Annotated in this window: 56 protein-coding genes and 1 pseudogene (1 of these 57 running past the window's edge); 54 read left to right on the top strand and 3 right to left on the bottom strand. The window is 62.0% G+C overall.

Translation table 11 applies throughout. From position 1 onward, the window contains the following. A protein-coding gene (locus DQ397_RS07025; RefSeq protein ID WP_043210888.1) for a class I SAM-dependent methyltransferase crosses the window boundary here: on the bottom strand, positions 1–2 show a 2-nt sliver of it. It extends 685 nt beyond the left edge of the window; just 2 of its 687 coding nucleotides fall inside the window; only part of the start codon is in view: it crosses the left edge, with 2 bases visible at positions 1–2; its stop codon lies off the left edge, out of view. Positions 3–685: 683 nt separating this feature from the next. Here DQ397_RS07025 and DQ397_RS07020 point away from each other — a divergent pair. From DQ397_RS07020 to DQ397_RS06810, 43 genes are all read left to right on the top strand, one after another. Next, entirely contained in the window at positions 686–5,119 is a 4,434-nt protein-coding gene (locus DQ397_RS07020; protein ID WP_052352456.1) for a glycosyltransferase, read from the top strand. 240 nt (positions 5,120–5,359) lie between these two features. Continuing rightward, complete coding sequence (locus tag DQ397_RS07015; RefSeq protein WP_148921521.1) at positions 5,360–6,295, top strand: ketoacyl-ACP synthase III; 936 nt, start codon at positions 5,360–5,362, stop codon at positions 6,293–6,295. Positions 6,296–6,502: 207 nt separating this feature from the next. Beyond that, a complete protein-coding gene (locus DQ397_RS07010) occupies positions 6,503–7,171 on the top strand; it encodes a class I SAM-dependent methyltransferase (protein ID WP_043210983.1) in 669 nt (222 codons plus the stop codon). A 345-nt stretch (positions 7,172–7,516) separates the two neighbouring features. Continuing rightward, positions 7,517–8,368 (top strand): flagellin domain-containing protein, encoded by an 852-nt coding sequence (locus DQ397_RS07005; protein WP_043210886.1) that lies wholly within the window; start codon positions 7,517–7,519, stop codon positions 8,366–8,368. Between the two features lie 69 nt (positions 8,369–8,437). Continuing rightward, the gene (locus tag DQ397_RS07000; RefSeq protein ID WP_043210883.1) at positions 8,438–8,794 is read left to right on the top strand and encodes a flagellar protein FlaG; all 357 of its coding nucleotides are present in this window, start codon (positions 8,438–8,440) and stop codon (positions 8,792–8,794) included. A gap of 76 nt (positions 8,795–8,870) precedes the next feature. Continuing rightward, complete coding sequence (gene fliD, locus DQ397_RS06995) at positions 8,871–10,292, top strand: flagellar filament capping protein FliD (protein WP_043210881.1); 1,422 nt, start codon at positions 8,871–8,873, stop codon at positions 10,290–10,292. Between the two features lie 136 nt (positions 10,293–10,428). Continuing rightward, positions 10,429–10,824 carry a flagellar export chaperone FliS gene (gene fliS, locus DQ397_RS06990; protein WP_043210879.1) on the top strand — a complete coding sequence of 132 codons (396 nt, stop codon included), beginning with the start codon at positions 10,429–10,431 and terminating at the stop codon, positions 10,822–10,824. A 16-nt stretch (positions 10,825–10,840) separates the two neighbouring features. Continuing rightward, complete coding sequence (locus tag DQ397_RS06985) at positions 10,841–11,137, top strand: flagellar protein FliT (protein WP_043210877.1); 297 nt, start codon at positions 10,841–10,843, stop codon at positions 11,135–11,137. A gap of 168 nt (positions 11,138–11,305) precedes the next feature. Next, on the top strand, positions 11,306–12,781 hold the full coding sequence (gene fleQ, locus DQ397_RS06980) for a transcriptional regulator FleQ (RefSeq protein WP_043210875.1): 1,476 nt from the start codon (positions 11,306–11,308) through the stop codon (positions 12,779–12,781). A 183-nt stretch (positions 12,782–12,964) separates the two neighbouring features. After that, positions 12,965–14,182, top strand: a complete 1,218-nt coding sequence (locus DQ397_RS06975) for a PAS domain-containing sensor histidine kinase (RefSeq protein WP_043210980.1) — start codon at positions 12,965–12,967, stop codon at positions 14,180–14,182. After that, on the top strand, positions 14,182–15,543 hold the full coding sequence (locus tag DQ397_RS06970) for a sigma-54 dependent transcriptional regulator (RefSeq protein ID WP_148921520.1): 1,362 nt from the start codon (positions 14,182–14,184) through the stop codon (positions 15,541–15,543). The genes DQ397_RS06975 and DQ397_RS06970 overlap by 1 nt, the downstream gene beginning before the upstream one ends. A gap of 105 nt (positions 15,544–15,648) precedes the next feature. Continuing rightward, entirely contained in the window at positions 15,649–15,981 is a 333-nt protein-coding gene (gene fliE, locus DQ397_RS06965) for a flagellar hook-basal body complex protein FliE (RefSeq protein WP_043212757.1), read from the top strand. A gap of 14 nt (positions 15,982–15,995) precedes the next feature. Continuing rightward, positions 15,996–17,774 (top strand): flagellar basal-body MS-ring/collar protein FliF, encoded by a 1,779-nt coding sequence (gene fliF / locus DQ397_RS06960; protein ID WP_043212760.1) that lies wholly within the window; start codon positions 15,996–15,998, stop codon positions 17,772–17,774. Next, positions 17,767–18,786 (top strand): flagellar motor switch protein FliG, encoded by a 1,020-nt coding sequence (gene fliG / locus DQ397_RS06955; RefSeq protein ID WP_043212764.1) that lies wholly within the window; start codon positions 17,767–17,769, stop codon positions 18,784–18,786. The genes fliF and fliG overlap by 8 nt, the downstream gene beginning before the upstream one ends. Before the next feature lie 90 nt (positions 18,787–18,876). Next, positions 18,877–19,653, top strand: coding sequence for a flagellar assembly protein FliH (gene fliH, locus DQ397_RS06950; RefSeq protein WP_043212766.1), 777 nt, complete (start codon positions 18,877–18,879; stop codon positions 19,651–19,653). Further along, positions 19,643–21,001 carry a flagellar protein export ATPase FliI gene (gene fliI / locus DQ397_RS06945; protein ID WP_043212769.1) on the top strand — a complete coding sequence of 453 codons (1,359 nt, stop codon included), beginning with the start codon at positions 19,643–19,645 and terminating at the stop codon, positions 20,999–21,001. The genes fliH and fliI overlap by 11 nt, the downstream gene beginning before the upstream one ends. A 6-nt stretch (positions 21,002–21,007) precedes the next feature. After that, entirely contained in the window at positions 21,008–21,460 is a 453-nt protein-coding gene (gene fliJ, locus DQ397_RS06940; RefSeq protein WP_043212772.1) for a flagellar export protein FliJ, read from the top strand. A gap of 97 nt (positions 21,461–21,557) precedes the next feature. Then, positions 21,558–21,863 (top strand): STAS domain-containing protein, encoded by a 306-nt coding sequence (locus DQ397_RS06935; RefSeq protein WP_043212774.1) that lies wholly within the window; start codon positions 21,558–21,560, stop codon positions 21,861–21,863. Between the two features lie 8 nt (positions 21,864–21,871). Next, the gene (locus DQ397_RS06930) at positions 21,872–23,563 is read left to right on the top strand and encodes a fused response regulator/phosphatase (protein ID WP_043212778.1); all 1,692 of its coding nucleotides are present in this window, start codon (positions 21,872–21,874) and stop codon (positions 23,561–23,563) included. A gap of 60 nt (positions 23,564–23,623) precedes the next feature. Beyond that, positions 23,624–23,971 (top strand): Hpt domain-containing protein, encoded by a 348-nt coding sequence (locus DQ397_RS06925; RefSeq protein ID WP_043212781.1) that lies wholly within the window; start codon positions 23,624–23,626, stop codon positions 23,969–23,971. Between the two features lie 70 nt (positions 23,972–24,041). Then, positions 24,042–25,313 (top strand): flagellar hook-length control protein FliK, encoded by a 1,272-nt coding sequence (locus DQ397_RS06920; RefSeq protein WP_043212784.1) that lies wholly within the window; start codon positions 24,042–24,044, stop codon positions 25,311–25,313. Between the two features lie 139 nt (positions 25,314–25,452). Next, on the top strand, positions 25,453–25,950 hold the full coding sequence (gene fliL / locus DQ397_RS06915) for a flagellar basal body-associated protein FliL (protein WP_043212786.1): 498 nt from the start codon (positions 25,453–25,455) through the stop codon (positions 25,948–25,950). A gap of 9 nt (positions 25,951–25,959) precedes the next feature. Next, positions 25,960–26,928: a flagellar motor switch protein FliM gene (gene fliM, locus DQ397_RS06910; RefSeq protein WP_043212789.1), complete on the top strand. Its 969-nt coding sequence runs from the start codon at positions 25,960–25,962 to the stop codon at positions 26,926–26,928. Positions 26,929–26,975: 47 nt separating this feature from the next. Then, positions 26,976–27,440 (top strand): flagellar motor switch protein FliN, encoded by a 465-nt coding sequence (fliN, locus tag DQ397_RS06905; RefSeq protein ID WP_043212852.1) that lies wholly within the window; start codon positions 26,976–26,978, stop codon positions 27,438–27,440. Between the two features lie 12 nt (positions 27,441–27,452). Then, entirely contained in the window at positions 27,453–27,887 is a 435-nt protein-coding gene (gene fliO, locus DQ397_RS06900; RefSeq protein WP_043212855.1) for a flagellar biosynthetic protein FliO, read from the top strand. After that, positions 27,887–28,642 (top strand): flagellar type III secretion system pore protein FliP, encoded by a 756-nt coding sequence (gene fliP, locus DQ397_RS06895; RefSeq protein WP_043212790.1) that lies wholly within the window; start codon positions 27,887–27,889, stop codon positions 28,640–28,642. Before fliO ends, fliP begins: the two co-directional genes overlap by 1 nt. Positions 28,643–28,663: 21 nt before the next feature. After that, positions 28,664–28,933, top strand: a complete 270-nt coding sequence (gene fliQ / locus DQ397_RS06890) for a flagellar biosynthesis protein FliQ (RefSeq protein ID WP_043212792.1) — start codon at positions 28,664–28,666, stop codon at positions 28,931–28,933. Between the two features lie 7 nt (positions 28,934–28,940). Next, complete coding sequence (gene fliR / locus DQ397_RS06885) at positions 28,941–29,717, top strand: flagellar biosynthetic protein FliR (protein WP_043212794.1); 777 nt, start codon at positions 28,941–28,943, stop codon at positions 29,715–29,717. A 2-nt stretch (positions 29,718–29,719) separates the two neighbouring features. Further along, a complete protein-coding gene (flhB, locus tag DQ397_RS06880) occupies positions 29,720–30,862 on the top strand; it encodes a flagellar biosynthesis protein FlhB (RefSeq protein ID WP_043212796.1) in 1,143 nt (380 codons plus the stop codon). Positions 30,863–31,383: 521 nt separating this feature from the next. Then, entirely contained in the window at positions 31,384–33,513 is a 2,130-nt protein-coding gene (flhA, locus tag DQ397_RS06875; RefSeq protein ID WP_043212797.1) for a flagellar biosynthesis protein FlhA, read from the top strand. An 11-nt stretch (positions 33,514–33,524) separates the two neighbouring features. After that, positions 33,525–34,838, top strand: a complete 1,314-nt coding sequence (flhF, locus tag DQ397_RS06870) for a flagellar biosynthesis protein FlhF (RefSeq protein ID WP_043212799.1) — start codon at positions 33,525–33,527, stop codon at positions 34,836–34,838. 88 nt (positions 34,839–34,926) lie between these two features. Next, entirely contained in the window at positions 34,927–35,760 is an 834-nt protein-coding gene (gene fleN, locus DQ397_RS06865) for a flagellar synthesis regulator FleN (protein WP_043212801.1), read from the top strand. Further along, positions 35,757–36,497, top strand: a complete 741-nt coding sequence (gene fliA / locus DQ397_RS06860) for an RNA polymerase sigma factor FliA (protein WP_043212803.1) — start codon at positions 35,757–35,759, stop codon at positions 36,495–36,497. Before fleN ends, fliA begins: the two co-directional genes overlap by 4 nt. Positions 36,498–36,601: 104 nt before the next feature. Next, on the top strand, positions 36,602–36,976 hold the full coding sequence (locus DQ397_RS06855; RefSeq protein ID WP_011534888.1) for a chemotaxis response regulator CheY: 375 nt from the start codon (positions 36,602–36,604) through the stop codon (positions 36,974–36,976). A gap of 18 nt (positions 36,977–36,994) precedes the next feature. Then, positions 36,995–37,783, top strand: coding sequence for a protein phosphatase CheZ (locus DQ397_RS06850; RefSeq protein ID WP_043212807.1), 789 nt, complete (start codon positions 36,995–36,997; stop codon positions 37,781–37,783). A 12-nt stretch (positions 37,784–37,795) separates the two neighbouring features. Further along, on the top strand, positions 37,796–40,015 hold the full coding sequence (locus tag DQ397_RS06845; RefSeq protein ID WP_043212808.1) for a chemotaxis protein CheA: 2,220 nt from the start codon (positions 37,796–37,798) through the stop codon (positions 40,013–40,015). A gap of 45 nt (positions 40,016–40,060) precedes the next feature. Further along, entirely contained in the window at positions 40,061–41,182 is a 1,122-nt protein-coding gene (locus DQ397_RS06840) for a chemotaxis response regulator protein-glutamate methylesterase (protein WP_043212811.1), read from the top strand. Next, positions 41,182–41,922 carry a flagellar motor protein gene (locus DQ397_RS06835; RefSeq protein ID WP_043212813.1) on the top strand — a complete coding sequence of 247 codons (741 nt, stop codon included), beginning with the start codon at positions 41,182–41,184 and terminating at the stop codon, positions 41,920–41,922. The genes DQ397_RS06840 and DQ397_RS06835 overlap by 1 nt, the downstream gene beginning before the upstream one ends. A 3-nt stretch (positions 41,923–41,925) precedes the next feature. Beyond that, entirely contained in the window at positions 41,926–42,783 is an 858-nt protein-coding gene (gene motD, locus DQ397_RS06830) for a flagellar motor protein MotD (protein ID WP_043212815.1), read from the top strand. A 77-nt stretch (positions 42,784–42,860) separates the two neighbouring features. Next, positions 42,861–43,649 carry a ParA family protein gene (locus tag DQ397_RS06825; RefSeq protein ID WP_043212817.1) on the top strand — a complete coding sequence of 263 codons (789 nt, stop codon included), beginning with the start codon at positions 42,861–42,863 and terminating at the stop codon, positions 43,647–43,649. Continuing rightward, on the top strand, positions 43,649–44,527 hold the full coding sequence (locus DQ397_RS06820) for a CheW domain-containing protein (RefSeq protein WP_043212820.1): 879 nt from the start codon (positions 43,649–43,651) through the stop codon (positions 44,525–44,527). Before DQ397_RS06825 ends, DQ397_RS06820 begins: the two co-directional genes overlap by 1 nt. Positions 44,528–44,594: 67 nt before the next feature. Then, positions 44,595–45,074, top strand: a complete 480-nt coding sequence (locus DQ397_RS06815; protein WP_003254393.1) for a chemotaxis protein CheW — start codon at positions 44,595–44,597, stop codon at positions 45,072–45,074. Between the two features lies 1 nt (position 45,075). Then, the gene (locus tag DQ397_RS06810; RefSeq protein ID WP_043212822.1) at positions 45,076–45,471 is read left to right on the top strand and encodes a DUF2802 domain-containing protein; all 396 of its coding nucleotides are present in this window, start codon (positions 45,076–45,078) and stop codon (positions 45,469–45,471) included. A 94-nt stretch (positions 45,472–45,565) separates the two neighbouring features. Here the strand turns inward: DQ397_RS06810 and DQ397_RS06805 are convergent, their stop codons facing one another. Both DQ397_RS06805 and DQ397_RS06800 read right to left on the bottom strand, forming a co-directional pair. Further along, complete coding sequence (locus DQ397_RS06805) at positions 45,566–45,904, bottom strand: EscU/YscU/HrcU family type III secretion system export apparatus switch protein (protein ID WP_043212825.1); 339 nt, start codon at positions 45,902–45,904, stop codon at positions 45,566–45,568. After that, positions 45,901–47,466 (bottom strand): flagellar hook-length control protein FliK, encoded by a 1,566-nt coding sequence (locus DQ397_RS06800; protein WP_043212827.1) that lies wholly within the window; start codon positions 47,464–47,466, stop codon positions 45,901–45,903. The genes DQ397_RS06805 and DQ397_RS06800 overlap by 4 nt, the downstream gene beginning before the upstream one ends. Positions 47,467–47,648: 182 nt before the next feature. On the opposite strand from DQ397_RS06800, the gene ccmA reads away from it, so the two are divergent. From ccmA to DQ397_RS06745, 11 genes and pseudogenes are all read left to right on the top strand, one after another. After that, positions 47,649–48,281, top strand: a complete 633-nt coding sequence (gene ccmA, locus DQ397_RS06795; protein WP_043212828.1) for a cytochrome c biogenesis heme-transporting ATPase CcmA — start codon at positions 47,649–47,651, stop codon at positions 48,279–48,281. After that, positions 48,278–48,946 carry a heme exporter protein CcmB gene (gene ccmB / locus DQ397_RS06790; RefSeq protein ID WP_043212857.1) on the top strand — a complete coding sequence of 223 codons (669 nt, stop codon included), beginning with the start codon at positions 48,278–48,280 and terminating at the stop codon, positions 48,944–48,946. The genes ccmA and ccmB overlap by 4 nt, the downstream gene beginning before the upstream one ends. A gap of 46 nt (positions 48,947–48,992) precedes the next feature. Then, positions 48,993–49,757: a heme ABC transporter permease gene (locus tag DQ397_RS06785; protein WP_043212831.1), complete on the top strand. Its 765-nt coding sequence runs from the start codon at positions 48,993–48,995 to the stop codon at positions 49,755–49,757. Next, positions 49,757–49,933 (top strand): heme exporter protein CcmD, encoded by a 177-nt coding sequence (ccmD, locus tag DQ397_RS06780; protein ID WP_043212833.1) that lies wholly within the window; start codon positions 49,757–49,759, stop codon positions 49,931–49,933. The genes DQ397_RS06785 and ccmD overlap by 1 nt, the downstream gene beginning before the upstream one ends. Continuing rightward, the gene (ccmE, locus tag DQ397_RS06775) at positions 49,930–50,385 is read left to right on the top strand and encodes a cytochrome c maturation protein CcmE (protein ID WP_043212835.1); all 456 of its coding nucleotides are present in this window, start codon (positions 49,930–49,932) and stop codon (positions 50,383–50,385) included. The genes ccmD and ccmE overlap by 4 nt, the downstream gene beginning before the upstream one ends. After that, positions 50,382–52,370 carry a heme lyase CcmF/NrfE family subunit gene (locus tag DQ397_RS06770; protein WP_043212837.1) on the top strand — a complete coding sequence of 663 codons (1,989 nt, stop codon included), beginning with the start codon at positions 50,382–50,384 and terminating at the stop codon, positions 52,368–52,370. The genes ccmE and DQ397_RS06770 overlap by 4 nt, the downstream gene beginning before the upstream one ends. Next, a complete protein-coding gene (locus DQ397_RS06765; RefSeq protein ID WP_043212840.1) occupies positions 52,367–52,903 on the top strand; it encodes a DsbE family thiol:disulfide interchange protein in 537 nt (178 codons plus the stop codon). The genes DQ397_RS06770 and DQ397_RS06765 overlap by 4 nt, the downstream gene beginning before the upstream one ends. Continuing rightward, entirely contained in the window at positions 52,900–53,376 is a 477-nt protein-coding gene (locus DQ397_RS06760) for a cytochrome c-type biogenesis protein (RefSeq protein ID WP_043212843.1), read from the top strand. The genes DQ397_RS06765 and DQ397_RS06760 overlap by 4 nt, the downstream gene beginning before the upstream one ends. Next, on the top strand, positions 53,369–54,562 hold the full coding sequence (gene ccmI / locus DQ397_RS06755) for a c-type cytochrome biogenesis protein CcmI (protein WP_043212845.1): 1,194 nt from the start codon (positions 53,369–53,371) through the stop codon (positions 54,560–54,562). The genes DQ397_RS06760 and ccmI overlap by 8 nt, the downstream gene beginning before the upstream one ends. A gap of 13 nt (positions 54,563–54,575) precedes the next feature. Then, a complete protein-coding gene (locus DQ397_RS06750; RefSeq protein WP_043212847.1) occupies positions 54,576–54,995 on the top strand; it encodes a hypothetical protein in 420 nt (139 codons plus the stop codon). Between the two features lie 261 nt (positions 54,996–55,256). After that, positions 55,257–56,044, top strand: a pseudogene (locus tag DQ397_RS06745) (PhzF family phenazine biosynthesis protein). Positions 56,045–56,346 lie beyond the last annotated feature (302 nt).

Below are 56,346 nucleotides of genomic sequence, written 5' to 3'. Positions count from 1 at the left end.
ATTGTGTTCCCTTATAGTTTATGTCCTGGCAATGGCCACCGATCGCTAAAATCGGCGCGGTCCGGATCACACTGGACGCTTAGACGGGTATGTTGGTCATGACGAAAGCATTCGCTTGTAGCTTCAGCATGGCCTTCTGACGCTAACGCATTGCTCGGCGCCAGAAGGCCCTCGGCCTGCGCCAGCATATGGCTGCCGCGTCGGACCGAGAGCTGGATGGCGACGGGTGACGCGATGTCGGGTTTCGCTGTAATCAAGTGAGCCTCGCCTGATTCGCCGAGATGTCAGAAGTCATTAGCCGATGGCTGGTTTTTTGACACTTCAAGCATGATTACGAGGCTCGAGCAAAAAACCGGCCAGAAAACCTAGGGGTCGAGGTTTTCTGGCCGGTTTTTTGCTGCTGGAAAGGAAGAGTGACGCGCAGGCGGCGGTTTATCGAACAGCACCGGACCTTTTTTGGCGGCTGCCATCAACGGCATGATCTTGAGGATGCCCCTGCACGTTATTCCAAGACAAATTCGTATTGAATTCATGGGAAGCCACTTTGGACCTGCTCATTCGAGATGAAATCGCTTACTCGGTGAATGATCATGGGTTTGTGGCCTTTCTAGCCTAACGCCAACGTTTTACACGAACGCGGCTGCACAGTTTCTCGGCAGTCGCGTTCTGATTGGGAGCGCAGCACGTGAGTCTCACCCCGCTGGTTACGATTGCTATTCCGTCTTACAAGCCACGGCATTTCGAGGCCGCCTTGCTCAGTGCGATGGCGCAGAGCTATGAGCGCCTGGAAATCTTGATCAGTGATGATTGTCCTAGCGATGCAGTCCAGCAGATTCTGCGGCGGCATGTGTCTCGAGGTCGTCATGAAATCCGGGTGATTCGCAACCGCCCAGGGTTGGGCGGGTTGATGAACTACACCCAGTGCGTGGTCGAGGCCCGTGGCGAGTTCGTCAAGATTTTGAATGACGACGACATTTTGATGGTTGACTGTATTGAGCGCATGGTCGATGTATTCCAAACCAACCCCGACATCAGCCTAGTCACCAGTCGACGTGTATTGATCGATACCCTTGGGGTGCCGACTGCGGATATCCTCGCCACCTGCAGCCCTTTTGCCGAAGATGCCGTGATTCAAGGGGCGGATCTAGCGGCTTACCTGGTCGACGAGCCGATCAACTTCATTGGCGAGCCCAGTACGGTCCTGTTCCGCCGTGAGCATCTGGCCGACATCAAACCCCACATTGCCTGTCTCAATGGCCATACGGTCCGTGCCATCAACGACCTTGCCATGTATGTCAATATTCTGCGACATGGCCACCTGGCGTATTTGTGCGAGCCTCTGTCCTGCTTCCGCCGGCATGACGAGCAGCGCCAACAGCAGTCCGATATACAAGATCTGTATCGCCAGTACATACACGTATTCACCTCGCAAATCCGTGAAATGGGGTTGTACCATCCGCAACCGAACGGTCAGGTGCGTTATCGCCCTTTGGGGGGGAGTCCGGACGAGTGGCAATTATTCCCGCTTCGCCAGCGGTTCAGGGAGGAGGGCGCACGGCTTGCGTATGAGCAGCAGCACGCGCTCATGACTCAGGCGGTTACGAAAGCGGCGGGAGGCGCCCGCATTCACCAGATCTTCTATTCCCCGGAGACCCGCGCCATGCTGGAGCCGGGCTTCACGCCGCTTGATAACTGTGGTCAGCGGCCTGACTGGGCGGAATATTGGCCAATTCGCAATCTATTGTTGAATAAGGATCTGGACGAGAACGCGTTCTATGGGGTGCTTTCCCCTCGCTTCAAACAAAAAACTGGCCTCGACTCAGGGCAGGTGCTCGAGTTTGTAAAATCGGCACCAGACGATGTCGATGTGTTGCTGTTTCCGATGTTTTTCGACGAACTCGCATTCTATGAAAACACGTTCATTCAAGGGTTTGCGTGCCACCCCAACATTTGGCCCGTATTTGTGGAGATGGCGCGCCAGTTGAGCCCAGGCGTAAATCTTGAAACCTTGGTCATGGATGCCCGTCGTTCGCAGTTCTGCAACTTCTTTATTGCCAAACCGCGCTTTTGGCGGCACTGGTTCAGTAAAGCGGAAACGATCTTCCATGCTGCGGAACAGGCCCGCTCGGGAGTGCGCCCAACACCCTACGGCGCTGCGCTGAACGAAGCCACCCTGCACCGTGGTGAGAAGGGTTACGAGTGCAAGGTTTTCGTGATGGAGCGATTGGTGTCCTTGATACTGGCCACTGAATCGCAGTGGCGGGTACTGGCCTACGATCCTCTGAAACTGGCAGCGCTTAACAGGCCTGTCGACAATGACTACCTTCGGCTCAATGAATTGAAAGCCCGCCTGTGCGAAAAGGACAGCGATGAAATTCGCGCGGCATACGAGGTGCTGAGAGAGAAAGTTTTCCGTACGGTCTGCGCTGAAAAAATTGCGGAGCTTGGAGGGAATGTCCGGCCTATCGCGGAGCAGATCAAAGCCGCGTTGCGCAATGTTCAGTTGTTGCCGACTTCAACGAGTGTTTCTCAATGGCTCGCGAAACGAATCCCCAGCGAGGCACAGCAACGTTTGATTGCCGAGCGCCTTTCGACCCAGGCGGCGCCTACCTTCGGGGTTTTGGTGTTGGACTGTGAGGGGCGTGCCGACCGGCTGATGTCAACGCTGCAAAGCTTAAGCCAAGAGTGCAACCTCTATTCCGGCCTCAATGTCGTTGCGTTGACACCGTATGTGTTGCCTGGGGCGAGCGTCTCTCAAAATGCGCTGCGCTACGTGCGTATCGAGGGGACAAATCCATTGCCGGGAATTGAGCAGGCGGTGCGCGAAGGTGGTTTCGACTGGTTCATGCTGGTGGAGGCGGGGACCGTATTCACTGCCAGTGGTCTGCTGATCGCCGCACTTGATTTGCTCGGCGCGCAGGGCTTGCGTGCGGTTTATGGAGATGAGGTCGTTGGTTCGCAGGGTAAGCCTCAGGAACCGGTACTACGCCCGGATTTGAACCTGGACATGTTGCTCAGCTTGCCCAGTACGATGGCCAGCCACTGGTTATTTAATCGTGAGGCCTGGTTGTCGTTAGGGGGGTTCCGCAGTGAGGCAGGGCGAGCGTTCGAATTGGATTTCATTCTGCGCATGATCGAAGACAAAGGCTTTGAGGGTTTGGGGCACATCAGTGAGCCCTTGTTGATTCGAGCGCCCACGGTCCTGCGTGATTGCGAGGATGAGCGTCATGCTATTCATCGCCATCTGCAAGCCCGCGGATTCAAGGATGCGACTGTCGAAAGCCGTCTGCCGGGCCACTATGAGCTCGACTATGGTGTAGCTGATGGTGCGCTTGTGAGTATTCTGGTGTCGACTCAGGGCGGGTTGGCCCGGGCTCATCGCTGCTTGGAAACCATTCTGGAGAAGACGGCTTATCGTGCCTACGAGGTGTTGTTGCTGGACCAGTGCGACGATGACCCGGCCCTTCAAGCCTGGTTGGAAGGTCTTGAGCAATTGGGCTCGGAGTCTCTGCGCGTGGTGCGGTTCCCTGCCCAGTGGTCGCAAGCGCAAGTGCGCAACCAGGCCGCGCGGCAAGCGCGTGGCGAGTTGCTGCTCTGGTTGGATTCAGGCGTTGCGGTGCTGGAGCCCGACTGGTTGCTGCAACTTGTTAACCATGCTTGCCGCCAGGAAGTCGGTGCGGTGGGCGCCAAGCTGCTTGCGGGTGATTGCACCGTACGTCAGGGCGGTTTGGTCTTGGGACTCAATGGAACGGTCGGACAGGTCTTCACGGGCCAACCCATGGGGGCTGCAGGCTACCTGCACCGTCTGCTGGTTGACCAGAACCATGCTGCGATAAGTGGCAAGTGCCTGATGACAAAGGCCTCGGTGTTCCTTGATGCAGGAGGCTTCGATGAAAGCCCGGAGCTGGCACCATGGACCGATGTCGACCTGTGCCTGCGCCTGCACAGTGCGGGTTACCTCAATGTATGGACCCCGAGGGCCTCGCTGCTGATCAACGAAGCTTCCGAACCAGCTGTCACTGCTGAGCAAGCCGATGCCCTGTATGCCCGCTGGCTGCCGTTGCTGGCGCGTGATCCGTCATACAACCCTAACCTTTCGTTGGGCGCTGGCGATGAGTTCAGCTTCGGCCAAAGCGAGCTGAGTTGGCGACCGCTATCGTCGTGGCAGCCCGTCCCAACGGTACTAGCCTATGCAGCGGATCAGCAGGGAAGTGAGAAGTATCGGATTATCCAGCCGTTGGAGCAGCTCAACAGCGAAGGGCTGATCGATGGCACGTTGATCCATACGCAATTGTCGCTGACTGAGCTGGAGCGTTTTGCGCCGGACAGCATCGTGTTGCAGCCTCAAATCAATGAGGTGCAACTCGAGCGGATGCGCCGTATGCAGGCATTCTCTCGAGCGTTCAAGGTGTACGACATGGATGAGCGTCTCCTGAGTTTGTCGCAGGGTAATGACGGTCGGTCGGCATTGGCCTATTCAGATCGCCTCGTGGTTTCTACCGAAGCACTGGCAGAGACATTAACGGGGTTGCACCATAACATCCGAGTGGTGCACAACCGGCTTGATCCTCGCTTGTGGGCTGATCTTGCGAGTCGTCGCCGCCGTTCTGCCAGACCGCGGGTTGGTTGGGTTGGAGGTCGCGGCCATGACAGTGACCCACAATTGATGATCGAGATCGTCAAGTCGCTGAGCGGCGAGGTGGAATGGGTTTACTTCGGCATGTGTCCGGATGTATTGCGACCCTACATTAATGAGTGTCACGCGATCGTCGCGATCGATGACTATGCGACTACGCTTGCGCGACTTGACCTCGACTTGGCTCTGGCGCCCAGGGAACAGACCCTGGTCAATGAATGCAAGAGCAATCTGCGGTTGTTGGAGTATGGGGCCTGCGGTTTTCCGGTGGTTTGCAGCGACTTGGCATGCTATGGGGGCGATCTGCCTGTTACCAGGGTACGAAATAACTTCGAGGATTGGCTGGGAGCGATTCGCATGCACCTGAGCGATTTGGATGCTACTGCTCGTATGGGTGATGAATTGCGGGCACGCGTGAAGCGCGACTGGATGCTTGGTGGTGAACACCTGCAGCGCTGGCGCGAGGCTTGGCTGCCGGGCTGATGTGGCCCGCGAAGTCACTGCGATGAGGCTTTGCAGCATGGTCCGTGCCCTTTCCTTGGAAGTGGCTACGGGCCATTGTTGCAAGTGAGGGCGCGTATTTGTCGCAACAGTGACTTGGCAGTCGAAACGTGCATCTCTAATCTATTGAGTTAGCGGGCAGCCACATCGGTGTGACGTGCAAGGCGTGTGGCTTCGGCCCCTGTGCCCGCGATTTTTCGCCATTTCCATCGGGAAGCCACAATGATTGGCATCAAAAGCATCGCCAGTTACGTACCTGTCGAAGGCGTTGACAACTACGCCCAAGGTGCGAAATTCGGTAAGGATCAAGATTTTATCTTCGGTAAGATCGGCTCGACTTTTTTGCCGCGAAAGGAGGCCGGCCAGGAAACCTCCGACCTGTGCGTCGAAGCGGCCAAGGCGTTGTTCGCGATTAATCCCTCGTTGGACCCGGCTTCCATCGACGCAGTAATCGTTGTAACCCAGAACGGTGATGCCGAAGGCCTGCCCCACACGGCCGCTATCGTCCAACACAAGTTAGGCTTGTCGACGCATGTCGCGGCTTTCGATGTTTCGTTGGGGTGCTCGGGCTATGTATACGGGTTGTACGCGATGAAGGGCTTCATGGAGGCCGCAGGCCTGAAAAACGGCCTACTGATCACCGCCGACCCCTATTCGAAGATCGTCGATCCAGAGGATCGCAACACCACGATGTTGTTTGGCGATGCCGCCACGGCCACGTGGATGGGGGAGGACGCCGAATGGCAGTTGGGAAGGTCGCTGTTTGGAAGTGATGGAGCGGGCGCCGAACACCTGCGTACCACCGGCGGCAAGTTCTTCATGAATGGCCGGCAGGTTTACAACTTTGCTTTGGTCAAAGTGCCTGCACACTTGAAGCAGTTGCTTGAGGCAAGTCAGTTGCACGCCGATGATATCGACCTGTACTGCCTGCACCAAGGAAGCGCGGCGATCGTGGATGCTGTCTCCTTGCGTTTCGAGGAGGGCGAGTACCGGGCGAAGTTCGTCAAGGACATGGTCGAAACAGGTAATACGGTGTCGTCTAGCATTCCGTTGCTGCTGGAGAAGCACGTGCTCGGCTCACGGTGCAGGCGGGTTGCCCTTAGTGGCTTTGGTGTGGGGCTGTCCTGGGGATCAGCGATAATCGAGCGTCGTGACTAAGCATTTTCGCATTGTAGTAAAGAGCGCCGCCATTTTCTGGGCGGCGTTTTAATTTCTATCGTTGATCGCGATGTGGCACGAGGCTATTACAGCTTGAGGGGCCGTATGTCCTCTCTATACAGTATTGTGTTGTGCAGCTTCATGCATTGATCTGCTTGCCCGCCAGGGCAGGTGCCAGTTGGCCTCCAAATTATGAGCAGGGTTGAGATGACTACGCTTCAGGAAATTAAGGAATTCATCAGTTCGCCCGAACTGAACCAGAGCATGGCTCAAGTGTGGGAGCTGATAGGTCACCACTTTGAGCAGGCCCAAGCAACTCTGCCGCCAGAAAGCGCCATGCAGCGCCGCGAGCTTTCCTTCCATGATCAGGTTCGCCTTCTGGGTTATTTAGCCCTGATGCTCGAGGACGTGCCTGGTGATGTGGTCGAGATTGGTGTCTGGAAAGGCAAATCCTTGGTGCTGATGAATGAAGTCTTCAATCGCTCGCGTCGTATTATCGGAATCGACCCGTTCGAGCTGCCCAATCAGTTCCAGGAGTTTTCTCACTACAAGGATTTGTTGCTACCGAATGCCTGCATTTTGAGAGGCTACTCGGAGTTATGCGCGGAGCGTTTTCATGCACTGTCGCCCCGCGTAGCTCTGCTACATATCGATGGTGGGCACGCTGGTCGCAATGTGCTGTTGGATTTCCTGCTGTACGCACCGAGCGTGGTTCCTGGCGGGTTTGTCGTATTCGATGACTATCGTGATTTTCGTAGCTCTCCTGAAGTCGGTCCGGCGGTCGATTTGCTCAGGGCAGGCGGCTATTTCAAAGGGTTCAACATACTCGGCTCGATACCGGGCTATGAGAATAGCTACGTGCTGCAACGCCTCTGAGTGCAATGGTATTTGAGCTACTCGATCTGAAGGGCAGCCCTTGATGCTGCATGGGTAGGGCCAAGGTCCTGCTCAATGCAAGGGGGGCGTCAGTCTTGTTCGGAGCTTGGCAGAGGGTAAACCGTCTTCTGGCTGACGGATGGAGGCGCGAAGGTGATGCTTCGCGCCCGTATATTGACGTCAAGTTATTGATTTCATTGGGCTGGCAGGGTGCCAGCAATTTTTTCGAAAAAAAGCTAAAGCAACGAGCCCTGACGACGATAACTATTACGAAGGTTCTCTGTGCCACCCCCGGGCGAATGCCAAGGCCGGAAGCCGTAGTACCCAACCAACGAGGAATTCGTCATGGCTTTGACTGTAAATACCAACACTACCTCCCTGGGCGTTCAGAAGAACCTGAATCGTGCTTCCGACGCGCTGGCCACCTCGATGAGCCGTCTGTCCTCCGGCCTGAAAATCAACAGCGCCAAAGACGACGCTGCTGGCCTGCAGATCGCGACCAAAATGACCTCGCAGATCCGCGGTCAGACCATGGCTATCAAGAACGCCAACGACGGTATCTCCATCGCCCAAACCGCTGAAGGCGCGATGCAAGAGCAGACCAACATCCTGCAGCGTATGCGTGAACTGGCCCTGCAGTCGCGTAACGACTCCAACAGCTCCACCAACCGTGACGCACTGAACGGCGAGTTCCAGAAGATGCTGGAAGAAATCGACCGTATCGCCAACAGCACCCAGCTGAACGGCAAGAACCTGCTGGACGGTACCGGTGGCTCGATGGTCTTCCAGGTTGGCTCCGAAGCTAACAGCAACAACCAGATCACCATTACCCTGAGCTCTTCCATGAGCACCACTGGTGGCCTGTCGGCTCTGGCTGGCAAGACCATCGCTGGTGCAGATAGCTCGACTGCCGAAACCAACTTCGCTTCCGCCATGTCGGCTATCGATAGCGCTCTGCAGACCATTGGTACCACCCGTGCCGATCTGGGTGCCGCTCAGAACCGTCTGACCAGCACCATCAACAACCTGCAGAACATCAACGAGAACGCCGAAGCTGCTCGTGGCCGCGTACAGGACACCGACTTCGCTGCTGAAACTGCCCAGCTGACCAAGCAGCAGACCCTGCAGCAAGCGTCGACTTCGGTTCTGGCTCAGGCCAACCAGCTGCCGTCGGCAGTTCTGAAGCTGCTGGGCTAATCTGCCTGACAGTTGTCGGCGGGGGGGTGCATAGGCGCTTCCCCGCCTTTTCATTGTGAGGTGGTTAAGATGGACATGAGCGTCAAGCTGAACCTGTCCTATCAGGCTACGCACCAAGCCGAGCAGGTTTCCGAAAAACAGGTGGTTCGGTCGACAGACGTATTCGATGGCGTTAAAAAGGACGACCCGGTCAAAGTGCAGGGCGTTGACGATGTGAAAAGTGCCGTCGCGGAAATCGAAAAGTTCTTGAAAGAAACCCGACGTAACCTGGAATTCTCTACTGACGAGGAATCGGGCAAAATCGTGGTCAAGGTCATTGCCAGCGACAGTGGTGAGCTGATCCGTCAGATTCCCTCGGAAGAGGCCCTGCGAATCGCCCATAGTCTGAGCGATGTCAAAAGTGTTCTGTTCGACGCCAAGGTTTGACCGGCGGCGAGCAAATGATGTGAATCATGTTGGTCCTGCGGAGTAGGATTGACGCGTTGATGAGAGGGACAACAGCATGGCAAGCCCAATTACATCCAGCGTAGGTTTGGGTTCTGGTCTCGATATTGGAGCGATGGTCAAGGCGCTAGTGGGCGCTGATACTGCCGCCAAGCAAGCGCAGATCGCCCGGCAGACTAGCAACAACAGCGCGATGATCTCGGGTATTGGCTCGCTGCGCAGTGCGCTCACGGCGTTCCAGGACGCCATGAAGAAGCTCAATGACAGCAATGCTCCCTCCTTCAACGCCTACTCTGCCAAATCGGCGAACGAGTCGGTGGTCAAGATTGCGTCGAGCAATAACGCGGTGGCCGGTAGTTACGATATCGTAGTGAATCAGCTTGCGACTGGCTCGAAGGTTGCCAGTGCGCGGCAGGCGGGCGGTGCCAGTACGCCCATCACAGCCGGTCAGATGGTCATAAGTCAGGGTAATAGCAAGACCTACAATCTCGACATCGCCAGCGGGGCCACGTTGCAAAGCGTTCGTGATCAGATCAACAAAGAGCTGGGCGCGAGCGGCATTACCGCCAACATCATCAACGAGACCGGTGGTTCCAGGTTGGTACTGAGCTCTACCACCACCGGCGCGAACACCGATATTTCCGTTTCCGGTATTCCCGAGCTCGTTATCGATGGCAGCACACAAATGTCGGGCGCCGGTGCAGGCTTCATCTCAGCCAAGGCGCAGGATGCGGAGCTGACCATCGACGGTTTGAGCGTGAAGAGCGCGTCGAACAAAGTTGAAGGGGTTGTCAGCGGTCTGACCTTGGAGCTTACGGGTGTCAGTGCTAAGGATGGCGCTGGTAATTCCACGCCAACCAAGCTGACGGTCGCGGCCGATAACGATGGTTTGAAGAAGTCGGTCCAGAGCTTTGTCGATGCCTATAACACCTTGCAAAAGGCGATTTCCGACCTGACGTCGCCGACCAAGAATTCCGATGGCACGGTAAAGTCGCTTGGTCCGCTAACCAACGACCCAACCACGCGCTCCTTGCTTGCGGATATGCGTAAGGTATTAGCCGAAGTGGGGGCGGGCGACAAGCTCACCACCTTGGGTCAATTGGGGGTCAACACCCAGAGAGATGGTACGCTCGAGTTCAATAGCGTCAAATTCACCGCTGCAATGGATGAAAAGAAGCTCGGTCCGGAAGTGCAGGAGCTGTTCACTGGCACCAATGGCATTTTCGAGCGGATGAACAAGGCAATCGACCCATACAACGCTACGGACGGTAGCTTGGCAACTCGAAAATCTAACCTCGACCAGGCTGCCAAGAATCTCAGCGACCAGCAGGCTGCATTGGATCGTCGTACTGAGTCCTTGACCGAGTCCCTGACCAAGAAATTCGTCGCCCTGGACACCGCCTTGGGCAAGATGAAAGCCCAGGCCGACCAGATCACCTCGATCTTCGAAGCGATCAACGCCCAGGCCAAGAAGTCCTGATCCTTTCAGGCGGACACTAAAAAGCCCGGCGGCGTCTGCAGGATGCCCCGGGCTTTTGGCTTTATAGCTAAAGTTCTTTGACGCCGCGACGATACACAGGTATACGCAACCTTTTTCGCTGCAACGAGGTAGATCCATGAACCCGATGTTGGCCCTCCGGCAATACCAGAAAGTCAATGGTGTGGCGCAGACCTCCGTGGCCAGTCCGCACCGTCTGGTACAAATGCTCATGCAGGGTGGTCTCGATCGTCTTGCCCAGGCCAAGGGCGCCATGGCGCGCAACGACGTCCCTCAGCGCGGCATTCTGATCGGCAAGGCCATCGACATCATCGGCGGGTTGCGCGAAGGTTTGGACCTTGAAAACCATGCCGACAGCCTCACCGATCTGGACAACCTGTACAGCTACATGAGCCGTCGCCTGGTCGAAGCCAACGTCAAGAACGATCCGGCGATCATTGATGAGGTGGCGCGTCTGCTCATCACGGTCAAGGAAGGCTGGGACGCGATCGGCGATCAGCAGCCGGCAGACTGATTCGGGAGAGGTTGCAATGAGCGAGGTGATCGAGCGTATCGAGCAGACCCGTGAGGCGCTGCTGGCGGCATTGGATAGTCGTGATTGGGATGCGATCGGCGAGCTCGACCTGGAGTGCCGAATTTGCGTCGACGACGTGCTGGCTGAGGCCTCGCTCAACGAAGATGCGGTAAAGGGCAGCCTAGAGCAGTTGCTTGGCGTTTATCGGCAACTTATTGATATTGCAAGTGGCGAACGTCAATCGATAGTCGACGAGATGACGCAGATTCGTCAGGCGAAAAATGCCGCAAAGGTATACCATCTCTTCAGTTGACGCTGGAGGGGTGCAAAAAATCGCGCGCCATTAATTTGACTGTGTGCGTTTTTTTGACTTAACTAGTGACTGTTTTCGCAAAATCAGACGTCCGAGCACTGATCATTCAGTCGGAATGATGTCGAGCACGCCTGCGGGCGTCGAAATGACTAGGGAAGTTGCTAACGCATGTGGCGTGAAACCAAGATCCTCCTGATCGATGACGACAGCGAACGCCGCCGCGATCTGGCGGTGGTCCTGAATTTTCTAGGCGAAGAAAACCTCTCCTGCTCCAGCCATGATTGGCAGCAGGCGGTTGCTTCTTTGTCGTCGAGTCGCGATGTGCTGTGCGTACTGATCGGGACCGTGAATGCTCCGGCGGGTGTCCTTGGGCTGCTTAAGACAGTGGCTGCATGGGATGAGTTCCTTCCGGTTCTGCTTTTAGGTGAAATTTCTTCTGCGGACTTCCCGGAAGACCTACGCCGTCGCGTTCTGTTCAATCTCGAAATGCCGCCGAGCTACAGCCAGTTGCTCGATTCGCTGCACCGTGCCCAGGTCTATCGTGAAATGTACGACCAGGCCCGCGAGCGCGGCCGCCAGCGCGAACCCAATCTGTTCCGCAGCCTGGTCGGCACCAGCCGTGCCATCCAGCATGTGCGCCAGATGATGCAGCAAGTGGCCGATACCGATGCCAGCGTGCTGATTCTCGGTGAGTCCGGCACTGGCAAGGAGGTGGTGGCGCGCAACCTGCACTACCACTCCAAACGCCGCGAAGCGCCGTTCGTGCCGGTCAACTGCGGGGCGATTCCGGCCGAATTGCTCGAGAGCGAGTTGTTCGGGCATGAGAAGGGCGCCTTCACCGGGGCCATCACCAGCCGCGCCGGGCGTTTCGAGCTGGCCAACGGCGGGACCTTGTTCCTCGACGAGATCGGCGACATGCCGCTGCCGATGCAGGTCAAGCTGCTGCGTGTGCTGCAAGAGCGCACCTTCGAGCGGGTCGGTAGCAACAAGACCCAGAGCATTGACGTACGCATCATTGCCGCGACCCACAAGAACCTCGAGACCATGATCGAGGAAGGGACCTTCCGCGAAGACCTGTACTACCGCTTGAATGTCTTCCCCATCGAAATGGCGCCGCTGCGTGAGCGAGTCGAGGATATTCCGCTGTTGATGAACGAGCTGATCTCGCGCATGGAGCACGAGAAGCGCGGCTCGATCCGTTTCAACTCAGCATCGATCATGTCCCTGTGCCGTCACGGTTGGCCGGGGAACGTCCGTGAGCTGGCCAATCTGGTCGAGCGCATGGCGATCATGCATCCGTACGGGGTGATCGGGGTTTCCGAGTTGCCAAAGAAATTCCGTTACGTCGATGACGAAGACGAGCAGATGGTCGACAGCCTGCGCAGCGATCTGGAAGAACGTGCGGCGATCAACGGTCACGCGCCAAGCTTCTCCGGCAGCACCATGCTCCCGCCAGAAGGGTTGGACCTGAAGGATTATCTGGGCAACCTCGAGCAGGGCCTGATCCAGCAGGCATTGGACGACGCCAACGGTATCGTCGCGCGAGCCGCCGAGCGCTTGCGTATCCGCCGCACCACGCTGGTGGAAAAGATGCGCAAGTACGGCATGAGCCGTCGAGAAGGTGACGATCAGGCAGAAGGTTGACGCCTTCTGCTTTCTACAAGCGGGGCTGCTTTGCAGCCTTCGCGCCGGCAAGCCCTCTGCAGCCGGGTGGTGCAACGCCGCCTTGCGATGAAGGTCGCGGCATTTCCTTATACCCGGCACGGCTATTGCTACACCGCTGGCAACACACCGTTTTTATGACGGTCAGCCACGCGAGAGAGCATGATGCCCCAGGTCGCCCACATCTCCCGAACCCCCGACGCGCACGGCCGCACCTCGGTCGAGCAGGAAAGCCGTCAGGGCCTGGAGCAGGCGTTCGCCCTGTTCAATCAGGTTTCTGATCAGCTCAGTGAGTCCTACAGCCTGCTCGAAGCTCGGGTCAGCCAGCTCAAGGGTGAACTGGCCGTGGTCAGTGCTCAGCGCATGGCCGAGCTGGATGAAAAAGAGCGCCTGGCCAATCGTTTGCAGAACCTGCTCGACCTGCTGCCCGGCGGGGTGATCGTCATCGACGATCAGGGGTATGTGCGCGAGGCCAACCCGGCGGCATGCGAGTTGCTGGGCGAGCCGTTGGTCGGTGAGCTCTGGCGCCAAGTGATCGCCCGCAGCTTCGCCCCGCGCAAGGATGACGGCCATGAAATCTCGTTGCGTGACGGCCGGCGGCTGTCCATCGCCACGCGCTCGCTCGATGCCGAGCCCGGGCAACTGGTGCTGCTCAACGACCTGACCGAAACCCGCCGCCTGCAAGATCAACTGGCCCGCCATGAACGGTTGTCGTCGCTGGGGCGCATGGTCGCTTCACTCGCCCATCAGATCCGCACGCCATTGTCGGCGGCGATGCTCTATGCCGGCCATTTGGCCGACGCAGAAAAAGAATTGCCCAAAGAAACCCGCCAGCGCTTCGCCGGCAGCCTCAAGGAGCGCCTGCACGAGCTGGAGCATCAGGTCCGTGACATGCTGGTGTTCGCTCGCGGCGAGCTGCCGCTGGGCGACCGCATGAGCCCCAAGGCTTTGTTCCAGGCGTTGCAGCAGGCAGCCCAAACCCATGTCCAAGGCCATAGCGTGCGCTGGCAATGCGACAGCCATCTCGGTGAGCTGCTGTGCAATCGCGACACCTTGGTGGGCGCCTTGCTCAATCTGATCGAAAACGCCTTGCAAGCCAGCACCGGGCCGGCGCGCCTGAAGGTGCACCTGTACCGGCGCGATCAGGCCCTGCACTTGTGCATCAGCGATGCCGGCTGTGGCATCGAGGCCGAGCTGCTAGCGCGCTTGGGCGAGCCCTTCCTGACTACCAAGTCCACCGGCACCGGCTTGGGGTTGGCGGTGGTCAAGGCTGTCGTGCGGGCGCACCAGGGTAGTCTGCGGCTGCGCTCGAAGGTCGGCCGAGGAACGTGTGTGGACGTGGTGCTGCCGTTGATCGGCGGGCCGGCGATGGGGGAGGCGTGATGACGATCAAGGTGTTGCTGGTCGAGGACGATCGTGTGCTACGCCAGGCCTTGGGCGATACCCTGGAAATCGGCGGTTTCGTCTACCGTGCGGTGGGCAGCGGCGAGGAGGCGCTCGAGGCAGTGGCTGGCGAGTCCTTCAGCCTGGTGGTCAGCGATGTGAACATGCCGGGCATGGATGGGCACCAGTTGCTGGCTCAGCTGCGTACCCAGCATCCTCAATTGCCGGTGTTGCTGATGACTGCCCACGCCGCGGTGGAGCGTGCCGTGCAGGCCATGCGCCAGGGCGCTGTCGATTACCTGGTCAAGCCGTTCGAGCCCAAGGCGCTGCTGAGCCTGGTGGAGCGTCATGCCGCCGGGCGCGTGGGCGGTGCCGATGAAGAGGGCCCGGTCGCCTGTGAGCCTGCCAGCCGGCAATTGCTGGAGCTGGCCGCGCGCGTGGCGCGCAGTGATTCGACCGTGCTGATTTCCGGCGAGTCCGGGACCGGCAAGGAAGTGCTGGCGCGCTATATCCATCAGCAATCGCCGCGCGCGGCGCAGCCCTTCGTGGCGATCAATTGCGCAGCCATTCCCGACAACATGCTCGAAGCCACGTTGTTCGGCCATGAGAAAGGCGCCTTCACGGGGGCCATTGCCGCCCAGGCCGGCAAGTTCGAGCAGGCCGATGGCGGCACTTTGTTGCTCGATGAGATTTCCGAAATGCCCCTGGGCTTGCAGGCCAAGCTTCTGCGCGTGCTGCAGGAGCGTGAGGTGGAGCGGGTGGGTGGGCGCAAGCCGATCGCCCTGGACATCCGCGTGCTGGCGACCACCAACCGAGACTTGGCCGAGGAGGTCGCCGCCGGGCGCTTCCGTGAGGACCTCTACTATCGCCTGTCGGTGTTCCCGCTCGCCTGGCGCCCGCTGCGCGAGCGCAGCGCCGACATTCTGCCGCTGGCCGAGCGCCTGCTGGCGCGCCATGTAGCCAAGATGAAGCACGCTCCGGTACGGCTGTCCGCCGAAGCGCGCGCCTGTCTGCAAGGGCATCCGTGGCCGGGTAATGTGCGCGAGCTGGACAACGCTTTGCAGCGCGCCTTGATCCTGCAGCAGGGTGGGGTGATCGAGGCGGCGGATTTCTGTCTGGCCGGTGCCATTGCCTTGTCGGTACCTGCGGTGGCCGTGAGCGAGGTACCTGCCGAATCCGGGGGGCTGGGCGATGACATGCGTCGCCATGAGTTCCAGATGATCATCGACACCCTGCGCGCCGAGCGTGGCCGCCGCAAGGAAGCCGCCGAGCGCTTGGGTATCAGCCCGCGGACACTGCGCTACAAGCTTGCGCAGATGCGTGATGCGGGGTTCGACGTCGAAGCCAGCCTGTACGGCTGAAACCAGTTTTAAAGGTCGCATGCAGGGCTGGCACTCTTGTTGCTAGTTCCAGCCCATTCGCTGCATGAGCGTCAAAAAAATGCGGCCGCCGGAGAGAAGAAGTCCATGACCCAAGGTGTTGAATTCAATCGTCTGATGCTGGACATGCGGGCCATGCAGGCCGAAGCCATGTCCCAGCCCAAGGTCGCTGCCGCGCCTGAACTGGCCCCTGGCCAGAGCAGCTTTGCCGACATGCTCGGCCAGGCCATCGGCAAGGTCAATGAGGTACAGCAGGCCTCGACCCAGCTGTCCAACGCCTTCGAGATCGGCAAGAGCGGTGTTGACCTGACGGACGTCATGATTGCTTCGCAAAAGGCTTCCGTGTCGTTCCAGGCCCTGACCCAGGTCCGTAACAAACTGGTCCAGGCGTACCAGGACATCATGCAGATGCCGGTTTGAGGACAGAGTGAGCCATGGCTGAAGCAGTCGTCGACAATCCCCCCGCCAAGAGTGGTCCGCCAGCGCCCAAGCCGCCGCTGTTCGGCATGTCGTTCCTGGAAAACATTTCGCAGATGCCCATGCTGCGTCAGGTCGGCCTGCTGGTCGGACTGGCCGCGAGCGTGGCGATCGGCTTCGCCGTGGTGCTTTGGTCGCAGCAACCGGACTACCGGCCGCTGTACGGCAGCCTGGCGGGCCTGGATGCCAAGCAGGTCATGGACACCCTGGCCTCCGCGGACATCGGCTACCGCGTGGAGCCCAACTCCGGCGCCTTGCTGGTCAAGGCCGACGATCTCTCCCGCGCGCGCCTTAAGCTGGCTGCTGCCGGTGTCGCGCCAAGCGATGGCAACATCGGCTTCGAGATTCTCGATAAAGAGCAGGGCCTGGGTACCAGCCAGTTCATGGAGGCCACCCGCTACCGTCGGGGCCTTGAAGGCGAACTGGCGCGTACCGTATCGAGCCTGAACAACGTCAAGGCCGCCCGTGTCCACCTGGCCATTCCCAAGAGCTCGGTGTTCGTGCGCGACGAGCGCAAGCCCAGCGCATCGGTACTGGTCGAGCTGTATCCGGGACGCGCCCTGGAGGCCGGCCAGGTCATGGCCATCGTCAACTTGGTGGCCACCAGCGTGCCGGAACTGGACAAGTCCCAGGTGACCGTGGTCGACCAGAAGGGCAACCTGCTCTCCGAGCAGTTGCAGGACACCGCCTTGACCATGGCCGGCAAGCAGTTCGACTACAGCCGCCGCATGGAAGGCCTGTTGACCCAGCGTGTGCACAACATCCTGCAGCCGGTGCTGGGCAACGACCGCTACAAGGCCGAGGTATCGGCCGACGTCGACTTCAGTGCGGTCGAATCCACCTCCGAGCAGTTCAACCCAGATCAGCCAGCGCTTCGCAGCGAACAGTCGGTCAATGAGCAGCGCTCCAGCAGCCAGCCCCCGCAAGGCGTGCCCGGTGCCCTGAGCAACCAGCCGCCGGCCGGTGCCTCGGCGCCTGAAAATGCCACCGCCTCGGCGCCGCCTGCCGGTGCGATCCAGCCAGGCCAGCCACTGGTGGACGCCAATGGCCAACAGATCATGGACCCGGCCACTGGCCAGCCGATGTTGGCGCCTTACCCGGCTGACAAGCGTCAGCAGACCACCAAGAACTTCGAGCTCGATCGCTCCATCAGCCACACCCGTCAGCAGCAGGGCCGCCTGACGCGCCTGTCGGTGGCCGTGGTAGTGGACGACCAGGTCAAGGTCGACGCCGCCACCGGCGAAGCCACCCGTGCCCCATGGGGTGCCGAGGACCTGGCGCGCTTCACTCGCCTGGTGCAGGACGCAGTGGGCTTCGACGCCAGCCGTGGCGACAGCGTGACCGTGGTCAACGTGCCGTTCTCCGCTGACCGTGGCACGGAGCTGGAGGACATTCCGTTCTACTCGCAGTCTTGGTTCTGGGACATCGTCAAGCAGGTGCTGGGTGTCGTGTTCATCCTGGTGCTGGTATTCGGTGTGCTGCGTCCGGTGCTCAACAACATCACAGGTGGCGGCAAGCAGGCCGCCACCGACAGCGACATGGAGCTGGGCGGGATGATCGGTCTGGATGGCGAACTGGCCAACGACCGCGTCACCCTGGGTGGCCCGCAAAGCATTCTGTTGCCGAGCCCGAGCGAGGGCTATGAAGCACAGTTGAACGCAATCAAAGGCCTGGTGGCCGAAGACCCGGGGCGCGTGGCCCAGGTCGTGAAAGAGTGGATCAACGCCGATGAGTGACAACCGAGCCGTTACCGCCAAGCTGAGCCGCGTCGACAAGGCGGCGATCCTGCTGCTCTCCCTGGGCGAGACCGACGCCGCCCAGGTCCTGCGACACATGGGGCCCAAGGAAGTGCAGCGGGTCGGTGTGGCCATGGCGCAGATGGGCAACGTCCATCGCGAACAGGTCGAGCAGGTGATGAGCGAGTTCGTCGAAATCGTCGGCGACCAGACCAGCCTGGGCGTGGGCTCCGACGGCTATATCCGCAAGATGCTCAACCAGGCCTTGGGCGAGGACAAGGCCAACGGCCTGATCGACCGCATCCTGCTGGGTGGCAACACCAGTGGCCTGGACAGCCTCAAGTGGATGGAGCCGCGTGCCGTGGCCGATGTCATCCGCTACGAACACCCGCAGATCCAGGCCATCGTAGTGGCCTACCTGGACCCGGACCAAGCCGGTGAGGTGCTGAGTAACTTCGACCACAAGGTGCGCCTGGACATCATCCTGCGCGTCTCGTCGCTCAATACCGTGCAACCGGCGGCGCTCAAGGAGCTGAACCAGATCCTCGAGAAGCAGTTCTCCGGCAACTCCAATGCCGCGCGCACCACCCTGGGCGGCATCAAGCGCGCCGCGGACATCATGAACTTCCTCGACAGTTCGGTCGAAGGCCAGCTGATGGATGCGATCCGCGATATCGACGGCGACCTGTCCGAGCAGATCGAAGACTTGATGTTCGTCTTCAACAACCTGGCCGACGTCGACGATCGTGGCATCCAGGCGCTGCTGCGCGAGGTGTCCTCCGACGTGCTGGTCGTCTCGCTCAAGGGCGCTGACGAGAAGGTCAAGGACAAGATCTTCCGCAACATGTCCAAGCGCGCCTCGGAACTGCTGCGCGACGACCTGGAGGCCAAGGGGCCGGTGCGGGTCAGCGACGTGGAGACGGCGCAGAAGGAAATCCTCACCATCGCACGGCGTATGGCCGAGGCCGGCGAGATCGTGCTTGGCGGCAAAGGCGCCGAAGAAATGATTTAAGCCGCAAGTGGCACGCTTGGAGCGGCAAGAAAAGCGTATGGCCTTTTCTTGTCGCTGCAAGCGTGCAGCTCGTAGCCATGAGGTTTTGACATGTCCACCAATGAACACCTCAGCGATCTGATCCGCGCCCGCGATCTTGAGGGCGTCGATGTCTGGGCGTTGCCCAGCTTCGACCCGGAGCCAGAGCCGGAGCCTGAACCGGAACCTGAGATCGTCGAGGAAGAAATCGAGGAGGTGCCGCTGGAGGAAGTCCAGCCACTGACCCTCGAAGAGCTCGAAGCGATCCGTCAGGAGGCCTACAACGAAGGGTTCGCCACCGGTGAGCGCGAAGGTTTCCACAGTACCCAGCTGAAAGTGCGTCAGGAGGCCGAGGTGGCTTTGGCGGCCAAGCTGGCCAGCCTCGAACAACTGATGGGGCAACTGCTCGAACCTATCGCCGAACAGGACACCCAGATCGAGCGTGGCCTGGTGCAGTTGGTGGCGCACATGGCTCGTCAGGTGATCGGTCGCGAGCTGCGCAGCGATTCGAGCCAGATAACCCATGTGCTGCGCGAGGCGCTCAAGCTGCTGCCCATGGGCGCCGAGAATATCCGCATCCATCTGAACCCTCAGGATTTCGAGCTGGCCAAGGCCCTGCGCGAACGCCACGAAGAGCGTTGGAAGCTGCTCGAGGACGAGTCGCTGTTGCCTGGCGGTTGCCGGATCGAAACGCTGCACAGCCGCATCGATGCGACCATGGAAACGCGCCTGGAAAAGGCGCTGGCGCAATTGTTCGACCAATTGCACGACCAGTCCCTGCACCCGGCCGCGCCGGATCTTGCCCTTGAGCTGGAAACAAGCATCCCGGAGCATGGCGATGCGTCTTGAGCGCACCAGCTTCGGCAAGCGCCTGGGCGGTTATGCGGCGGCGGTTAAATTACCGGACCAACCGGTGGTGGAGGGGCGCTTGCTGCGCATGGTCGGCCTCACCTTGGAGGCCGAAGGCCTGCGCACCGCAGTCGGCAGTCGCTGTCTGGTGATCAACGACGACAGCTACCACCCGGTGCAGGTCGAGGCCGAGGTCATGGGCTTTTCCGGCGCCAAGGTCTTCCTCATGCCGGTGGGCAGTATCGCGGGTATCGCGCCCGGGGCGCGCGTCGTGCCCTTGGACGACAGCGGTCGGCTGCCCATGGGCATGAGCATGCTCGGGCGAGTGCTCGATGGTGCCGGGCGTGCCCTGGATGGCAAAGGTGGGATGAAAGCCGAAGACTGGGTGCCGATGGACGGCCCGATCATCAACCCGCTCAACCGCGACCCGATCAGCCAGCCGCTGGACGTGGGTATCCGCAGCATCAACGGGCTGCTCACGGTGGGGCGTGGGCAGCGTCTGGGCCTGTTCGCCGGTACCGGTGTGGGTAAATCGGTATTGCTGGGCATGATGACGCGCTTCACCGAGGCCGAGATCATCGTGGTCGGCCTGATCGGCGAGCGGGGCCGCGAGGTGAAGGAGTTCATCGAGCACATCCTCGGTGAGGAAGGGCTCAAGCGCTCGGTGGTGGTGGCCTCGCCTGCCGACGATGCGCCACTGATGCGCCTGCGCGCGGCGATGTACTGCACGCGAATTGCCGAATATTTCCGTGACAAAGGCAAGAACGTTCTGCTGCTGATGGATTCGCTGACCCGTTTCGCCCAGGCCCAGCGGGAAATCGCCCTGGCCATCGGCGAGCCGCCGGCGACCCGCGGCTATCCGCCTTCGGTGTTCGCCAAACTGCCCAAGCTGGTCGAGCGCGCGGGCAATGGCGAGCCAGGCGGTGGCTCGATCACTGCTTTCTACACGGTGCTGTCCGAAGGTGACGACCAGCAGGACCCTATCGCCGATGCGGCGCGCGGCGTGCTCGATGGCCACTTCGTGCTGTCTCGGCGGTTGGCCGAGGAAGGGCATTACCCGGCCATCGATATCGAAGCGTCCATCAGCCGGGTCATGCCCCAAGTTGTCGATCCGGATCACCTGCGCCAAGCCCAGCACTTCAAGCAGTTGTGGTCGCGCCTGTCTCAAAGCCGCGACCTGATCAGCGTCGGTGCCTATGTGCCAGGCGGAGACCCGGAGACCGACCAGGCCATCGCCTTGCAGTCGAGCCTGGTGGGCTTCTTGCGTCAGGGCCTTCAGGAAAGCGTCGGCATGACCCAGAGCCGCGAGCAGCTCGGCGCCATCTTCGCTTCGCCTGCAGGCGGCTGATAGGTCATGGCCTTGCCCAGTCGAGCCGCGCGCCTGGCGCCGGTGGTAGAGATGGCCGAGGAGGCCGAGCGCAAGGCCGCCCAGCGCCTTGGCCACTTCCAGCAGCAGTTGGCCCAGGCCCACGCCAAGCTGGCCGAGCTCGAGCGTTTTCGCGAAGACTATCAGTTGCAGTGGATCAACCGCGGCGGACAGGGGGTCAACGGCAACTGGCTGGTCAACTACCAACGCTTTCTCGGTCAGTTGGAAACGGCGATGACTCAGCAGCGCCAGAGCCTGGCCTGGCACCAGAACAACCTCAACAATGCCCGGGGCATCTGGCAGCAGGCCCATGCGCGGGTCGAGGGGTTGCGCAAGCTGGTGCAGCGATATCTCGACGAAGCCCGGCGGGCGGAAGACAAGCGTGAGCAAAAGCTGTTGGATGAATTATCCCAGCGTTTGCCGCGTCATCATCACCTGTAACCGTCTTGCTGGCGTCTGCGCCAATTTGCGATTGCCGGTAGCGCCTGCTAAACCTACTAGGATCGCATTCGCCATCATCATCGAAGGAATCGCTGGCATGGCTGTCGAATCCGATTTTTCACAGGACGAGAAAAAACTCACGATCACCGTCAAAGGGCGGTTTGATTTCGGCAGGCATCAAGAATTTCGCAATGCCTACGAACGACAACCCGTCCGCCCTGACTCAGTGGTCGTGGACCTCAAGGACGCCACTTACCTGGACAGCTCGGCATTGGGCATGCTGCTGTTGCTGCGCGACCATGAGGGCGGTGAAGACGCCTGCATCAGCGTGATCAACACCAGCCCTGACGTGCGCAAGATCCTCGCCATCTCCAATTTCGAAAAACTGTTCGATATCAGTTGAGCGTCGACATGCCGGCCGAACGGGCGCTGAGCGTGCTGATCGCCGAAGACGGTGCGGCAGACCGGTTGTTGCTGGCGCAGATCGTCCGGCGCCAGGGTCATGAAGTGTTCACCGCGGAAAACGGCGAGCAGGCCGTGGCGCTGTTCGCCGAACGGCGGCCGCAGCTGGTGCTGCTCGATGCGCTGATGCCGGTGATGGACGGTTTCGAGGCGGCGCGTCGGATCAAGGCGCTGGCCGGCGAAGCGCTGGTGCCGATCATCTTTCTCACCTCGCTCAACGAGCAGGACGCCTTGGTGCGCTGCCTGGAAGCCGGCGGCGACGACTTCATGGCCAAGCCCTACAGCGCGGTGATCCTCGGCGCCAAGATCCGCGCCATGGATCGGCTGCGTCGGTTGCATGCCACGGTGCTCGAGCAGCGAGACCAGATCGCCCGGCATCATCATCACCTGCTCAACGAGCAACGGGTCGCCAAGGCGGTGTTCGACAAGGTGGCCCATGCCGGATGCCTGCGCGCGCCCAACATTCGCTACCTGCAATCTCCCTACGCGCTGTTCAATGGCGACCTGTTGCTGGCGGCCTATACCCCCAACGGCAACCTGCATGTGCTGCTGGGCGACTTTACCGGCCATGGCTTGCCCGCCGCGATTGGCGCCATGCCTTTGGCCGAGGTGTTCTACGGCATGGCCGCCAAGGGTCATGGTGTCGCAGAAACGCTGCGGGAGATGAACGCCAAGCTCAAGCACATCCTGCCAGTGGACATGTTCTGCTGCGCCCTGATGCTCGACCTGAGCTATCAACGTGGCACGGTGGAGGTCTGGAACGGCGGCATACCGGATGGTTACCGTTTGTCCGCTACAGGAGAGGTGCTGGCCACGCTGCAATCGAGGCACCTGCCACTGGGCATCCTCTCGCCAGAGCGCTTCGATGACAGCACCGAGGTGTTGCCGCTGGCGGTGGGCGAGCGGCTTTTGCTGCTTTCCGATGGCGTGGTCGATACCTGCGATGACCAGGAGCGGTTATTCGGCGTGCAGCGCCTGGAGCAGGTGCTGCGCGCCAATCGCGATCCGGCGCAGTTGCTGCCGGAGCTGATGCAAGCACTGGAGCATTTTGGCGGGCGCCCCCGGGACGATATCAGCCTGTGTGACGTGTCCATGGTCGAGCCCCAGTGGCAGGCGCCAGCGGCCGTGCCCGACAGCGAGGCCAGCCGTTCTGGTCCGTTGCATTGGTCGTTGCACTTCGAATTGCGTGGCGAAAGCTTGAAACGTTTCAATCCCGTGCCATACCTCGTTCAACTGCTGCAGGAGATCCATGGCCTGCGGCCAAACGGTGGCCTGTTGCACACGGTCCTGAGCGAGTTGTACGCCAATGCCCTGGAACATGGGGTGCTTGGCCTGGATTCGCGTCTCAAGCACGACGCCCAAGGATTTGTCGACTACTACCGCGAGCGTAGCCTTCGCTTGGCGCGGCAGGATGACGGCTTCGTGCGAATCGATCTGGAAGTTGAACCCTGGGCCAGGGGCGGGCGTCTGAAGATCGACGTACGCGACAGCGGCCTGGGATTCGACGTTGCCCAGGTGCTGTCCAGCCAGCGGCAGGCCCAGGGGTTGAGCGGACGCGGACTGAACCTGGTGCGCAGCCTCAGCCAGAGCGCCGAGTGGCTTGAGGGTGGACGTTGTGCGCGGGTGGTATTCTGTTGGTGAGCAGCTGGCGCCGGACCCTGCGCAAGCAGGCCCCATGGACTTGATCAAAGGAGTGAGCAAGTGGCTGACATGCATATCGACCCGAAGATCCTCAGCGACCTGCAAGAGGTCATGGAGGAGGGGTATCTGCAATTGCTCGAGACTTTTCTGGAAGACTCCGAGCGCCGCCTAGACCAATTGCACGGGGCCCGCAGCGCCGAGGAGCTGGGCTTGGCGGCCCACAGCTTCAAGGGCAGCAGCGGCAACATGGGCGCGGTGGGCCTGGCCGAGCTGTGTCGGCAGTTGGAGGAGCGTGTGCGAAAGCATTCTCTGTATGGCATCGAGGACCTGATCAACCGGATCGATCAGGAGTATCTCGAGGTTCAGCGCTTCTACCGCGCCGAGCGCGCGCGTATTTCCGCAGGTTGAAGCAACCTGGCGCGACTTTTGCCTGTCTTTGCCTGGACGATTCACGATTATTCGGCGCGGAGACCTTTCAATGCCTGTCGCATCCAATCCTTTGCTGCAAGCCAGTGTGGTGAGCAAGCCATCGCGCGCGGCTGCTCAGACGGCGGACAAGCCGCAGGCGGCGGGCTCCCAGACGGGGGGCTTCGATCAGGTCATGGCCCGCCAGGGGCGTGATGACAAGGCGACCCAAGCCAAGGCCAAGGACAAATCCGACAGTGCGATCGACGGCAAGACCGAGCCTGCCGATACGCAGCCGGTTGCCGATGGCGGCAAAACCTTGCCAGTGGTCGATCAAACCAGCGACAGCAGCGAATCGAGCTTGCTCGATGCCAGCCTCGTGGCCGGGCAGGTCACCGATGCCCAGCCTGGCGCGCAATTGATTCAGGCGCAGGCAGAGGCAGTGGCGCCTGTGCTGCAGGCCGCGGTGCAGCCCCAGGCCGCGCCTGTCGAGACGCCGTCGGAGCAGGCGCCGGCCGTGGAGGATTTCGACCCTGCGGCCGATCCGTTGGCCAACCTGCCGACCTTGCGCCTGGCCCTGGAACAAAGTGCACAGGCCAAAGGGACGACCTCCGCCCATGCGGCGCCCACCAGTCAAAGTGACAGCGGCCAGCCCGACGATGGGCAGGTAGCCGTCAATACCTTGGCGAGCCTGATCGACAAACCGCAAGCCGAAGGCGACACCTCGCAGCCAGGTGACAAAGCCTTCAGCGAGCTGCTCGATAACGGCTTGAAGGATACCAAGAGCGCCAGCAGCGACACGCGGGTCGACGACTTCGCCAATCGCCTGGCCAGCCTGACCCAGGCCGCAACGCCCAAGACCGCCAATGCCGTACCGCCCAGCCCACTGCATCAGCCGCTGCCGATGAACCAGAACGCCTGGGCCGAAGGATTGGTGAATCGCGTCATGTACCTGTCCAGCCAGAACCTCAAGTCCGCAGACATTCAACTCGAACCCGCCGAGTTGGGCCGCCTGGACATCCGCGTCAATGTCGCGGCGGATCAGTCTACCCAGGTCACCTTCATCAGTGGTCACGCCGGGGTGCGTGACGCTCTGGACAGTCAGGTGCATCGCCTGCGCGAACTGTTCGCCCAGCAGGGTCTGGCCCAGCCTGATGTCAACGTTGCCGATCAATCCCGCGGCCAGCAGCAACAGCAGGCTCAGCAGGAGGGTTCGAACCTGTCCGGGGTCGCGGCGCGGCGCGCCACGGCCGGTGGCGAGGACGACGGTGAACTGGCCGATGGTGCACAGCCGGTCGAACATCAGGTGGTGATCGGCGACAGCGCCGTCGATTACTACGCCTGAGGGCTGCGGCGCAGCCCATCTCAGGCCGTCACCAGCTCCTACGCTTGTCGGTTGCTCCCGCTCGGCTCAAATCTGGCATAACACTTGCTCAAGCCACGTCATCCTTCTTTGAAACCCCGATGGACGACGGATTATTGGCATGGCGAAGAGCGAAGCAGTCAAAGACCCCGCCACTAAAGGCAAACTCAAGCTGATCCTCCTGCTGGTGCTGGCATTGCTGCTGGCCGTAGGCCTGTCGGTGGGCGCCACGTGGTTCGTCATGCACAAGAGCGAGTCGGCACCCGCTGTCGATCCTGCCCAGGCCAACGTCAAGGCGGCGGCGATCTATGAGCCGCTGGCGCCGGCTTTCGTGGTCAATTTCAACCAGAACGGTCGCCAGCGCTACATGCAGGTGAGCATCACCATGCAGGGGCGCAACCAGGCCGACCTGGACGCACTCAAGGTGCACATGCCTGTGATCCGCAACAACCTGGTCATGATGTTCTCGGGACAAGGTTTCGACACCCTGGCCAGCAGCCCGGTAGGCCAGGAGATGCTGCGCCAGAAGGCCACCGCGGTGGTCCAGGAAGTGGCACAGAAGGAAGTCGGCAAGCCGGTCGTGGACCAGCTGCTGTTCACCAATTTCGTATTGCAGTAGGAGCCCGAAATGGCCGTGCAGGACCTGCTGTCCCAGGATGAGATCGACGCCCTGTTGCATGGCGTCGATGATGGTCTGGTACAAACCGAAAGCGCCGCCGAGCCCGGTGGCGTCAAAAGCTATGACCTGACCAGCCAGGATCGGATCGTCCGCGGACGCATGCCGACCCTGGAGATGATCAACGAACGCTTCGCCCGCTATACCCGCATCAGCATGTTCAACCTGCTGCGTCGCTCCGCCGACGTGGCGGTCGGCGGCGTGCAGGTGATGAAGTTCGGCGAGTACGTGCATTCGCTGTATGTCCCGACCAGTCTGAACCTGGTCAAGATCAAGCCGCTGCGCGGCACTTCGTTGTTCATCCTCGACGCCAAGCTGGTGTTCAAGCTGGTGGACAACTTCTTCGGTGGCGATGGCCGTCACGCCAAGATCGAAGGTCGTGAATTCACGCCCACCGAGCTGCGCGTGGTGCGCATGGTGCTCGACCAAGCTTTCGTCGACCTCAAGGAAGCCTGGCAGGCAATCATGCCGGTCAACTTCGAGTACATAAACTCCGAGGTCAACCCGGCCATGGCCAACATCGTCGGCCCGAGCGAGGCGGTGGTGGTCTCGACGTTCCATATCGAACTGGACGGCGGTGGCGGCGACCTGCACGTGACCATGCCGTACTCGATGATCGAACCGGTGCGCGAGATGCTCGATGCGGGCTTCCAGTCCGACCTGGACGACCAGGACGAGCGTTGGGTCAAGGCCCTGCGCGAAGACGTGCTCGATGTCAGCGTGCCGCTCTCGGCCACCGTGGCCCGCCGTCAGCTCAAGCTGCGCGACATCCTGCACATGCAGCCGGGCGATGTGATCCCCGTCGAGTTGCCCGAGCACCTGGTGCTGCGCGCCAACGGCGTGCCGTCGTTCAAGGCGCGCCTGGGCTCGCACAAGGGCACCTTGTCGCTGCAGATCATCGACCCGATCGAACGTCGCTGACGGCGTGCCGGTCGCTCCTTCCGAATTGAATGCCTGTCGAGGACATCATGGCTAACGAAAACGAAATCACCTCCCCGGAGGAACAGGCTCTGGCCGATGAGTGGGCTGCCGCCCTGCAGGAAACCGGCGACGCCGGCCAGGCCGACATCGATGCACTGCTGGCTGCCGACAGCGGCAAGTCCGGCGCCGGCCGCCTGCCGATGGAAGAGTTCGCAAGCTCCCCCAAGCCCAATGAAAACGTCAGCCTCGAGGGGCCGAACCTGGATGTGATCCTGGATATCCCGGTGAACATTTCCATGGAAGTGGGCAGCACCGAAATCAGCATCCGCAACCTGCTGCAGCTCAACCAGGGCTCGGTGATCGAGCTTGATCGCCTGGCGGGCGAGCCGTTGGACGTGCTGGTCAACGGCACCTTGATCGCCCACGGCGAGGTGGTGGTGGTCAACGAGAAGTTCGGCATCCGCCTGACCGACGTGATCAGCCCCAGCGAACGCATCAAGAAGCTGCGCTGAGTGAAGGGGTCGATGCGGGCCGTGATGGCCCTCGGCGCATTGCTCGTCAGCGAGACGGTGATCGCGGCCACCCAGGCAGCGGCACCCGCTGCGGCCGCACCCGGCAGCCTCAGCGGGCAGTTGGCACAGATGGTCTTCGGCCTGTTGCTGGTGGTCGGCCTGATCTTCGCCCTTGCCTGGTTGCTGCGCCGCATGCAGGGCGCGACACCGCGCGGTGGGCAGGTGATCGATATCATCGGCAGCCGGACGATCGGCCCGCGTGACCGCCTGCTGCTGGTGCAGGTGGGCAAGGAGCAGATCCTCATCGGTCACTCGCCCGGCAACATCGAGGCATTGCATGTGTTGGCCGAGCCTGTGGAGGTGCCCGCCAGTGCCCGCCCGGCCACGCCGGAGTTCGCCCAGCGGCTGCTCGAGCTGATGGGCAAGGATCAGAAGGACAAGAAGTGATGACCGGCGCATTGCGCTCATTGTTGACCCTGGCGCTGCTGCTGGCTGCGCCGATGGCCTTGGCTGCCGACCCGCTGTCGATTCCGGCCATCACCCTGTCCAATGGGGCGGACGGCCAGCAGGAGTATTCGGTCAGCCTGCAAATCCTGCTGATCATGACGGCGCTGAGTTTCATTCCGGCGTTCGTCATCCTGATGACCAGCTTCACCCGCATCATCATTGTCTTTTCCATCCTGCGTCAGGCCCTGGGCCTGCAGCAGACGCCTTCGAACCAGGTGCTGACCGGCATGGCGTTGTTCCTGACGCTGTTCATCATGGCCCCGGTGTTCGACCGGGTGAACCAGGACGCCATCCAGCCCTACCTGAACGAGCAGATGACCGCCCAGCAAGCCATCGACAAGGCCCAGGGGCCGCTGAAGGACTTCATGCTGGCCCAGACCCGGCAAAGCGACCTGGACCTGTTCGTGCGCCTGTCCAAACGCACCGACATCGCCAGCCCTGAACAGGCGCCATTGACCATCCTGGTACCGGCGTTCGTCACCTCGGAGCTCAAGACCGCGTTCCAGATCGGCTTCATGATCTTCATTCCGTTCTTGATCATCGACATGGTGGTGGCCAGCGTGCTGATGGCCATGGGCATGATGATGCTCTCGCCGCTGATCATCTCGCTGCCGTTCAAGATCATGCTGTTCGTTCTGGTCGATGGCTGGGCGTTGATCATGGGTACCCTGGCCGGCAGTTTCGGTGGCGTCTGACGCCATCAAGGAGAGCCCTGCATGACACCAGAAGTTGCCGTAGACATTTTTCGTGATGCGCTGTGGATGACCACCATGATGGTGGCCATCCTGGTGGTGCCGAGCCTGTTGGTCGGCCTGGTGGTGGCGATGTTCCAGGCTGCCACCCAGATCAACGAGCAGACCCTGAGCTTTCTGCCGCGCCTGCTGGTGATGCTGGTCACCCTGATCGTCATCGGGCCCTGGCTGTTGCAGCGCTTCATGGAGTATTTCAACCGTCTGTACACCAGCATTCCGCAGCTGATCGGTTGATGCAGTCATGCTGGAGCTGACCGATACGCAGATTGGCACCTGGGTCGCCACGTTCATCCTGCCGTTGTTCAGGGTGACGGCGGTGCTGATGACCATGCCGATCCTGGGTACCAAGATGTTGCCCGCGCGCATCCGTCTCTATGCAGCTTTGGCCATCACCGTGGTGATTGTTCCAGGGCTGCCGCCCTTGCCTGAGATCGACCCCCTGAGCCTGCGCGGCGTGTTGCTGTGCGCCGAGCAGGTGATTGTCGGTGCGCTGTTCGGTCTGGCCTTGCAGATGCTGTTCCAGGCTTTCGTGGTGGCTGGGCAGATCATTGCCGTTCAGATGGGGATGGCCTTTGCCTCCATGGTTGACCCGGCCAACGGTGTCAACGTGACAGTCGTCAGCCAGTTCATGACCATGCTGGTGAGCATTCTATTCCTGCTGATGAATGGTCATCTGGTGGTGCTGGAGGTAATGACCGAGAGCTTCACCACCTTGCCGATCGGCAGTGCGCTGATGGTCAATCATTTCTGGGAGATGGCCGGGCGCATGAGCTGGGTGCTCGGCGCTGGCCTGTTGTTGGTATTGCCCGCGATCACTGCGCTGCTGGTGGTCAATATTGCATTCGGCGTCATGACGCGTGCCGCGCCGCAGTTGAACATCTTCTCCATTGGTTTTCCGTTGACCCTCGTGTTGGGGCTGGCCATCTTCTGGGTCACCCTGGCGGACATTTTTTCCCATTACCAGCTGTTGGCCAGCGAAGCGCTGCAATGGCTGCGTGAGCTGGCAAGGGCGCGCTGAAGATGGCAGAAAGCGAGAGCGGTCAGGACAAGACAGAAGAACCCACCGACAAGCGCCGGCGCGATGCGCGTGAAAAAGGCGAAGTGGCTCGCTCCAAGGAGCTCAACACAGTAGCGGTGACCCTCGCTGGCGCCGGGGCCCTGCTGGCATTCGGTGGGTATCTGGCGGAAACGTTGATGGACCTGATGCGTATGAGCTTTTCTCTCACCCGCGACATGGTGGTGGATGAGAGTGCCATGGGAACCCTGCTCCTGGTCTCGGGAAAGATGGCGATCTGGGCGGTTCAGCCCATCGTGATCATGCTGTTCGTGATTTCCTTCATCGCACCTATCGTCCTGGGTGGTTTCTTGTTTTCTGGCAGCTTGTTGCAGCCGAAATTCAGCCGCATGAACCCCTTGTCGGGCATCAAGCGGATGTTCTCCTTGAACTCGCTGACTGAGTTGCTCAAGGCGTTTGCCAAGTTTTTTGTGATTTTGGTAGTGGCGCTGGCGGTACTTTCCAGCGATCGCCAGGCATTGATGGCGATTGCCAACGAGCCGCTGGAGCAAGCCATCATCCATAGCGTCCAGGTGGTCGGGTGGAGCGCGTTGTGGATGGCTGCCGGATTGCTGCTGATCGCGGCGGTCGACGTGCCGTTCCAAATCTGGCAGGCGCATAACAAGCTGAAGATGACCAAGCAGGAAGTGAAGGACGAATACAAGGATTCGGAAGGCAAGCCTGAGGTCAAACAGCGGATTCGCCAGTTGCAGCGCGAAGCCTCGCAGCGGCGCATGATGGCGGCGGTGCCCGAGGCGGATGTGATCATCACCAACCCCACGCACTATGCCGTGGCGCTCAAGTACGACCCGGAATCGGGCGGGGTGGCGCCTTTGCTGTTGGCCAAGGGGACGGATTTCATCGCGTTGAAGATTCGCGAGATCGGGGTTCAGCATCAGGTACAGATCCTCGAGTCGCCGGCGTTGGCGCGGGCGATCTACTACTCCACCGAGCTTGAGCAGGAGATTCCGGCGGGGTTGTACCTGGCGGTGGCGCAGGTGCTGGCTTATGTGTTCCAGATCCGGCAATACCGGGCGGGGAAGGGCAAGGCGCCGGAGCCTTTGAAGCCTGATTTGCCGATTCCGCCGGATTTACGGCGTGATCAGTGAGTGGTTATGGGTTGGCTTTGGCTTTTTGGGGCTGATCCGTTTGCTTGGGTGACGCTGAGTCACCTTTGCACCTTACGGCGGGTCACTTTGGTCTTGCCAAGTAAAAGCCGCTGCGCCCCAGCATATGCCCCGCCCGTGGCGGGGTTCCCTCTTCATTGTCTTGCGGGACCTCGCGCCCTCCGGCTGGCTACGCCAGCCTCCCTCCCGCGACTTTGGCTACCGCCGAAGGGCGCTGCGCGCCTGCCCCTACAGACACCTCCGCTAGGCCTGCTAATGGGGCGCAAGTTGCGGGCGGCGCCTGGGCTCGCGTTGTTTTATCCGTTGTCATGGGGCGGCCCATGCCTACTTTTGCCCAAGAACGAAAATAGGTCGCCGTAAGGGCGAAAAGCGCCAGTGGCGCCCTCACCAAACCCAGATATTCACACGGCCTGAAAGCCACCCTCAAAAGTTGGAAAGCTTCTTGCAAAGGCAGCGCCAAACGCCCATTCAGGCGTCAAAGTTTTGCTTGAAGAGGATTTGCGGTGGATCGCACTCAGTTAATCAACAGCGCCCGAAACAACCTGGCTGGTCTCGGCCGGGGCAACCTGGGCGTGCCGCTGTTGCTGCTGGTGATGATGGCAATGATGATGTTGCCGATTCCACCGTTCCTGCTCGACGTTTTCTTCACCTTCAACATCGCCCTGTCGATCGTCGTCCTGCTGGTCTGCGTATACGCTCTGCGCCCGCTGGACTTCGCTGCGTTTCCCACCATCCTGCTCGTGGCAACCTTGCTGCGTCTTGCCCTGAACGTGGCCTCCACGCGTGTGGTCATGCTCCACGGCCAGGAAGGCCACGGTGCTGCGGGCAAGGTGATCCAGGCCTTCGGCGAGGTGGTGATCGGCGGCAACTACGTGGTCGGTGCGGTGGTGTTCGCCATCCTCATGATCATCAACTTCGTCGTGGTCACCAAGGGCGCCGGGCGCATTTCCGAGGTGAGCGCACGTTTCACCCTTGACGCGATGCCTGGCAAGCAGATGGCGATCGACGCCGACCTCAATGCGGGCCTGATCGACCAGGCTCAGGCCAAGGCCCGACGCGCCGAAGTCGCCCAGGAAGCCGAGTTCTATGGCTCCATGGACGGTGCCAGCAAGTTCGTTCGCGGCGACGCCATCGCCGGGCTGCTGATCCTGTTCATCAACCTTATCGGCGGCATGCTCATCGGTATCCTGCAGCATGGCATGTCGGCCGGCGAGGCGGGCAAGGTCTACGCCTTGCTGACCATCGGTGACGGTTTGGTGGCGCAGTTGCCCTCGCTGCTGCTGTCCACCGCCGCCGCGATCATGGTGACCCGAGCCTCCAGTTCCGAGGACATGGGCAAGCTGATCAATCGGCAGATGTTCGACTCGCCCAAAGCGTTGGCTGTTTCGGCGGCGCTGATGATCGTCATGGGCTTGGTTCCGGGCATGCCGCATATCGCCTTCCTGGGGCTTGGCGCGGCGGCCGGGGGCGGTGCCTACCTGGTCTGGCGTCGTCAGCAACAGGCCAAGCTCAAGGCCCAGGAAGAAGCGCAGCGCCAGCAGGACCTGCTGCCATCGCCCCAGCGTGCCTTGGAAACCAAGGAACTGGGTTGGGACGATGTGACGCCAATCGACATGATCGGCCTTGAGGTCGGTTATCGCCTGATTCCGCTGGTGGACCGCAACCAGGGTGGCCAGCTGTTGGCGCGGATCAAGGGGGTGCGCAAGAAGCTGTCCCAGGACCTGGGCTTTCTCATGCCCACTGTGCATATCCGCGACAACCTGGACCTGCAGCCGAGCGCCTATCGCCTCACCTTGATGGGGGTGATCCTGGCTGAAGCGGAGATCTATCCGGACCGGGAGCTGGCCATCAACCCGGGCCAGGTCTTCGGCACGCTCAACGGTATCGCTGCGCGCGATCCGGCGTTTGGTCTTGAGGCGGTGTGGATCGACGTCGGGCAGCGTGCCCAGGCCCAGTCGCTGGGCTACACCGTGGTCGATGCCAGCACGGTGGTGGCCACCCACCTCAACCAGATCCTGCAGAAACATTGCCATGAACTGATCGGCCATGAAGAGGTCCAGCAACTGTTGCAAGTATTGGCCAAAGGTTCGCCTAAACTTGCCGAGGAGCTGGTACCGGGTGTCATTTCGTTGTCAGGCTTGCTCAAGGTCCTGCAGGCATTGTTGGCCGAGCAGGTGCCGGTGCGGGACATCCGCAGTATCGCCGAGGCAATCGCCAACAATGCTGGCAAGAGTCAAGATACCGCCGCGCTGGTGGCGGCAGTGCGCGTCGGATTGTGTCGCGCCATCGTGCAAAGCATTGTCGGCGTTGAGTCCGAGCTGCCTGTGATCACCCTCGAGCCAAGGTTGGAACAGATTTTGCTCAATAGTCTGCAAAGGGCCGGGCAAGGCCAGGAAGACGGTGTTCTCCTGGAGCCGAGCATGGCCGAGAAGCTGCAGCGTTCGCTGATCGAAGCGGCCCAGCGCCAGGAGATGCAAGGCCTGCCGGCCATTCTTCTGGTTGCCGGCCCGATCCGCGCCATGCTGTCGCGCTTCGGTCGCCTGGCTGTACCGAATTTGCATGTTCTGGCGTATCAGGAAATACCTGACAACAAGCAAGTCACCATCGTTGCCACCGTGGGCCCCAACGGCTGAGGTAGTGGGTTATGCAAGTTAAGCGTTTTTTCGCCGCCGATATGCGTCAGGCCATGAAGCTGGTCCGGGATGAGCTTGGCTCCGACGCCGCCATCATCGGCAACCGGCGCATCGCCGGCGGTGTCGAGTTGACGGCCGCGCTGGACTACAAGCTGTCCGCCCTGGCCCCACGCGTGCCGAACATCGAACTCGAGGACGAGCTGCGCAAAACCCAGACGCGCATCGCTACCGCCCAGGCCGAACTGAGCACACGCAACGAAAGCGACGAGATCGGCAATCGCCAATTGTTCGCCGGATTGTCGTTGACCGCCTCCGAGCCACTGGTCGAGCCACAGGTTGACGCGCCGGCGCAGGTTGCGGCTCCAGCGCCGGCACCGGTCGATCCGCGTCTGTTCGATGCCATGCGCTCGGAGCTGTCGGGCCTGCGCGAATTGCTCGAAGTCCAGCTCGGATCCCTGGCCTGGAGCCAACTGCAGGGCAACAAGCCGCAGCAGGCCAACCTTTGGCGTCGCTTGCAGCGTATCGGCCTGTCGGGCCCGATCGCTCGCGAAGCACTCGAGCTTGCCGGCGAGATCGAAGACCCGCGCCACGCCTGGCGCATGATCTTGGCCCACCTGGCACGGATGATCCAGGTCCCCGAGATCGAGCCGATCGAAGAGGGCGGTGTGATCGCCATGGTCGGTCCGGCCGGTATGGGCAAGACCACCACGTTGGCAAAGCTGGCGGCGCGCTACGTGCTCAAATATGGCGCCCAGCATCTGGCGCTGGTGAGCATGGACAGCTTCCGCATTGGCGCCCAAGAGCAGCTCAAGACATTGGGGCGCATCCTCAATGTGCCGGTGACCTATGTCGACCCGGGCCAGTCCTTGGCCCAGGCGCTCGATCCGCTGTTGCGCAAGCGCGTGGTGCTGATCGACACCGCAGGCCTGCAGGCCAGCGACCCGGCCCTGCGGCTGCAACTGGAGAGCCTGGCCGGACGCGGCATCGCCGCCAAGAATTACCTGGTACTGGCCACCACCAGCCAGAAGCAGGTGCTGACCGCCGCCTACCACAGCTACAAGCGCTGTGGCCTGGCCGGCTGCATCCTGACCAAGCTTGATGAAACGGCCAGCCTCGGCGAAGTGCTGAGCCTTGCCATCAGTCACGAATTGCCCGTGGCCTATCTGACCGATGGACCGCGCATTCCTGACGACCTGCAACTGCCGCGCAAACATCAGTTAGTCAGCCGTGCGGTCAGTGTGCAGATGCAGGACGAGCCCAGCGAAGAGGCGATGGCCGACATGTTCGCTGATCTCTACCACAACCCAGGCAAGCGTGCGGGTTGACGAATGGACAGCGCAAAGAACCTGCATCCTGAGCGTCGTGTTCAGCTCCTGATGTGGCCTGGGCCCCGAGACAAGGTAAAGAACAAACATGGGTAGCATGCATCCCGTACAGGTGATCGCCGTGACCGGCGGTAAAGGTGGCGTGGGCAAGACCAACGTTTCAGTGAACCTGTCCCTGGCGCTGGCCGAGCTCGGCCGCCGGGTCATGTTGCTGGATGCCGACCTGGGCCTGGCCAACGTCGACGTCCTGCTGGGGCTGTCGCCCAAGCGCACCCTGGCCGATGTCATCGAAGGGCGCTGCGAGCTGCGCGATGTGCTGTTGCAGGGGCCAGGCGGTGTGCGCATCGTGCCGGCCGCCTCCGGCACCCAGAACATGGTGCACCTGGCGCCAGCCCAGCATGCCGGGCTGATCCAGGCGTTCAGCGAGATCGGCGACAACCTCGATGTGCTGGTGATCGATACCGCCGCGGGAATCGGGGACTCGGTGGTGAGCTTCGTGCGCGCCGCGCAGGAGGTGCTGTTGGTGGTCTGCGACGAGCCGACCTCGATCACCGATGCCTACGCCTTGATCAAGCTGCTCAACCGCGATTACGGCATGAACCGCTTCCGGGTCCTGGCCAACATGGCGCAGAGCCCGCAGGAAGGGCGCAACCTGTTTGCCAAGTTGACCAAGGTCACGGATCGCTTCTTGGACGTCGCCTTACAATACGTCGGTGCCGTGCCTTACGACGAATGTGTACGCAAGGCGGTGCAGAAGCAGCGGGCGGTCTATGAGGCCTTCCCTCGATCCAAGTGTGCGCTGGCCTTCAAGGCCATCGCGCAGAAGGTCGACAGCTGGCCGCTGCCTGCCAACCCGCGCGGGCACCTGGAGTTTTTCGTCGAGCGTCTGGTGCAGCCTACCAGCGCAGGACCGGTACTATGAATGCGAGCGGTTTCAAGATGTACAGCCGGGCGGCGCGTGATGCCCAGTACGAACTGGTCGAACGTTATGCCCCTCTGGTCAAGCGCATTGCCTATCACTTGCTGGCGCGCCTGCCGGCCAACGTACAGGTCGAGGACCTGATCCAGGCGGGCATGATCGGCTTGCTGGAAGTGGCCAACAAATACGATGCCAGCAAGGGCGCGAGCTTCGAAACCTACGCCGGCATCCGCATTCGTGGGGCCATGCTCGATGAGGTACGCAAGGGGGATTGGGCGCCGCGTTCGGTACACCGCAACACCCGCATGGTCAGCGACGCGATACGCGCCGTGGAGGCCAGAACCGGTCGCGACGCTAAAGATCATGAAGTTGCTGCCGAACTCCAATTGAGTCTCGATGATTATTACGGGATTCTGAACGACACCCTGGGCAGTCGCCTGTTCAGCTTCGACGACCTCCTGCAGGACGGCGAGCACGAAGGGCTGCACGAGGATGGCGCCAGTGGCCAGCTGGAACCTTCGCGGGACCTGGAAGACGAGCGCTTCCAGGCCGCGCTGACCGAAGCCATCGCCAACCTGCCGGAGCGTGAGCGTCTGGTGCTGGCGCTGTACTACGACGAAGAGCTGAACCTCAAGGAAATCGGTGAGGTGCTTGGGGTCAGCGAGTCGCGTGTCAGCCAGTTGCACAGCCAGTGCGCCGCGCGCCTGCGCAGCCGTCTCGGGGAATGGCGGGCACGTTGAGCCAGGGTTCGCCACCGTCGTTGGATGTTGTACCGAATTGATTGAATGCGCGTCCGGGGGCCGGGCGCGTTTAAGACTGCTTGGAGGTCTAATTGAACAAAGACATGAAAATCCTCATCGTTGACGACTTTTCGACGATGCGGCGGATCATCAAGAACCTGTTGCGTGACCTGGGCTTCACCAACACCGAGGAGGCCGACGACGGCACCACGGCGTTGCCGATGCTGGAAAACGGCCACTATGACTTCCTCGTGACCGACTGGAACATGCCTGGCATGTCCGGCATCGACCTGCTGCGCAAGGTCCGTGCCCATGACCGCCTCAAGGGTATGCCGGTGTTGATGGTGACCGCTGAAGCCAAGCGCGACCAGATCATCGAAGCGGCCCAGGCCGGGGTCAACGGCTATGTGGTCAAGCCCTTCACCGCCCAGGTGCTCAAGGAGAAGATCGAAAAGATCTTCGAACGCGTCAACGGCTGAGTCACGTCAGGGGGCGCCATGGAGCAAATGAACACATCGTTGGGGGAGTTCGAGTCGACCCTGAAGAAACACGCCCAGGAACTGGTCGAGAGCCTCGAGCACGGCCGGTTCGGCGAGGCGGTGCAGCTGATCCACCAGCTGAACCAGACCCGCGACCGCGGCCTGTACCAGGAAGTCGGCAAGCTCACCCGCGAGCTGCACAGTGCGATCGTCAGCTTCCAGATCGACCCGCGCATGCCGCAGGCCGAGGAAGTGTCGCAGATCACCGACGCCACCGAGCGCTTGTCCTACGTGGTCAAGCTCACCGAAGGCGCGGCCAACCGCACCATGGACCTGGTGGAGGCGAGCACGCCGCTGCTCAACGACCTGCAGGCCGAGGCCCAGAACCTGAGCACCGACTGGCAGCGCTTCATGCGCCGTGAAGTCGCAGCGCCGGAGTTTCGTGATCTGGTCAAGCGCGTCGACAGTTTCCTGACGCAAAGCGCCGAGGGGAACCGCAAGGTCGCTGGCCATCTCAACGACATTCTCCTGGCCCAGGACTACCAAGACCTCACCGGCCAGGTGATCAAACGGGTGACCGCGCTGGTCACCGAAGTCGAAAGCAATCTGCTCAAGCTCGTGCTGATGGCCAGCCAGGTCGACCGTTTTGCCGGTATCGAACATGACCACCAGCAGCTGCGTGCTGAAAAAGATCAAGAAAAACATCCGACTCGGGGTGAAGGTCCGCAGATTCATGCCGATAAGCGTGAAGATGTCGTGTCCGGTCAGGACGACGTCGACGATTTGCTGTCCAGCCTGGGTTTTTAGGGAGCACGTTCAATGAGCTTCGGCGCCGATGAAGAAATCCTCCAGGATTTCCTGGTAGAGGCCGGCGAAATCCTCGAGCAACTGTCCGAGCAATTGGTCGAGCTGGAAAGCCGACCGGAAGATGCGGACCTGCTCAATGCGATCTTCCGCGGTTTTCACACTGTAAAAGGGGGCGCCGGCTTCCTTCAGCTCAATGAGCTGGTGGAGTGCTGCCATATCGCCGAGAACGTGTTCGACATCCTGCGCAAAGGTGAGCGCCGGGTCGATGCGGAATTGATGGATGTGGTGCTCGAGGCACTGGATACGGTCAACAGCATGTTTGGCCAGGTGCGCGAGCGCAGCGACATTACCCCGGCCACGCCGGAGTTGCTGGCCGCACTGTCGCGTCTGGCCGAGCCGGCCGGTGCCGAGGCCCCAGCGCCTGCGGCCCAGGCTCCAGCCGTCGCCGAAGCCGAGCCTGCGGTCGAGCCCGACATCACCGATAGCGAGTTCGAACAACTGCTCGACTCGCTCGATGCGGTGAAGGCCCAGGCCGAGGCTACCGAACAGCTGCAGGGTGAGGTCGCGGGAAGCGACAGCGACGAGATCACCGATGCCGAGTTCGAGTCGCTGCTCGATCAGTTGCATGGCAAAGGCCAGTTTTCTGCCCAGACGCCTGCGCCTGTGTCGGCTGACAGCGTCGCGGCGCCGAGCAGCGATGAAATCACCGACGATGAATTCGAAGCGTTGCTCGATCAGTTGCACGGCAAGGGCACCTTCGCCGCCGATGCACTGCCCGGCGCTACGGCCGCACCTGCTTCGGTCGAGGCGGGCGCCCAAAGTGGTGACATCACCGAGCACGAATTCGAAGCTTTGCTGGATCAGCTACACGGCAAAGGCAAGTTCTCCAGTGACGCGGCCGTGGCTGCGCCTGAGGCCGTGGCGGCCTCTGCCGTGGCCAAGGCCGACAGCAAGCCTGTCGCCAAGCCTGAACCGGCGCCGGTGGCCAAGCCTGCGGCTGCCAAACCGGCCGCGCCGGCCCGCGCAGCAGCCCCAGCCGCCGAAAAGCCTACTGCCAGCGAAGCGGAAACCACTGTGCGGGTCGACACCGCGCGCCTGGACGAGATCATGAACATGGTCGGCGAACTGGTGCTGGTGCGTAACCGTCTGGTACGCCTGGGCCTGAACAGCGGCGATGAGGCCATGTCCAAGGCTGTGTCCAACCTCGACGTGGTCACCGCCGACCTGCAGACCGCGGTCATGAAGACCCGCATGCAGCCCATCAAGAAGGTCTTCGGCCGCTTCCCACGGCTGGTTCGCGACTTGGCCCGCCAGCTCAAGAAGGAAATCAACTTGGAGCTGGTCGGTGAGGACACCGACCTGGACAAGAACCTGGTCGAGGCCTTGGCCGACCCGCTGGTGCACTTGGTACGCAACGCCGTCGACCATGGCATCGAAATGCCCGAGGAGCGCGAAGGCGCCGGCAAGGCACGGACCGGCCACGTGGTGCTGTCGGCCGAGCAGGAAGGCGACCACATCCTGCTGTCGATCTCCGACGACGGCAAGGGCATGGACCCTAACATCCTGCGGGCCAAGGCTGTCGAAAAGGGCCTGATGGACAAGGATGCCGCCGATCGCCTGAGCGAATCCGATTGCTACAACCTGATCTTCGCGCCGGGCTTCTCCACCAAGACCGAGATCTCCGACGTGTCCGGTCGCGGTGTGGGCATGGACGTGGTCAAGACCAAGATCTCCCAGCTCAACGGCTCGATCAACATCTTCTCGGCCAAGGGCCAGGGTTCGAAGATCGTCATCAAGGTGCCCTTGACGCTGGCGATCATGCCGACCCTGATGGTGATGCTGGGCAACCAGGCGTTCGCCTTCCCGCTGGTCAACGTCAACGAGATCTTCCACCTGGACCTGTCGCGCACCAACGTGGTCGACGGCCAGGAAGTGGTGATCGTGCGCGACAAGGCGCTGCCACTGTTCTATCTCAAGCGGTGGCTGGTCCAGGACCAGGTGCACGAGGAGCAGCGCGAAGGCCATGTGGTGATCCTGTCGGTCGGCACCCAGCGTATCGGCTTCGTGGTCGACCAGCTGGTGGGCCAGGAAGAGGTGGTGATCAAGCCGCTGGGCAAGATGCTCCAGGGCACCCCGGGCATGTCCGGCGCGACCATCACCGGCGACGGTCGCATCGCGTTGATCCTCGATGTGCCGAGCATGCTCAAGCGTTACGCCGCCCGGCGAATTTGATTTCGGTGGCGCACCTTGGCGGTTGCGCCGCCTAATGGAGTGTTTATGGCAGTCAAGGTCCTGGTGGTGGATGATTCCGGTTTCTTCCGCCGCCGCGTCTCGGAAATTCTCTCGGCCGACCCGACTATCCAGGTCGTGGGTACCGCGACAAATGGCAAGGAAGCGATCGACCAGGCAATCGCCCTCAAGCCGGATGTCATCACCATGGACTATGAAATGCCCATGATGGATGGCATCACGGCAGTGCGGCACATCATGCAGCGCTGCCCGACGCCGGTATTGATGTTCTCCTCGCTGACCCACGAAGGCGCCCGGGTCACCCTCGACGCCCTGGATGCCGGCGCGGTGGACTACCTGCCGAAGAACTTCGAGGACATCTCGCGCAACCCGGACAAAGTCCGGCAGTTGCTGTGCGAGAAGGTCCACACCATTTCGCGCAGCAACCGCCGGTTCGGCGGTTTCGCGACGGCGAGCCCGGCGCCTGCGCCTGCCAGCCATGCACCGACCAGCAGCTTCGCAAGCCCTTCGACGGCTCGCGTTTCGACCCCGGCTGCGTCTGTGGTCCGTCCAGCGTCCAGCAGCCATTCGCCAGCACCCAAGCGCAAGCCCTACAAGTTGGTCGCCATTGGCACGTCCACCGGCGGCCCGGTGGCGCTGCAGCGGGTGCTGACGCAACTGCCGGCCAGCTTCCCGGCGCCGATCGTGCTGATCCAGCACATGCCGGCGGCCTTCACCAAGGCCTTTGCCGAGCGCCTGGACAAACTGTGCAAGATCAGTGTCAAGGAAGCCGAGGATGGCGACATGCTGCGCCCGGGGTTGGCCCTGCTGGCCCCTGGCGGCAAGCAGATGATGATCGACGGCCGTGGCGCGGTGAAGATCCTGCCGGGCGATGAGCGCCTGAACTACAAGCCCTGCGTGGATATCACGTTCGGCTCGGCGGCCAAGTCCTATGGAGACAAGGTCCTGTCTGTGGTTCTCACCGGCATGGGCGCTGACGGTCGCGAAGGGGCCCGCCTGCTCAAGCAGGGCGGCAGCACCGTCTGGGCCCAGGATGAGGCCAGCTGCGTGATCTATGGCATGCCGATGGCCATCGTCAAGGCCAACCTGGCCGATGCGGTTTACAGCCTGGACGAGATCGGCAAGCATCTGGTCGAGGCGTGCGTCTGATGGATGTCCTGAGCCTGATTGGCCTGATCCTCGCGTTCGTCGCCATCGTTGGCGGCAACTTCCTGGAAGGCGGCCATGTCGGTGCCTTGCTCAACGGCCCGGCGGCGTTGATCGTGCTGGGCGGTACCCTGGCGGCGGCGCTGCTGCAGTCGCCGCTGTCGGCCTTCAAGCGGGCATTGCAGATCCTGCGCTGGATTTTCTTCCCGCCGCGCGTTGACCTGCCCGGCGGTATCGATCGGGTCGTCAACTGGAGCCTGACCGCGCGCAAGGAAGGCCTGCTGGGTCTTGAAGGGGTGGCGGACGCCGAACCCGACCCGTATGCGCGCAAGGGCCTGCAACTGCTGGTGGACGGCGCGGAGCCCGAGTCGATCCGCAGCATCCTCGAGGTCGACTTCCTGACCCAGGAGAGTCGCGACATCCAAGCGGCCAAGGTGTTCGAGAGCATGGGCGGCTATGCGCCGACCATCGGCATCATCGGCGCGGTCATGGGCTTGATCCATGTGATGGGCAATCTGGCCGACCCATCTCAGCTGGGCAATGGCATTGCGGTGGCTTTCGTCGCCACCATCTACGGCGTGGCCAGCGCCAACCTGATCCTGCTGCCGATCGCCAACAAGCTCAAGGCCATCGCGCTGCGCCAGTCGCGCTACCGCGAAATGCTGCTCGAAGGCCTGCTGTCGATCGCAGAAGGGGAGAACCCACGCTCGATCGAGCTGAAGCTGCAAGGCTTCATGGAGTAAGCCATGGCCCGCCGTCGTCACACCGAGGAACACGAAAACCACGAACGCTGGCTGGTGTCGTACGCCGACTTCATCACCTTGCTATTCGCCTTCTTCGTGGTCATGTATTCGATCTCCTCGATCAACGAGGGCAAGTACAAGGTCATCTCCCAGGCTCTGCTCGGCGTATTCAACGACCCTGAGCGCAGCATGAAGCCCATCCCGATCGGCGATGAACGCCCGCTCAGCGTCAAACCCGCCGAGCCGCTGATCAAGGACAGCGAGCAAACCGACGCAGGCCTTGCCCAGAGCAATGCCGACCCGTTGAAGACCATTAGCGATGACGTGCGCGACGCCTTTGGCGACCTGATCAAATCCGACCAAATGACCGTGCGCGGCAACGAACTGTGGGTCGAGATCGAGCTCAACTCATCGCTGCTGTTCGGCAGCGGTGACGCCATGCCCAGCGACACAGCGTTCTCGATCATCGAGAAGGTGGCCAACATCCTCAAGCCTTACGCCAACCCGGTGCACGTCGAAGGGTTCACTGACAACCTGCCGATCCGTACCGCTCAATACCCGACCAATTGGGAGCTGTCCTCTGCCCGAGCGGCGAGCATCGTCCGCCTGTTGGCGATGAACGGTGTGAACCCGGCGCGCATGGCCTCGGTGGGGTATGGCGAGTACCAGCCGGTGGCCAGCAACGAGACGGCCGAAGGACGGGCGCGTAACCGTCGAGTGGTGTTGGTGATTTCCCGCAACCTGGAAGTACGCCGCAGCCTGACCGGGTCCGGTAGCGCCAATGCCACGCCGGACGCGGCCTTGCGGCGGGCTGGCACACAAACTGCACCGACAACGCCTGCACCGGCGGTTGGGGGCTGAGCCCGTCAATTGTCCGTCACTGAATTCAAACCGTTCCCGGCAGGGCAGGCGGCCATTGCGGGGGGAAGCAACGCACGATGAGAGTCTGGGCAGTAGCCAATCAAAAAGGTGGCGTCGGCAAGACCACCACCACCATCGCCTTGGCCGGGTTGCTGGCCGAAGCGGGCAAGCGCGTGGTCGTCGTCGACCTCGACCCGCACGGCTCGATGACCAGCTACTTCGGGCACAACCCTGATGCCCTGGAGCACAGCTGCTACGACCTGTTCCTGCACAAGGGCACGGTGCCCGAGGGCTTGCCAGGACAACTGTTGCTGCCCACCAGCGACGAGCGTATCTCGCTGCTGCCTTCGAGCACCGCATTGGCCGTGCTCGAACGCCAGTCGCCGGGGCAGAGTGGCCTGGGCCTGGTGATCGCCAAGAGTCTGGCGCAGCTGTGGCAGGATTTCGACTTCGCCCTGATCGACAGCCCTCCGCTTTTGGGGGTGCTGATGGTCAATGCCCTGGCTGCCAGCCAGCAGTTGGTGATCCCGGTGCAAACCGAGTTTCTCGCGGTCAAGGGCCTGGAACGCATGGTCGGGACATTGGCCATGGTCAACCGCTCGCGGCGCCAGGCGCTGCCCTACCAGATCGTGCCGACCTTGTTCGACCGTCGCACCCAGGCGTCTCTTGGCACGCTCAAGGTCTTGCGTGACAGCTATGGTGAGCAGGTCTGGCAAGGCTACATCCCGGTCGACACGCGCCTGCGCGATGCCAGCCGGGCGGGGGTCACACCTTCGCAGTTCGATGGCAAGAGCCGGGGGCTGATCGCCTACCGGGCATTGCTCAAGCATCTGTTGACCTACAAACCCGCATTGCAGGTGGCCTGATGAACCCAGCACGGCAGACCACCACCAAGCCGCAATTGGCCTTGCAGTCCTACCTCGATGGCCTGTTGCAGGACGCCACCGAGGAGCTCGATGCGCCCCAAGCGCCGGCTGAAGAGGCGATCGTCGATGAATTCGCCGCCGCGGTGCGTGAGGAGCAAGCCAGGGACGCTGAGCGTCAGGCCGCCCCAGCAGCAGTTGTTGCGCGACCCTTCGCCGAGCCCAGTGCAGTGGCCGTGTTGCCAACGGTCCTGAAACCGGTCGAGGTGACGCCGGAGCCTGCGGCCGTCAACGTCGAACCCGAAACTCCAGCAGTCGAGGCCCAGGCAATCGAGCCGGTGGCGCCACTGGTGGATGTCTACCTGCCGGCCGCCAATCCTCCTGTGCCACCGGCGACGGTGGACGGTCGCCCGGCCTGGGCGGCAGAGCCCTTCGAGTGCTTGCTGTTCGATGTCGCAGGGCTGACCCTGGCGGTGCCGCTGGTCTGCCTGGGCTCGATCTACAGCCTGGCGGGTCAGGAGTTGACGCCGCTGTTCGGCCAGCCTGACTGGTTCCTGGGCATCCTTACGTGCCAGGCGGGCAATCTCAAGGTCCTGGATACCGCGCGCTGGGTCATGCCCGACCGCTATCGCGACGATTTCCGCCAGGGCCTGCAGTACGTGATTTCCGTCCAGGGCTATGAATGGGGGCTGGCCGTGCATCAGGTCAGCCGCTCCCTGCGCCTGGACCCGGCCGAGATCAAGTGGCGCAGCCAGCGTGGCCAGCGGCCCTGGCTGGCCGGCACCGTGATCGAACACATGTGCGCCTTGCTCGATGTCGCTGAACTGGCCGAGCTGATCGCCAGCGGCGCCGTCAAGCAAATGCATGCCAAACACCAATGACTGAAGGCCACAACTGCCGTGGCCATAGCGAGCACACCGCCAATGGCGGATTTTGAGGGGTAGGGGAATGAAAAAGTCGTCTGCACAAGGTTCCGAAGATCCGATCCTGCAATGGGTGACCTTCCGCCTGGACAATGAGTCCTATGGCATCAACGTCATGCAGGTGCAGGAAGTCCTGCGCTATACCGAGATCGCTCCGGTGCCTGGTGCGCCGAGCTACGTGCTGGGCATCATCAACCTGCGCGGCAACGTGGTCACGGTGATCGACACCCGTCAGCGTTTCGGTCTGATGCCGACCGAAGTCACTGACAACACCCGCATCGTCATCATCGAGGCGGACAAGCAAGTGGTGGGCATCTTGGTCGACAGCGTGGCCGAAGTGGTCTACCTGCGTCAGTCCGAGATCGAGACCGCGCCGAATGTCGGCAACGAAGAGTCGGCCAAGTTCATCCAGGGCGTGTGCAACAAGAACGGCGAGCTGCTGATTCTGGTCGAGCTGGACAAAATGATGACCGAGGAAGAGTGGTCCGAGCTGGAGAACATCTGAGTTGATTTTCGAGGCTGCTGTCGTTTTCCTGGCGCTGCTCTGGGCCCTGAGCCTGTGGTTCTTCCTCAACTACAGCAAGCGCCAGCGTGAGCTGGCGGCCCAGCAGGCCCTGGGCGATGCGCTGCGAGACCAGCGCATCAAGGACCTGGCCAAGCGTCTGGATGACTACCAGAACGGCACGGTGCGCATGGGCGAGGCGATCCATGAATTGCGCGCAGTGCTCGCGCCGTTGCCGGATAAACTCCAGCAACTGGAGCAGCGCGACCCCAACAGCGTGACGTTCACCCAGGCGGCCAAGCTGGTGGGCATGGGGGCCAGCATCGATGAGCTGACCCGCACCTGTGGCCTGACCCAAGCCGAGGCGGAGCTGATGAGCAAGCTGCACCGCGGCGAATGAAACAGGCTTTGTCCAGGCGCATATTCGCCAGTGTTGTGTCTCGTCAGGGCGGGCAACGCTGGCGAACTGCTTTTCGACCAGGCACGAATGCGGTTTAGGCGCGTTCGTTGGGCAAGCGCAACAGCGTGGGGGTAATGTCGCGCTCAGCGGCGGGCTGATCGTCAAAGCCCACCGGTACCTTGCCGCGCAATTGCCAGGCGAAGGCGATGATCTCGGCAATGGTCAGGTACAGCGCTTCGGGGATCTGTTCGCCCAGCTCCAGGCGCGCCAACAGGCGGACCAACTCGGCGTTCTCATAGATCGGCACCTCGTGTTCGCGAGCGATGGCGAGGATGGCCTCGGCCAACTCGTCGTCACCTTTGGCGCTGAGGGTGGGAGCCTGCTGGCCGTCGTAGGTCAGGGCAATGGCCTGGCGCGGTTGCTTGTCGGTCATGCGTTTTCGTCCACCCAACGTTGTTCCAGGCGCGTGCGTGCCCCCTGGGGCGGAATGCCCGGGTGACACTGCAGTTCGCCCACATCCAGGCCTCGGGCCACCAGGCGTTCGCGCAACTCGCCCAATTGGCGTTCGATCAACTGCGCAGTCTGCTGCTGCTCTGCCCACAGCTGCCCTGACAACCGGCCCTGGCTCAGTTGCGCCTGGACCTGCAGCGGGCCCAAGGGTGGCAGGTCGAATGCCAGCTCGATTCGCCACAGCGACTCCAGCGGATCGCGCTGACTGCGCTGCGAATCGGCCTGTTGCTCCGGGGTCTGCTCCTGCTGCAGCTTGACCTGCAGTGGAATGAACTCCTGGCCATGGCGGATGGGAATCTCGGTCTGCCAGGTGGTCTGCAGGTTGCCGTTCTCGGTGATGCCGGTCTGCTGCAGGCTGGCCAGCTGATGGCTTTGCAAGCGCGAGATGGCGGCGGCGGCCAGACGTAGCAATTGTTGCAGGTCGCCTTCGGCTTCCAGGCTCTGGAGCAGGCGCGAGGGCAGGGGAAAGGTGCCAGGCTGGGGCCGTGGGCTATTTCTGTCAAGCATGCCCAGGGCGCTGCGGGCGATGGCCGGAAACGCCTGAGCCAGGGTGGCGGCGGTGGCGGGGCTGCTCAGCGCGCTGCTGGGCAGGTCGGGAAACGTTTGGGCCACCAGCCGGACCAACTGTGCCTTGAGGTCCGGCACCAGGCCTGCGCCGCCACCGCCGAGCAGCTTGGCCTCGAGGAACGCGCCACTGTTGTTCAATGCCTGGGCGAGGGTCTTGGCGTCGCCGAGCTGGCGGGCCTCGGGCAGGCTGGCCAGCAGACGTTCGGCGCTGGTCTTGAGCTCGGCATTGGCGCCAGGGTCGCGGGCGATCTGCTGCAGCGCAGTGAGCAGGCCCGATAACGAGGCTTGGCGACTTTGCTGGGTGCCGAGCTGTTGGGCGATCGCCAACTGGTCCTGACAGCCGCTCAGCGGCACGAAGCGCAACGACTGATCGCCTTGGACCTGCGCGCTGAGCAAGCTGCCCACCGGCAGGGGGCGTGGGCTGTCCACCGTCAGGGTGGCCCCGGCCTGGGCGCTGTTGAGCAGGCTGACCAGAGAGCGGAAGCTCGCCGCCTCGCCAGGTGCCACGGCCTGCGCCTGGCTAGTCAGCACCTTGCCTTGCAGCAGGGTGCCGACCGGTACTTTGTCGGTGTCCAGGCGAGTGAGGGTGGCGATGTTGTTGGCATTGGCTTGCTGCAGGAGCACCGTCAGGCGGTTGCTGTCAGTCTGGGCGACGGTCACTTGGCTGCCTTGAGGCAGGGGTTGGCTGGCGCTGGCCTGCAGTTGGGTCTGGGTGCCGTTGGCCAAGGTCAGGCGCAGCAGCAACTGGAAATCCTGGCCCACCTGGCGCAGAGAGAGCACATCGGCCCGGGCCGTCTCGCCTGGGGCCAGCAGGCCGGGCTGTGATTGCAGCAGACGCAGCAGCTCGCCGGTCATCGCAGCCTTGCCCGCCTGGAGTCCGAGCGTGGATTGTGCGCCGAGACTATTGATTTCAGTCATGATTGTATACAACCTGTCGGACCCGCCCTCTTGGCAGCGAGACGTCCCATGTAATAATGCCCGCCGTCCGCCACTGCCACTATAACGGCAGTGACCGGGGCGACTTGAGACACTGGGGTTCAGCGCGGGTTCGGGCGGACTACGGCGCGCGGCGCTGAACCCAACATTGATAAGGCGAAACCGTGACCCTTCATCTCCAAGCCGCGGGCCTGGCCTGCGAGCGTGACTGGCGATTGCTCTTCGAGCATCTGGACTTCCAGTTGCGGCCCGGTGACATGCTGCAGATCAGTGGCCCCAACGGCAGCGGCAAGACCAGCCTGCTGCGGTTGCTGGCCGGCCTGATGCAGCCTACCGCGGGTCGGATTCTGCTCAATGGCCAACCGTTGGCCGAGCAGCGCCATGCGCTGGCCAGCATCTTGCTGTGGATCGGCCATGCCGCCGGGATCAAAGACCTGCTCACCGCCGAAGAGAATCTCGCCTGGCTGTGCGCACTGCATCAGCCGGCCAGTGCCCGGGCCATCTGGCAGGCGCTGGAGGCCGTGGGGCTTCGAGGATTCGAAGATGTGCCTTGCCATACGTTGTCCGCCGGCCAGCAGCGCCGCGTGGCCTTGGCGCGGCTGTATCTGGACAGCCCCCCGTTGTGGATACTCGACGAACCCTTCACCGCTCTGGACAAGCAAGGTGTGGCGCAACTGGAGGTCCACCTGGCGGCCCATTGCGAGCAAGGTGGCACGGTGGTGCTGACCACCCATCACAACCTCGAGCGCAAGCCATCGGGTTATCGAGAACTGAACCTGGGGCAGTGGGCGGCATGAGTGTATTCATCCTGTTGTTGCGCCGCGAGGCGCGTCTGTTGTGCCGCCGCCCGGCGGAGCTGGCCAACCCGTTGGTGTTCTTTGCGATAGTCGTCGCCTTGTTCCCTCTGGCGGTCGGTCCTGAGACACAATTGTTGCAAACCTTGTCGCCAGGCTTGGTCTGGGTCGCGGCATTGCTGGCCGTATTGCTGTCGCTGGACGGGCTGTTTCGCAGCGACTTCGAGGACGGCTCGCTGGAGCAGTGGGTGCTGTCGCCGCATCCGCTGGCACTGCTGGTGTTGGCCAAGGTGCTGGCACACTGGATCTTTTCCGGGCTGGCGCTGGTATTGTTGGCGCCATTGCTTGCCTTGATGTTGGGGCTGCCAGCTGGCTGCCTGCCGGTGCTGCTGGGGTCGCTGCTACTGGGAACCCCGGTGCTGAGCCTGCTGGGCGCGGTGGGGGCGGCACTGACTGTGGGCCTCAAGCGTGGCGGCCTGCTGTTGGCATTGTTGATCCTGCCGCTGTATATCCCGGTATTGATCCTGGGCAGTGGCGCCTTGCAGGCAGCATTGCAGAATATGCCGGCGACCGGCCATCTGCTCTGGCTGGCCAGCCTGACGGCCCTGGCGGTGACACTGGCACCTTTTGCGATCGCGGCTGGCCTGAAGATCAGCGTCGGCGAATAACGAGTCCCGGGCTTCCAAGCCCGGCAAATACCGTGGATGTACCTTGATGAAGATAAGCTGGACGTGGTTCCACAAGCTGGGCTCCCCCAAATGGTTCTATGCCATCAGTGGCCGCATGCTGCCTTGGCTGAGCGGGTGCGCCATTCTCCTGCTGCTGGTCGGCGTCATCTGGGGCCTGGCCTTCGCCCCGCAGGATTACCAGCAGGGCAACAGCTTCCGGATCATCTACATCCACGTCCCCGCCGCCATGCTGGCCCAGTCCTGCTATGTGTTGTTGGCGGTGGCTGGCGTGGTGGGGCTGGTGTGGAAGATGAAACTGGCTGATGTGGCCGTGCAGTGCGCAGCGCCCATCGGTGCCTGGATGACGGCCGTGGCGCTGGTCACCGGGGCGATCTGGGGCAAGCCGACCTGGGGCAGTTGGTGGGTCTGGGATGCCCGACTGACCTCCATGCTCATCCTGCTGTTTTTGTACTTCGGCATCATCGCCCTGGGCCAGGCGATCAGCAATCGTGACAGCGCGGCCAAGGCTTGCGCGGTTCTGGCGATCGTCGGTGTGGTGAACATCCCGATCATCAAGTACTCGGTGGAGTGGTGGAACACCCTGCACCAAGGCGCCACCTTCACCCTGACCGAGAAGCCGGCCATGCCTTCTGAAATGTGGCTGCCGCTGTTGCTCACGGCATTGGGTTTCTACTGCTTCTTTGGCGCTGTGCTGCTGCTGCGCATGCGCCTTGAAGTGCTCAAGCGCGAGGCGCGCGCCAGTTGGGTCAAGGAGGAAGTGTTGAACAGCCTGGGTCGGAGGGCCGCGTGATGAGCTTCGCTTCCTTCAATGATTTTTTGGCCATGGGGCACCATGGTCTGTACGTCTGGTCGGCTTACGGCATCTGCCTCGCGGTGCTGGCGCTCAATGTCGCCGCACCGCTGCTGGCTCGGCGTCGTTACCTGCAAGAAGAGGCGCGTCGTCTGCGCCGGGAGAACAACCAGTGAATCCTCAGCGCAAGAAACGCCTGTTCCTCATCCTGGGCCTGCTGGTCGGTGTCGCCATCGCCGTGGGCTTTGCGCTGAGCGCCCTGCAGCAGAACATCAACCTGTTCTACACGCCGACCCAGATCGCCAACGGCGAGGCGCCGCTGGACACGCGCATCCGTGCCGGCGGCATGGTCGAGAAAGGCTCGGTGCAGCGCTCCCCCGATTCGCTGGACGTGCGCTTCGTGGTCACCGACTTCAACAAGTCGGTGCCGATCACCTACCGTGGCATCCTGCCCGACCTGTTCCGTGAAGGCCAAGGCATTGTCGCCCTGGGCAAACTGAATGCCGACGGCGTGGTGGTGGCCGACGAGGTCCTGGCCAAGCATGACGAGAAATACATGCCGCCGGAGGTCACCAAGGCCCTGAAGGAAAGCGGCCAGGCCGCGACCGGTGCGGAGCCCAAGCCATGAACGCGGCATTGGTCATCCCGGAGCTGGGGCAATTGTCGATGATCCTGGCGATTTGCTTCGCGGGGGTCCAGGCCAGCGTACCGCTGCTTGGCGCCTGGCGCGGCGACAGTCTGTGGATGAGCCTGGCGCGGCCTGCGGCCTGGGGGCAGTTCGCCTTCCTGGCCTTCGCCTTTGCCTGCCTGACTCACGCCTTCATGACCGACAACTTCTCGGTCGCCTATGTGGCCAGCAACTCCAACAGCGCCTTGCCCTGGTACTACAAGTTCAGTGCGGTGTGGGGCGCCCACGAAGGTTCGCTGTTGCTCTGGGCCCTGATCCTCGGCGGCTGGACCTTCGCCGTTTCGGTGTTCTCGCGCCAGTTGCCGCAAGTCATGCTGGCTCGGGTGCTCGCGGTGATGGGCATGATCAGCGTGGGCTTCCTGTCGTTCCTGATCGTCACCTCCAACCCATTCGAGCGCCTGCTGCCGCAGGTGCCCACGGACGGACGCGACCTCAACCCGTTGCTGCAGGACTTCGGCCTGATCGTTCACCCGCCGATGCTGTACATGGGCTACGTGGGCTTCTCGGTGGCCTTCGCCTTCGCCATCGCCGCACTGCTCGGCGGCCGCCTGGACGCGGCCTGGGCGCGCTGGTCGCGGCCTTGGACCATCGTCGCCTGGGCCTTCCTGGGCGTGGGGATCACCCTGGGCTCCTGGTGGGCCTACTACGAGTTGGGCTGGGGCGGCTGGTGGTTCTGGGATCCGGTGGAAAACGCCTCCTTCATGCCATGGCTGGTGGGCACGGCACTGATCCATTCGCTGGCCGTCACCGAAAAGCGTGGGGTGTTCAAGAGCTGGACGGTACTGCTGGCCATCGCCGCGTTCTCGCTCAGCCTGCTGGGTACCTTCCTGGTGCGCTCCGGGGTGCTGACCTCGGTGCATGCCTTCGCCGCCGACCCTTCGCGCGGTGTATTCATCCTCATCTTCCTGCTCTTCGTGGTAGGTGGTTCGCTGGCCCTGTTCGCGTTTCGAGCGCCTGTGGTCAAGAGCCAGGTGGGCTTTGCCCTGTGGTCGCGGGAAACCCTGTTGCTGGCCAACAACTTGGTGTTGGTCGTGGCCGCCTCGATGATTCTGCTCGGTACGCTCTACCCTCTGGTGCTCGATGCCTTGACCGGCGCCAAGCTGTCGGTCGGTCCGCCTTACTTCGATGCGTTGTTCCTGCCGCTGATGGCATTGCTGATGGTGGTGCTGGGCATCGGCGTGGTGGTGCGCTGGAAAGACACCCCCGGCAAGTGGCTTGTGGGCATGATGACTCCGGTGTTGATCGGCAGCGCTATCCTGGCACCGGTCGCGGGCTTGATCGTCGACGATTTCGAATGGCCTGCCTTGAGCGCCTTCGCCCTGGCCGCCTGGGTGGTGCTTGCCGGCGTTCGCGACATCTTCGACAAGACCCGCCACAAGGGCCTGGCCAAAGGGCTGCGCGGCCTCTCGCGCAGCTACTGGGGCATGCAGCTGGCGCACCTGGGCCTGGCGGTTTGCGCTTTGGGCGTGGTGCTGGCGAGCAGCAACAGTGCTGAGCGCGACCTGCGCATGGCCCCCGGCGAAAGCGTGGAACTGGGTGGCTATCACTTCCTGTTCGAGGGGGCCAAGCATTTCGAAGGGCCGAACTTCATTTCCGACAAGGGCACTGTCCGGGTAAGCCGTGATGGCCGCGAGGTGACCGTGCTGCATCCGGAGAAGCGCCTGTATACGGTGCAGCAATCGATGATGACCGAGGCCGGTATCGATGCCGGTTTCACCCGCGATCTGTATGTCGCCCTCGGCGAGCCCCTGGACAACGGGGCCTGGGCGGTGCGAGTGCATATCAAGCCTTATGTCCGCTGGATCTGGCTGGGCGGTCTGCTGACCGCGCTGGGCGGATTCCTGGCGGCTCTCGACCGACGCTATCGCGTCAAGGTCAAGGCCCGGGTGCGTGATGTCCTGGGCATGTCTGGAGCGACTGCATGAAGCGTTGGATCATGGTGTTGCCACTGGCGGTGTTCCTGCTGGTGGCGGTCTTTCTCTACAAGGGGCTGTTCCTCAAGCCCGACGAACTGCCTTCGGCGATGATCGGCAAGCCCTTCCCGGCGTTCTCCCTGGCTTCGGTGCAGGGCGATCGTACGCTGACCCCCGCGGACCTGCAGGGGCGCCCAGCGCTGGTCAACGTCTGGGCGACCTGGTGCCCCTCGTGCAAGGTCGAGCACCCGTACCTGAACCAGCTGGCCGAGCAGGGCGTGGTGATCCACGGCGTCAACTACAAGGACGACAACGCCGCGGCGTTGAAGTGGCTGGCGGATTTCCACAATCCCTACCAGTTGAACATCCGTGACGAGCAGGGCAGCCTCGGTCTGGACCTGGGCGTGTATGGCGCACCGGAAACCTTCCTGATCGATGCCAAGGGCATCATCCGCTACAAGCATGTGGGCGTGGTCGATGCCACCGTGTGGCGCGAGCAACTGGCGCCGCTGTACCAGGGGCTGGTCGATGAGGCTCAGCCATGAAGCGCTGGCTTGCTGCTGCCGTACTGGGGTTGAGTCTGACGGGCGTGGCCAAGGCTGCCATCGATACGTATCAGTTCCGTGATGACGCCGAACGTGAGCGTTACCAACAGCTGACCAAGGAACTGCGCTGCCCCAAGTGCCAGAACCAGGACATCGCCGATTCCAATGCACCGATTGCCGCCGACCTGCGCCGAGAAATCTTCCGCATGCTCGGCGAAGGCAAGAGCAACCAGCAGATCGTCGACTTCATGGTCGACCGCTACGGTGATTTCGTGCGCTACAAGCCAGCGCTCACCGGGCGTACCTGGCTGCTCTGGTTCGGCCCGGGGATTCTCCTGGTCGGTGGCTTCGTGGTGCTGGCGTTGATCGTGCGTCGTCGCCGAAATACTGTGGCAAACCCTTGCGCGCAGCTGTCCGCCGAGGAACGCGAGCGTCTCGCCAAACTGCTGGATAAAGAACAGACCCATGACTGAATTCTGGCTTAGCGCGGGCCTGCTGTTGCTCGCGGCCCTGGCTTTTCTGCTGATCCCTATCCTGCGTGGCCGGCGTCGGCAGCAGGAGGAAGACCGTACTGCCCTCAACGTCGCCTTATACCAGGAGCGTGTGGCAGAACTGGCTGCCCAGCAGCAAGCCGGTGTACTCGACAACGACCAGTTGGCCAAGGGCCGCGACGAGGCGGCCCGTGAGCTGTTGGCCGACACCGAGGGCGCCGAGGCGCCACGTCAGGGCCACTTGGGCAAGACCTTGCCGCTGCTTGCGGCGGTGCTGGTGCCGGTGCTGGGCCTGGGCCTCTATTTGCATTTCGGCGCTGCGGACAAGGTCGAGCTGACCCAGGAGTTCGCCCAGGCGCCGCAATCGATGGAAGAAATGACTGCGCGCCTGGAGCGCGCCGTGCAAGCCCAGCCGGACTCGGCCGAAGGTCTGTACTTCCTCGCTCGGGCCTACATGGCCGAGCAGCGTCCCGCCGATGCGGCTCGTACCTTCGAGCGAGCCGTGACGCTCGCAGGGCGACAGCCCGAGCTGCTCGGGCAGTGGGCACAGGCCCTGTACTTTGCCGCCAACAAACAATGGAGCCCGCAGGTACAGGCCCTGACCGACGAAGCGCTCCAGGCGGACCCCAAGGAGGTGACCAGCCTTGGACTGCGTGGCATCGCGGCGTTCGAGGGCGAGCGCTATCAGGAGGCGATCGATTACTGGCAACGTCTGTTGGCCCAACTGCCCGAAGGCGACGCGTCGCGCGCAGCCTTGCAGGGGGGGATCGACCGCGCCGCCGAACGCCTCAAGGCTGCAGGGGGCACCCTGGCCGCCGCGCCTGAGGCTGCACGCCTGAAGGTGCGGGTGGCCCTGGCGGATGCGCTCAAGGACAAGGTCAGGCCAGACGACACGGTGTTCATCTTCGCCCGGGCCAGCAATGGCCCACCCATGCCTTTGGCCGCCAAGCGCGTGACGGTTGCCCAGCTGCCAGTGGAAGTGGAGCTTTCCGACGCGGATGCGATGATGCCGCAGATGAAACTGTCGGACTTCGCGCAAGTCCAACTCGTTGCACGCGTATCGCGCGCCGGACAACCGACCCGAGGCGAGTGGATCGGCCAGAGCTCGCCGCTGCCCAACCGAACCCAGGGCACCCAACAACTGACCATCGACAGCCCAGATCCTTAAGAGAGCGATTCAAATGAACAGCACTGTGCGCTTGACCCTGATCACCCTGGCATTGGGTCTTTCCGCGTGTACGGTGCAGCCGCCGAGCCAGGAGCGCTTGCCGCCGATAGAGGCCCCTCATCCCCGCCAGGGGCCAGCGGTCAAACCGTTGCCAGGGGGGCAGCCGGGCACCCAGCCGAGCAAGCCCGCCGCCACGCCCAAAGCAATGCCGCGTACCTCTGCCAGCTTCGCCCCGCCACCAGGCGGGGCCAGCCATTGGGACCCGCGCATGGGTGTCTATGTCCTGGAGAACAAGACCAATACCTTCTATCGCCAGCGCACCTACTACCGCTGGAACAACGGCTGGAGCTGGTCGCTCAGCCCTGATGGACCCTGGCAGGAAACCGACAGCAGCGGTGTGCCAGGCGGTCTGGGACGCGCCTTCGCTCAGTAGTTCACCCGACCGTTACAGTACAGTTTTGATCCTATCTTTCCATTGACTGTACTGGTGGGTTGCCACGCATAATCCCAGCTCACCGTTGAGCTGGGGGGCGTTCGAGCCCGACTGTCCTGTCGGACGCGTGGCGCGGCTATCGCCATTTTCCTGCCCCCGCTTGCAAACATTCTTTGCCGCTCGGCACTCACTGGCGCTTTTGCGTTCCTGAACGTTTTCCAGAACTCGCCCAGCCAGGTGCTGGGCTTTAGGAGTCTTTGCATGCAATTCGAAATTTTCCAGGTCGACGCGTTCTCCGCCACGCCGTTCGGCGGCAACCCAGCGGCAGTCGTCCCGCTGGAAACCTGGCTGCCCGACGAAACACTCAAGCGTATCGCCGCGGAGAACAACCTTTCCGAAACCGCTTACTTCGTGCGTAACGGCGAGGCATTCGACCTGCGGTGGTTCACCCCGACCGTGGAGGTGAACCTATGCGGGCATGCGACCTTGGCAACGGCGTGGGTGTTGTTCGAGCAGTTGGGGGAGCAGGCCGAGGTGCTGCGGTTCAATACCCGCAGCGGCGAACTGCGCGTCAGTCGAGGTGCCGATGGGCTGCTGGCGATGGATTTTCCGGCCAAGCAGCCGGTAGCGGTTGATATTCCTCAAGCGTTGCTCGAGGCGCTAGGGCTGACCAGTGCCCGACGTTGTATCGCACTGATGACTATGTGCTGGTGATCGACGATGCCGAGCTGCTCGGCACGCTGACGCCGGATTTCGTTGCGCTTTCGGCGTTTGACGTGCGAGGAATTGCGGTGACAGCACCCGGAGGTGGGTTTGATTTCGTTACCCGTTGGTTCGGCCCTCGGGTTGGGGTCAATGAAGACCCGGTGACAGGGTCGGCGCATACATCGCTGGCGCCTTACTGGTCCGAGCGGCTGGGCAAGCGCCGGTTGGTGTGCGAGCAAGGCGGGGCGCGTAAGGGGCAACTGGAATGTGAAGTGCCAGGGAATGGGCGGGTGATCATCAGTGGGCGGGGGGCTTTGTACCTGCGTGGGGTCATCTTTGTCTGAGTGGGTTGTGGGGTGAGCCTTTACGCCTATTCGCGGGTAAATCGGGACGCCGAATAGGCCGGAACAAACACCAAAACAATTAACTTGTTTACCGTTACCGTTGCCGTTGCCGTTGCCGTTGCCGTTGCCGTTGCCGTTGCTTTTGCTACGCGATAGTCCAGACACCACCCATCGCGACCTCAGAAGGCCGAGTGGAGGTGTCTGTAGGGGCAGGCGCGCAGCGCCCTTCGGCGGTAGCCGAAGACGCGAGATGGAGGCTGGCGCAGCCAGCCGGAGGCCGCGGAGCCCCGCAGGACACCGCA

Source organism: Pseudomonas sp. CK-NBRI-02 (assembly GCF_008124495.1).
GTDB lineage: Bacteria > Pseudomonadota > Gammaproteobacteria > Pseudomonadales > Pseudomonadaceae > Aquipseudomonas > Aquipseudomonas guariconensis.
Note: the sequence above shows the minus strand (reverse complement) of the source record. Positions and strands in the feature narration are given on the sequence as shown.

Coding starts and splice junctions, on each gene's coding strand:
- DQ397_RS07015 (WP_148921521.1), top strand. CDS start 5,360: ATGATTGGCATCAAAAGCATCGCCAGTTACGTACCTGTCGAAGGCGTT.
- DQ397_RS07010 (WP_043210983.1), top strand. CDS start 6,503: ATGACTACGCTTCAGGAAATTAAGGAATTCATCAGTTCGCCCGAACTG.
- DQ397_RS07005 (WP_043210886.1), top strand. CDS start 7,517: ATGGCTTTGACTGTAAATACCAACACTACCTCCCTGGGCGTTCAGAAG.
- DQ397_RS07000 (WP_043210883.1), top strand. CDS start 8,438: ATGGACATGAGCGTCAAGCTGAACCTGTCCTATCAGGCTACGCACCAA.
- fliD (WP_043210881.1), top strand. CDS start 8,871: ATGGCAAGCCCAATTACATCCAGCGTAGGTTTGGGTTCTGGTCTCGAT.
- fliS (WP_043210879.1), top strand. CDS start 10,429: ATGAACCCGATGTTGGCCCTCCGGCAATACCAGAAAGTCAATGGTGTG.
- DQ397_RS06985 (WP_043210877.1), top strand. CDS start 10,841: ATGAGCGAGGTGATCGAGCGTATCGAGCAGACCCGTGAGGCGCTGCTG.
- fleQ (WP_043210875.1), top strand. CDS start 11,306: ATGTGGCGTGAAACCAAGATCCTCCTGATCGATGACGACAGCGAACGC.
- DQ397_RS06975 (WP_043210980.1), top strand. CDS start 12,965: ATGCCCCAGGTCGCCCACATCTCCCGAACCCCCGACGCGCACGGCCGC.
- DQ397_RS06970 (WP_148921520.1), top strand. CDS start 14,182: ATGACGATCAAGGTGTTGCTGGTCGAGGACGATCGTGTGCTACGCCAG.
- fliE (WP_043212757.1), top strand. CDS start 15,649: ATGACCCAAGGTGTTGAATTCAATCGTCTGATGCTGGACATGCGGGCC.
- fliF (WP_043212760.1), top strand. CDS start 15,996: ATGGCTGAAGCAGTCGTCGACAATCCCCCCGCCAAGAGTGGTCCGCCA.
- fliG (WP_043212764.1), top strand. CDS start 17,767: ATGAGTGACAACCGAGCCGTTACCGCCAAGCTGAGCCGCGTCGACAAG.
- fliH (WP_043212766.1), top strand. CDS start 18,877: ATGTCCACCAATGAACACCTCAGCGATCTGATCCGCGCCCGCGATCTT.
- fliI (WP_043212769.1), top strand. CDS start 19,643: ATGCGTCTTGAGCGCACCAGCTTCGGCAAGCGCCTGGGCGGTTATGCG.
- fliJ (WP_043212772.1), top strand. CDS start 21,008: ATGGCCTTGCCCAGTCGAGCCGCGCGCCTGGCGCCGGTGGTAGAGATG.
- DQ397_RS06935 (WP_043212774.1), top strand. CDS start 21,558: ATGGCTGTCGAATCCGATTTTTCACAGGACGAGAAAAAACTCACGATC.
- DQ397_RS06930 (WP_043212778.1), top strand. CDS start 21,872: ATGCCGGCCGAACGGGCGCTGAGCGTGCTGATCGCCGAAGACGGTGCG.
- DQ397_RS06920 (WP_043212784.1), top strand. CDS start 24,042: ATGCCTGTCGCATCCAATCCTTTGCTGCAAGCCAGTGTGGTGAGCAAG.
- fliL (WP_043212786.1), top strand. CDS start 25,453: ATGGCGAAGAGCGAAGCAGTCAAAGACCCCGCCACTAAAGGCAAACTC.
- fliM (WP_043212789.1), top strand. CDS start 25,960: ATGGCCGTGCAGGACCTGCTGTCCCAGGATGAGATCGACGCCCTGTTG.
- fliN (WP_043212852.1), top strand. CDS start 26,976: ATGGCTAACGAAAACGAAATCACCTCCCCGGAGGAACAGGCTCTGGCC.
- fliO (WP_043212855.1), top strand. CDS start 27,453: ATGCGGGCCGTGATGGCCCTCGGCGCATTGCTCGTCAGCGAGACGGTG.
- fliP (WP_043212790.1), top strand. CDS start 27,887: ATGACCGGCGCATTGCGCTCATTGTTGACCCTGGCGCTGCTGCTGGCT.
- fliQ (WP_043212792.1), top strand. CDS start 28,664: ATGACACCAGAAGTTGCCGTAGACATTTTTCGTGATGCGCTGTGGATG.
- fliR (WP_043212794.1), top strand. CDS start 28,941: ATGCTGGAGCTGACCGATACGCAGATTGGCACCTGGGTCGCCACGTTC.
- flhB (WP_043212796.1), top strand. CDS start 29,720: ATGGCAGAAAGCGAGAGCGGTCAGGACAAGACAGAAGAACCCACCGAC.
- flhF (WP_043212799.1), top strand. CDS start 33,525: ATGCAAGTTAAGCGTTTTTTCGCCGCCGATATGCGTCAGGCCATGAAG.
- fleN (WP_043212801.1), top strand. CDS start 34,927: ATGGGTAGCATGCATCCCGTACAGGTGATCGCCGTGACCGGCGGTAAA.
- fliA (WP_043212803.1), top strand. CDS start 35,757: ATGAATGCGAGCGGTTTCAAGATGTACAGCCGGGCGGCGCGTGATGCC.
- DQ397_RS06855 (WP_011534888.1), top strand. CDS start 36,602: ATGAAAATCCTCATCGTTGACGACTTTTCGACGATGCGGCGGATCATC.
- DQ397_RS06850 (WP_043212807.1), top strand. CDS start 36,995: ATGGAGCAAATGAACACATCGTTGGGGGAGTTCGAGTCGACCCTGAAG.
- DQ397_RS06845 (WP_043212808.1), top strand. CDS start 37,796: ATGAGCTTCGGCGCCGATGAAGAAATCCTCCAGGATTTCCTGGTAGAG.
- DQ397_RS06840 (WP_043212811.1), top strand. CDS start 40,061: ATGGCAGTCAAGGTCCTGGTGGTGGATGATTCCGGTTTCTTCCGCCGC.
- DQ397_RS06835 (WP_043212813.1), top strand. CDS start 41,182: ATGGATGTCCTGAGCCTGATTGGCCTGATCCTCGCGTTCGTCGCCATC.
- motD (WP_043212815.1), top strand. CDS start 41,926: ATGGCCCGCCGTCGTCACACCGAGGAACACGAAAACCACGAACGCTGG.
- DQ397_RS06825 (WP_043212817.1), top strand. CDS start 42,861: ATGAGAGTCTGGGCAGTAGCCAATCAAAAAGGTGGCGTCGGCAAGACC.
- DQ397_RS06820 (WP_043212820.1), top strand. CDS start 43,649: ATGAACCCAGCACGGCAGACCACCACCAAGCCGCAATTGGCCTTGCAG.
- DQ397_RS06815 (WP_003254393.1), top strand. CDS start 44,595: ATGAAAAAGTCGTCTGCACAAGGTTCCGAAGATCCGATCCTGCAATGG.
- DQ397_RS06805 (WP_043212825.1), bottom strand. CDS start 45,904: ATGACCGACAAGCAACCGCGCCAGGCCATTGCCCTGACCTACGACGGC.
- DQ397_RS06800 (WP_043212827.1), bottom strand. CDS start 47,466: ATGACTGAAATCAATAGTCTCGGCGCACAATCCACGCTCGGACTCCAG.
- ccmB (WP_043212857.1), top strand. CDS start 48,278: ATGAGTGTATTCATCCTGTTGTTGCGCCGCGAGGCGCGTCTGTTGTGC.
- DQ397_RS06785 (WP_043212831.1), top strand. CDS start 48,993: ATGAAGATAAGCTGGACGTGGTTCCACAAGCTGGGCTCCCCCAAATGG.
- ccmD (WP_043212833.1), top strand. CDS start 49,757: ATGAGCTTCGCTTCCTTCAATGATTTTTTGGCCATGGGGCACCATGGT.
- DQ397_RS06770 (WP_043212837.1), top strand. CDS start 50,382: ATGAACGCGGCATTGGTCATCCCGGAGCTGGGGCAATTGTCGATGATC.
- DQ397_RS06765 (WP_043212840.1), top strand. CDS start 52,367: ATGAAGCGTTGGATCATGGTGTTGCCACTGGCGGTGTTCCTGCTGGTG.
- DQ397_RS06760 (WP_043212843.1), top strand. CDS start 52,900: ATGAAGCGCTGGCTTGCTGCTGCCGTACTGGGGTTGAGTCTGACGGGC.
- ccmI (WP_043212845.1), top strand. CDS start 53,369: ATGACTGAATTCTGGCTTAGCGCGGGCCTGCTGTTGCTCGCGGCCCTG.
- DQ397_RS06750 (WP_043212847.1), top strand. CDS start 54,576: ATGAACAGCACTGTGCGCTTGACCCTGATCACCCTGGCATTGGGTCTT.